Raw genomic sequence first — 57,671 nt, 5'->3', positions numbered from 1 at the left:
GTTAAGCAAACTCATATTAGTGGATGGAAACGTCCAGTGAAGAAAAAACAATAATTTTAAGAAAAGGGCGTATATTTCATTAGCGCCCTTTTCTTGTACGCTATTATTCTAAAAACAAAAAATATCCCCGCTTTCTACAATGGCTTGGGGAACAAACCAATCAGGTATAAGACATCCAAGTGCGAATAAACGCACAGTTTTAGGAATAACACAATGTGTGGAATAGTAGGTGCAGTTGCACAACGCGATATCGCTGAAATCTTAATTGAAGGCTTACGTCGTTTAGAATACCGCGGTTATGACTCTGCGGGTTTAGCGGTTGTGGATAATGACTGTAAAATGACACGTCTGCGTGAAGCTGGCAAAGTACAAATGCTGGCGGAAGAAGCAGAAAAAACACAAGTGATTGGTGGTACAGGTATTGCTCATACTCGTTGGGCAACACATGGTGAACCTTGTGAAGATAATGCACATCCTCATGTATCAGGTACGATTGCAGTTGTACATAATGGCATTATCGAAAACTACCAAGAACTGAAAGCAGAATTAATTAAAAAAGGGTATCAGTTTGCTTCTCAAACTGACACTGAAGTGATTGCTCACCTTGTTAACTGGGAACAGCGCCAAGGTGGTACATTACGTGAAGTTGTACAACGTGTTATTCCTCAATTACGTGGTGCTTACGGTACCGTTATTATGGATAGCCGTACACCTGAGTTATTAGTCGCTGCTCGCTCTGGTAGCCCGCTGGTGGTAGGTCTTGGCGTGGGTGAAAACTTCCTTGCTTCTGACCAGTTGGCTCTATTACCTGTTACCCGTCGCTTTATCTATCTTGAAGAAGGGGATATTGTCGAGGTCACTCGTCGTCATGTTCATATTTTTGATGTGAATGGCGAAGAAGTTGTTCGTGATACGATTGAATCAAATGTTCAATACGATGCGGGTGATAAAGGTGTTTACCGTCACTACATGCAAAAAGAGATCTATGAACAGCCTCTGGCGATTAAAAACACGCTTGAAGGTCGTTTAAAATCAGAAACGATTGATCTAAGTGAACTAGGATCTAAAGCTGAAGATATCTTATCTAAAGTTGAACATATTCAAATTGTAGCTTGTGGTACTTCTTATAACGCAGGTATGGTTTCACGTTATTGGTTTGAGTCTTTAGCAGGTATTCCTTGTGATGTCGAAATTGCATCAGAATATCGCTACCGTAAACCAGCAACTCGCCGTAACAGTTTGCTGATTACATTATCTCAATCAGGTGAAACAGCAGATACATTAGCTGCATTGCGGTTATCTAAAGAGTTAGGTTATTTATCTTCTTTAGCTATTTGTAACGTTGCAGGCTCTTCTTTGGTTCGTGAGTCTGAATTTGTTTTAATGACTAAAGCGGGTGCTGAAATTGGTGTTGCATCAACCAAAGCATTTACCACACAGTTAACCGTTCTATTAATGCTGGTGGCATATATGGGACGAATTAAAGGTGTCGCGACATTAGAGCAAGACGTTTCAACAGCATTACATGCATTACCAAGCCGTATTGAAAGCATGCTATCGAAAGATAAAGTGATTGAAGCGTTAGCTGAAGACTTCTCAGAAAAAAGCCATGCTTTATTCTTAGGTCGTGGCGACCAATACCCGATTGCGGTAGAAGGTGCATTAAAGCTAAAAGAGATCTCTTATATTCATGCTGAAGCTTATGCTGCTGGTGAATTAAAACATGGTCCATTAGCATTAATTGATGCGGATATGCCTGTTATCATCATTGCGCCAAACAATGAGTTATTAGAGAAATTAAAATCTAATATTGAAGAAGTACGTGCGCGTGGTGGCTTACTGTATGTATTTGCGGATCAAGATGCAGGCTTTGAAGAAAACGAAACGATGAAGTTAATTTCTTTACCTCATGTTGAAGAGCTTATCGCACCTATTTTCTATACTGTACCATTACAGTTGTTGTCTTATCATGTTGCCTTAATTAAAGGCACAGATGTAGACCAACCTCGTAACTTAGCAAAATCGGTTACAGTTGAATAAATAAAGTCAAAGTTAACTTTATTCTAAAAGAACCAGTCATGCTGTAAAAAGCAGGCTGGTTTTTTTCTGCCTAGAAAATAAAACTCTGCCCGCAAATCGATAACAGGCAGAGGAAAATAGCACAATAGGAGAGATATATTGCTATTAAAACAACACTACAGTAAGAACAAAACTAGTTGTAAGACTTAAACAGGGATTGGTTGCCTGATTTATCAAAGGCAATCACTTGGTAAGGCTCTTTGTAATCACCTGCATACATACCTAAACTTCCCGCTGGCATACCTGCAACGGCAATACCTGATTTAGATTTATCTACTAAGTCGATATTTTTTAAACTATCAACGGGGATATGTCCTACTAAATCTTTACCTTGGTAAGTCGCAAAGTGGCAACTTAATAAATTATTGGGTACACCGGCTTGTTGATATTTCTGCATTAACTCTGTCTCTGAAACAATATTCACTTTAACATTGAAGCCTGCTTCTTTTACGCCATCAGCCCATAACGTACAGCATCCACAACTGTCAGTTTTATAAACCTCAATAACATTATGATTAGATGCATAAGCCGTGCTTGTAAAAGCGGAGATTGCAATAATAGAAGGCAGTAATAATTTTTTCATTGTTTATTCCTTTCACTAAATTGATAGATGAAACAATAATCTTTCCCCCTACTGGAAGGTCAATTTAATTAAGGTATAGACGCGTAGAGTTTTGTAAAAAAATATTTATAGAAAACAAAGATATAAATAATACTTTGCTTATCCTTTTTTGATGTTTTTCGAGAATATGACTTGATATAAGAAGAAAAAAAGCCTGCATAGCAGGCTTAAAATGGAGAAAACAGGGTAAACGTAGAGTAGTTAGGATGTAAACGACCATGAGGGTATCTCATAAGTTAAATCACCTCTTGCGAAGAGTGTTTGTGCTTTAACTTGGAATAACTATAAACCTAAACTTAACTTGAGGTTAAAGCGAAGAAATTTGTATAAGGGATCCAATTTTATTGATGAAAATAAAATATATAGAATATAAAAATAAAAAAGCCAATATTTTCAATGTATTGGCTTTAAAATAAATAGGTGTATTTTTAATTTAAAAACAAATTATTTGATGGCGATTATTTGATAATAGTAATTTGTTTTACGTCGATCTCAGTGCTTGTCCATTCTTTATCAACTTTACCTTCAATTCTGACGGTATTATCTGGTGTAACTGTTTGTCCACGCCATCTTTTATTGTCGATATCTACATTGATACCGCCTGTGCTGTCTTCAAAAACGTACAGCTCATCACCAATTTTTTTGGTAATTTTACCCGTTAAAATAACCCAAGTGTCATCAGAAAGATCTTTTGCTTTTGCAACGGAGGTTTCGCTAATTGAAGGACCTTTAAATCCTCCTTGATCTGCACTTGATTGAATAGTGCCTTGAGGAGAAACAAAACCACCATTATGAGATGTTGTATTGGCTTGAGATGCAAAGGCCAACGTACTACCAATTAATAATACAAGAATTTTTTTCATATCAAGCTCGCTTTCTGTTTAAAATATAACTAAGTATAGTACTTATTTTATTTCAACTTCATGTATAAAACAGCATATAAAGGTAAATCTAGATATTAATACATCAAATGATTGATATTACTATTTTAAAACTAGAGTTATATTTTATAGTGTTGTTTTTTTCAATATAAGCATCTATCACTAAGTACTTCTTTTCTTTAAGTTAAATCTTCTGGTTATTTCCCCTTTGGATCAGTGTAGACCGTTATTCAAAAATATACCTTGTAGGATCATTGTTTTTAGATGTATTACCTCTTATCATCCAGCGCCTTCAAATTTTTTTTAATTTTCCCCTGTTATTTTTAGAGGTTTTAGGTTTTATGACTAACGAACGCATTGCCAATCCGGGTCCATTAGGTTTAATGGGTTTTGGTATGACAACGATTTTGTTGAACATACATAATGCCGGTTTTTTCCCAGTAGTCTCAGTTATTATGAGTATGGGAATTTTTTATGGTGGGATCGCACAAGTTATTGCTGGAATTTTTGAGTTCAAAAAAGGCAATACTTTTGGAGCCACTGCATTTACCTCTTACGGCTTCTTTTGGGTAACATTAGTAGGTATTTGGTTATTACCCGTGATGGGCTTAAGTGAACCCACAACACCTCTCTTTTTGGGTGTGTTTTTAGCGTTATGGGGAATTTTTACCTTTTTCATGTTTATTGGCACGTTAAAAGCCAATAGAGCACTCCAGTTTGTCTTTTTAAGTCTGACTATTTTATTTGCATTACTGGCAATAGGAAATATCACAGGTAATGCACTGATTTTAAAAATTGCAGGTTTTGAAGGTATTATTTGTGGTGCCAGTGCTTTTTATCTTGCAATGGCTGAAGTATTAAATGAGATGTATGGCAGAACAATACTGCCAATTGGTCACAAGTAACCGCTTTATACAGAAGTGGCTATTTAGCCACTTCTACTACTTGGCTTTTACGGCGTATTAGTTTTCTTGCACACCATGCGTAAAGCAACCCTGCAACGACACCTGAAATATGTGATTCTGTTGATACACCTAATTGTCCCGGAATTAAGCCATAGGCCATTGATCCATAATAGAATAGAACAAAGAGTGCAATTACAATATCGATAATTTTATGTCGAGTAAAAGCGTGAGCAATAAGTAAAGACCATAACCCAAAAATCCACCCACTTGCACCAACGTGAATAGCATTTCGTCCAAAAATCCAAACTAATAAACCACTTACGATAATAATAAATATACTGGATAGTACATATTCTCGTAGAGATTGTGTCATGGATAAAAAGCTAAGAATAAGAAGCGGGAGTAGATTACTAAATAGATGGGACCAAGATCCATGAATGAAAGGTGCGATAAAAATACCAATTAAACCTTCACCCGTTCTTGGAACAATACCCCATTGAAAAAGAGATATGGGTAATAGTGAGTTAATAAGTTGAAGTAAGACTAATATGATAGTTAACCCACCAAGAAAGGTGAGCCTTTTTTTAAACCAAACCTTATCCATAACGTAGCCTTAATAATGTAATGACGTTGATAAAACGCTATAAATAGAAGAGCCTCTAATAAAAAGAAGAAAGGCTCTTTTTTATTTATTAGTCTAATAAATTAAGGCAAGCAGCTCCGCGAGCGCCACCTGCATCACCATGACGAGCTTTTTCTATTGCTGGAATTTGAGCATTTCCATAGACACAGTGTGAGAGATATTCAGGTAATTGGTCATACAGTGCATTAAATTGCGATAATCCACCACCAATAACAATTAAATGTGGATCAAGTACAGTAAGAATATTACTTAGATAAATCGCTAACACTTTCATATAACGATCAACGTGCTCTTCTGTTTTCTTATCTCCAGCATAGTATTGCTCAACAATATCAACGGCTCTTCTGGGAGTATGATTGAATGCCTTATACATACGTTCAAAACCACGACCAGATAAATAAGTTTCAAAACACGCTTTTTTACCACAACCGCAGATGATTTTTGGCATTGTTTCGCCAATCACGTTATCTGCATCCACATTCAGATTCATATGACCGATTTCACCAGCAATCCCATTCTTGCCAGATAATACTTTGCCATCAATAACAAAACCGCCACCAACACCTGTACCTAAAATAAGTCCAAGTACAGAAGGATGATGACGAAATTCGGGATCCCATGCTTCCGATAAGGCAAAGCAGTTAGCATCATTTTCAACTTTAACCGGTCTATTGAGTATATGTGCAAGATCATGAACCATTGGCTTGTATTTAGCGGCTGGAACATTAGTGGTAAATACCGTTCCTTCTTTTGCATTCACAATACCAGGAACACCAACGCCTACTTTTCCTTTACACCCTAATTCAATGTCAGCTTCTAAGGTCAGTTCCTTAAAAACATTCAATAACGCCTGATAATCATTTTTAGGTGTAGGAACACGTTTTTGCCATACTTGAGTCAGATCTTTATCAAAAACGGCAAGCTCAATTTTTGTGCCGCCCATATCAAAACCATAATACATATCAGTCTCTTAATTATTCTGTAAATATTATTTATAGCAACGACAAGGGTGTCGTTACGTGGCCATTTCTATTTCAGTCAATACTTAAGTTATCTCTACTGCTTATATACACTAGGTTAAAGAAGAACAGTGATTGGTGACAGTTGAGTTTTCTTTATCTATTGATTACTACTTTCAATCAAAACACTACGTACTTTCATTAGAGCAAAGCCTAATAAATTTAATCCATTCCAAAGAAGAGGATTGTTAATCTCATTGTCTTGCTCACTTAAACCGACTCCCCATATTTTATCAACGGGGCTTGCCTCAACAAGCACACGATTGCCTGTTGAAATCAGAAATTTACCGAGTTCTTCATTTTGGGAAAACTTAGCGATATTGGCACGAATAACAATATCCATACGGTGTTGTTCCCAAATACCTTGGTCAAATCCTTTGACTTCTCTGCCTAATGCTTTTGCAGAGCCTGGGTTAGATGCAGTAATAATGCGCTTTCTGACTTCTATATCATTAAATAGCTTTGCTTTTTCAGCCATCATATAGTGCTCAGCGCTGGCATAACGCACATCATCTAATATAAAAGGTGCTGGATACCATTGGCTAAAACAACTTTTTGCGATGTCATTACCTTTACTTTTATGTCCCCAAAAGTAGATGTACTTTATTTTCTTTCCTGCACGAAATTCTTTTTTTAATTGTTCTAAATCCATCTTTTTTTCCGTTATGTTGAATACTCCTAATTCACTTAATAAAGATAGCATAGAAGTAAAGAAGGATAGAGAGCCTTTTTGCTATTCTGCTTATAGGTGAAGCGATTCCGCTATTTTCAAATTATTCTTATTAAATTAATCTTAATTAGATTTGTTTTTACTGAATGATAAAAAAATAGAGCTTAGATTACTAGGATTACTCTTAAAAAAATCGAACTAAAGAGTTTCTTTATTTATATAATCACACAAAAAGATAATCTTAAAACGATACTACTTACTTAGTATAAAGGTGTAGTTAATTAAGTATTTTTAATATAAAAAAGCACATTTATCGGTATTTATACTAATTGTTGGTATTTGTAACTAATAAAATAGATATTATGTAATTAATTTAATAACTTAGGTTAATTGAGATACTTGTTTTCATTGTTACACTTATTATTTGAACTAAATCACGCTTGTGTGTTTGTTAAGCTAAATTAACAATATCATTTTATAGATAAAATATTACTTAAGTTAATTATTCTGGAATACAGGTTATTCTTAGCGGTATTTACTATAAGTAAATAATAAAACTAATCATAGATTGATTATCTACTTTTGTCTTTTATTTTAATGTTTTTTTCTAAAACTTAACCAATACTGATGTGTTTTATTTTTTTATTAATAAAATAGAACGATCGTAATATGATAAAAAGCAATAAACACACTTTTTAGGTGTAAAAAAGGAACCTATTTTGATGATGATCAATATGAATAAATAATCCTTTCCATTTTTAGTTATTATTTTTTTAGTCTTTTTTGGAATAGAAAAAAGAGGGTTTATTAAAATTGATCTTGATGGGCTCTTTGCTTTTTAGAAGAAATAATATCAATAAATAATTATTTTAGAATTTTATATTTATAAAATTTATACGAATTGTTATTAATTAACTCTAGTTATTATCTGGTTTTTAAACCTGTTTTTTTAGGTAAAAAAGACGCTATTTTTGATAGTAATAATAAATATGGAATTAAGTAAAAGTACCCATTTTTATAAAGTGAAAATGAGTGGCGTTTTACTTTTTACACTTTTTTTGATGTTGTCTTTTTCATTAAAATAATTATACAATTTAATTTAAATAATCATTGCTCCTAATTGGATGATGTTTATTTGTAATTAAATAAATTAGTATTTATAAGATTATTTTACCCTACATAGTTGATGTTCATTAATTGATGATTTAATGAGAGTTTAAATATGAATTTATAGAGATATATTTTTAACTTATTGTGAAAATTATCTATAAGGTTCTCTCCTCCTTATTTTGGATGAGCATCAAATTATTGAACAAGGTTTAGAGTACTGTTATTAAAGGGGCCACACTATGTATGATGATATTAGTAACCTAAAAGATAAGTTTCAGGAAGATGCCTTTGCTTTTCAAGAGTTTTCTTCCTCTACAATACAAGATGTTGATAATAAAATAGAACCAGTAGTTATAAATAAAGAAGATAATAATAAAATTAGTAATTTAAGTAATAATACGTTTTCTGAAACTTCACTTATAGTGAAAAACGAACCAAAACAGCCTGTTACTTCATCGTCTATCCCTTCTTATCACCAGGATGCTTTAGTTGTTAAAGCAAAGAAAGACAATTTAATTAAGAGTAAGCAAAATTTGTTAGCAGATAATAAAATATTTGATAGCAAAGAAACTGATAGAGTTCATGCTCATGAAAATATATCACTAAAAGATATATTGTCATTTATTGCCTCTATCTAATCTGAATAAGCAAAACTCTTTGTGTAAATAAATAATATTGACTGGTGTCAATCTTTAGCCATTGTTATTTTATTTTTTAAGATAGGTTTATTTCTTTTCGATATTTATTAATGTCGATAGGGTGCCTTTGTCTTAAGAAAAGATCTATGGCGATGACAAAGGTATGGGTTTATGAATAAAATATTTAAAACATTAATTACGGCTTTTTTATTGATAACAATGTTTTCACTCATTGTTATGCCAATGAGCGCCGAACAACAATATATATTCGGTCTTATCAATATATTGCTGTTATTTGTTATCGGTTTTAAAAAATCAAAAAAACGATTATTAACAATGGTTTTTATTTCATTGTTGATGTCAACGCGTTATCTCTACTGGCGTGCAACAAATACCTTAAATTTTAATACAACTATCGAGGCTGTTTTAGGTAGTGGTTTATTTATGGCTGAAATTTATTCTTGGATAATATTAGTCCTAGGTTATTTCCAAACGTCATGGCCATTAAATAGAAAAATAGCACCTTTACCTAAAGATATTTCTCAATGGCCTACTGTTGATATTTATATTCCAACATATAACGAAAGCTTGGATGTTGTACGTGATACGGTCCTTGCTGCACAAGCTATCGATTATCCACAAGATAAAATGAAAGTTTATATATTGGATGATGGTAGTCGTGAAGAATTTAAACAATTCGCTGGTGATGTTGGTGTAACTTACATTGAACGTGAAGTTCATGATCACGCTAAAGCAGGTAACTTAAATCATGCGATGGGATTAACAGACGGTGAGCTAATCTGCGTTTTTGACTGTGACCATATTTCCACGCGTATTTTCTTGCAAGCAACAGTAGGAAGCTTCCTTGAAGATCCAAAATTAGCGTTGATCCAAACACCACACTATTTCTACTCGCCAGACCCATTTGAACGAAATTTAAGTGCGGCTAAAGATGCACCGCATGAAGGCGCACTTTTCTATGGCCCTGTTCAACGTGGTAATGATAACTGGAATGCGACATTCTTCTGTGGTTCATGTGCTGTTATGCGTCGTAGTGCTCTTGAAGAAATTGGTGGCATTGCTGTTGAAACGGTAACCGAAGATGCACACACTGCGCTTAAATTACAACGCTTAGGTTGGAACTCTGCATTTATTGATATCCCTTTAGCCGCAGGTCTTGCAACAGAACGTTTAGCATTACACGTTAACCAGCGTATTCGTTGGGCTAGAGGAATGACACAGATATTCCGTGTTGATAATCCAATGTTGGGGCGTGGTTTAACATTCCCTCAGCGTTTATGTTATCTCAATGCCATGCTCCACTTTCAGTACGGTTTGCCTCGTATCATCTTCTTGACTGCGCCGTTACTGTTTATGTTATTTAACCTTAATATTATCGCTTCATCCGCCAGCATGATATTTGCCTATGCATTACCACACTTAATCATGTCGGTTTATGTAAACTCGAAAAATATCGGTAAATACCGTTACTCTTTTTGGGGTGAAATTTATGAAACCGTCATGGCATTTAGTTTGGTACTCCCTACTTTACTGAGCTTAGTTTCACCAAAATTAGGTAAATTTAACGTAACAGATAAAGGTGACTTGCTTGATAAAAGCTATATGGATTACCTCACTGTACGTCCATTAATTATCACTGCACTTCTTCTTATCACTGGGATTTCATGGGTTGTTGTCCGTTACCTATTAAATGACTTCCAAGGTATTGACCCGCTGGTTATTGTTTTAAACCTTGCTTGGGCGACATACAGTTTATTTATCATTCTTGCCTCTATCGCAGTAGGTAAAGAGACGCGACAAATTCGTAAAAATACTCGAATCAATGCATCTTTACCGATTACGTTACATTTTGATGATGGCGCTGAATTAACAACTACCACAGAAGATATTTCAATGGGTGGCGTTCGCATTGCCGTGAATAAAATGTCTGAACTTCGCCAACGTAATGTCACTTCAATCACCCTGAATGTACAACGAGATGAAGTTACCGTTCCTGTTGATATGGTGAGTTTAGAAAGCAATCAACTACGTCTTGAATTCTTACCTATTGATTTAAATCTTCGCCGTAAATTGGTGCGCATTGTCTTTGGTCGTGCTGATGCATGGATCCATCAAGCAGATTATAAAGACAAGCCATTTAAAGAATTGGCCGGTATTACACGTTGTATTTTCGAACTGTTCTTTGGTCGTCGCCAAAAAGTGAAAGCGCCAGCAATAAGAACGAAAGCAAAAGCTTCACTCTCTGTGCAATCAATTAACGGGGATGACTAAGCATGAAAAAGAAACTGACATTAATGCTAAGCCTGACGGCAATAGCGATCGCAAGTATTAATCTTTCTCAAGCAGATACCGGAATGTTAGAGCTAGGAGGGGAGCTTTTACCTGATCCGACTGCTTATACACATTCTCCAGTGCAACAAAAGGCGAATAACCCGATCCAACTTGAAGATGGCGTATTGTCTGAAGCGCGTAATATTGAAGAGCAATTAACTTTGGCACAAATGGGAAGTCCATCGCCTATCGTGCTATCAGGAAGAAAATTACTTTCTGGTGTGACTTTTAATATGGCGAACGATTTATTTATTGATAACGCCACATTAACAATGAAAGTGAAAGCATCTCAAGGATTAATTCAATCTGATCAAACACTTCATTTAATGCTAAATGGTCAACCTATGGGATTTCTACCTTTAGAAGAAGGTGGGCAAGAGCATGAATATGTTTTAGAAATTCCTGAAATGATGTTGACGAATGTGAATAACCTCAGCTTTCGTTTAGCCAATCGTGATGCATTGGATGAAAGCCAATGTATTCCTCCACTGGCTGAAGGATTAAGTTTGGTTATTTCACCAGATTCATCATTAGATTATCGAGGTCGCTGGATTAATGGCGGGTATAGTCTGGAACGATTGCCCCTACCGTTCTTTGATCCTGACAGAATGACAGCGACCTCGTTACCTATCATATTGTCAGATAAACCTGACCATGCAGAGGTAACAACAGCAGCCATTGCTGCATCATGGTTTGGCAGTTTTAGCCATGATATTAAGCAAGTTGATTTACCGGTTTTAATGAATCAGTTACCTGAAAGTGATGGTATTTTAGTTGGTTATTCAGGGCAGACTATTGCGGGTATTACATTACCTTCAGGAAATAGTGGGCAATTAACCATTGTTGATAACCCAGTCGATCCTGTTTTCAAATTATTACTGATCAGCGGTGATAATGAGAAATCTCTTCGCCAAGCTGTATGGGCATTAAACAACGGTAAATTGCCACAAAACGATCACTTAGTGGTGCCTTCTCAAACGCTTGCAATGAGTGCGGATTACGATGCACCTCGTTGGTTAAATACCAATAAACCTGTTTCGTTAAGTCAAATTGCCAATGGTAGTGATGATTTCTCACGCCAAGGCATTAACCATGCACCAAATCAGTTTTCGTTTCGTGTCTCTCCCGATCTCTTTTGGTGGGATGGTGATGCACTGCCGTTAGATTTGAAATATGTTTTTCCTCATTCGGATAAACTAAATAGTCGTCGCTCTTCATTAATTGTCTCTTTGAATAACCAATTCTTAGGTGCATTGTATCCGGCGCGTTCAGAACCTTTAGGTATGTTAAGACAATGGCTGGGAATGGAGAGCGAACAGCAAAATAGCACGCTCTATTTAAATCCTCGTCAAATTTATAGTCAGAATCAATTACAGTTTTATTTTGATTTACGTGAGCCTGATGATTCACCGTGTATTTTAACGGATGGCAGTAGCTTAATTAGCCAAATTGATCCGCAATCAACACTGCAATTTAAAAATACTTGGCACTACTCAAGAATGCCGAACTTGGCTTATTTTTCAGGAGCGTCATTCCCATTTAGTCGCCGTGCGGATTTTTCACAAACCACACTGCTATTACCTGAAAATCCAACGATAGAAGAGCTTTATACCTTAGTGAACTTAATGGCGAGATCAGGTTATGCCACAGGTACACCAGTTTCTCATGCTTCGGTTTTCTTAGGTGCTAAAGAGCTCGAGAAAAATAACCTCTCTCAACACGATGTGCTAGCGATTGGCTCATTAAATAGTGAGGGATTTCTACCTGCTCGTTTTTCACAACAAACGTTCTCATTTTTAAATAAAAACGTCGAAATCAAACCACAATCATTGATTGACAAGGCAAAAGGTTGGATTGCTGGCGATTATTTATCTCAAAGTGGTGATGCTGCAAGTTACTTATCTTCACTGAAAGATTGGCGTGGCATGATGAGTTTTATCTCACCTTGGGCAAGCAACAGAGTTGTCGTATTGGTTACAGCTAAAGGTAATGATTCGATAAAAACCATTATCAATGACTTAAATTTAGCCCAAATAAATGCGGCTATTAAAGGCGACATCACTCTTATTAGTGGTAAAGACACCGTAAAAAGTTTCCATTTAGGTGAACACTTTTCGCAAGGTGACTTACCTTTCTTACAACAATTCCTTTGGTATAGCTCTAGACACGTATATTTGCTGGGTCTTTTAGCTGTTGGTTTTTGTGCGTTGACGGGCTTCGTGACTTATTACTGGTTACAACGTCGTTCAACTCGTCGTTTACATCAGATATCACAGCATCGTTCAGACAAATAAGGGGGGGGGGATATAAGATGAAAAATCACGCACTTAATATCATCGTTAAAGTCATCTATGCAGGTTGTATTCTAGGGGCATCAAGCCAAGTACAAGCAACCGCAGTTGAGGCAAATACAACAGCAACTGATCCAAATATTGTCAGTTCTCTTATTGAGCAAGCTAATTATTGGCACGGTAGAGCACACGATGAACGTGCAGTAGAAGCACTGCAAAAAGTACTGATTATGGAAAGCAATAATCAGGACGCGCTGTATTTAATGGCATTCTTTACTGCGCAACAAGGTAATGAAAAACAAGCAACATATTGGCGAGAAAAACTTGCGCAAGTTGCACCGCAAGATCCACGAATTGAAGGATTAAAAAATATCCGATCATCACAATTTAGTGAACAACAATTAGGATATGCCAGAGAGTTAGCGAAAAAAGGGCAACATGAAGAAGCAATAAAAGCGTATCAACGTTTATTTGTTAGTAGTGAGCCACCTGAAACACTAGCGTTAGAATATTATCAAACCATGGCGGGTGTACCCGCAATGTTGCCTCAAGCTATTACGGGGTTAAAGCAACGTGCTGCATTAATGCCTGATAATAAAGAAACGCAAAAAGCATTTGGATTAACGCTAACTTATAACGAAGAGACTCGCCGTGAAGGTATAACTATTTTAGGTAATATCTCGGGTGATGAATCAGCCAAAAAAGGTATGCGTCAAGCACTGTTATGGCTGAATGTTCGTCCTGATGATGAAGTGTTATATAAGACTTATTTGCAAGCAAACCCGAACGATAAAGCTGTTGCAGAGCATTTCCAAGGTGCTATTCAAGGTAATGCACGCCAAGCAGGTTATACCGCATTAAATAAAGGTAAATTGAAAGAAGCCGAAGGTTATTTCAAACAAGCTTTAGCGGCAGATAACAATGATGCGCAAGCCTTAGCGGGGTTAGGTTATATCGCATTACGCTCAGGTGATTTAACCACAGGTCAGCGTTTATTAAACCAAGCTGCACAATCAGGTGGAGAACAAGGCAGCAAATGGAAACAACAAGCGGAAGATGCGGGTTTTTATGCGCAATTACGCAGTGCACAACAACGCGCTAAACAAGGGAATATTCAACAAGCTCTCGATCAATTAGCCCCATTAGCGGGTGCTTCAGGTGAAAAAGGGTTGTCTGCCAACTTATTACAAGCTGACTTATTACGTAAGCAAGGTAATTTACCCGCGGCTCACCAATTGCTGTCAGGGCTTTATCAGCAAAATAGCCATAATGAGAAAGTGATTTCTGCTTATTACTATTTATTAGTTCAGGAAGGGCAGAATACAAAAGCAGAACAATTATTGGCTCAACAATCAGCCTCTTTGCGTCAAAAACTTACTGCAAATACAGATCCTTCTGAGAAATTACGCCGTGACGCGCAAAAAGCGTTAGAAAATGGTAATCGTGTTCAAGCAAGACAATTGCTTTTACAAGCGCAGCGTAAAAACCCGCAAAATAACTGGGTTTACCTCGATTTAGCGCGCTTAATGGCCGCTGATGGTGACAGTGCTGGCGCAAAAAATATTATCTCACAGCTACAAAACCGTAGAACAAGAGATTCTGATTATGTGGCATCGCTGTTTTATGTTGAGCAAAAAGAGTGGGATAAAGTTTTTAACTTACTAAGTAGCCATAATCAACAAACTGAAGCTGAAAAAGAGTTATTACAGCGTGCTCGTTTTCATCGCCAACTTGCGCAAGCTGACCATTATCGTCAGGCAGGAAACCTTGTTGCAATGCGTAATATTTTACGTCCATTAATTAATCAAGTGGCTGATTATCCAAATGATGTGGGTGAATTGGCTGAAAAATTAGTTAATAGTGGATTAAATGATGAAGCGTTGAAATTGGTTGAAAGTGATATTGCAAAAGGCACTAAAGGTTCAGTAGGTAACTACGCTGGTCATATCAACGTTCTCAATGAGTTAGGTCATTATACACAGGCATCTAGCTTGATTAATGATCCTGCTTTACAACAAGAAACACCGATTGTTGAGAAGAAACGTTTAGAAGTTGCCACTAAAGTTGCGCAAGCAGATAGCCTACGTGAAAAAGGCGAAATTAAAGCAGCTTACGACACGTTAGTGGTTGCTTTAAAAACATCACCGAATGATCCCGATTTATTAATGGCATTAAGTCGTGTTTATTTAGCGCAATCAATGCCTGAACAATCAAACAAAATTCTTTCTTATTTAGAAAAAGAGCAAGGAAAAGATAGCAAATTAATCCAAGCTCAAATCGAAGTGGCATTAGCACAAAAAGATGGAGGAAAAGCACAACAATTATTGCAGCAAATTCCTTCATCTTCACAACCCGCTTATTTATTACAAGCTGCGCAAATTGCGCAATTAAATGGTGAGAATCGCAAAGCATTAACGTTACTGCGTAGTGCGCAATGGCAAAACAGTGATAGCACATTAAAAACCTCTGCGGGTCAATTAAACGCATTAGGAGGAAGTGATAATCCTGTTATTGCGGGTTCTATCTATGAACGTAAAGAGATGGCATCGGTTCAACGTTCTATTCGTGAACTTGAAGAAAAAGTTTCACCTTGGGTACAAGGTGGTGTTTCTGTTCGTCATCGTAATGGTGATAAAGGGTTATCTAACATCACTGAAATTTCAGCGCCAATCAGTATTTCGAGTGTGCCTGGAGAAGAGTTTCGTTGGGAATTTAGTGTTAACCCTGTTTCGATGACAAGTGGTTCGGTTTCAGGCGAAAGAGCTAACCGCTTTGGTTCTGGTCAGCTTCAACATGCTGAACGCTTTGCTAAAAATAGCGATAACCATGATGAGAAAAACAAAATTAATGCCGATGAAGCCGGTAGTCAACGTGCTTCTGGTGTTGAATTAGGACTGCGTTTATCGGACAAGGATGTCAGTTTTGATGTGGGCTCAACACCATTAGGTAAAGATACGGCAACGGTTGTCGGTGGTATCACATATTCACCTCAAATTAGCCAAAATGGGCAATTAACACTGACAGCAGAGCGCAGAGCCATAAAAGATAGTCTACTTTCTTATATGGGGCGTACTGATCCAATGACAGGCGAAAGTTGGGGCCGTGTAACACGTAACGGCGCTAAAGTTCAATATGCTTGGGATGATGGAAAAATTGGGGCTTATGCTGGTGGTGGTTTCTATAACTACGAAGGTAAAAGTGTTGCGAGTAATGATGAAGTGAAAGCGTGGATTGGCTCTTATGCTAAGTTCTATAAAGATGATCAACAAGAAGTAAAAGCAGGTGTGCATGTTGATTATATGAACTTCAGAAATAACCAAAACTACTTCTCATTAGGACACGGTGGTTACTTTAGTCCACAAGATTATGTGTCTGTTTCATTACCTGTTGCTTATACCCGTCGTTTTGAAAAAGGTGAAGTCTCATTAAATGGTACTATAGGGATACAAAGTTACAAACAAAAAGGCAGTGATTATTTCCCAACGCATGGTTATATGCAAAATGCATTAAATAAACAGAATGCGAGCGATCCTCGTATTAAATCTCAGTACGAAGAACAAGACGAAACGAATATTACTTATAGATTAGGTTTAGACGCGAAATATTATTTAAACAAAGAAACCGAGTTAGGTGTTAGCTTATCGCATGATACATCGGGTGATTATGCTGAAGATAATATGTGGTTACACTTAAAATATACCCCAGACTTCCTGTCTAAATAATTAAGGAGACAAATAATGAATAAGCATGACAGTGATATCTTACAATTACCTTTTGAAAGTGGCTGGCAAGATCTAACTCAATTATTATTTTTTCAAATTTTAAATGACAATGATATTTCTACTGCTGGAAATAAATTAAGGAATATAGGTAAAGATATTGCCTTACGTTATCCTTTACCTGAAAGCGAAAATATTCAATTACTTGAATCACATATTAATCGCGTATTAACACTATTTAAATGGGGGTTTGTCACTATATCTCCTGCAATGAGCGAACTTTTACTGGTTCATTGTGCATGGCCTCATTTTACACAAAGTCAAGATGATGCTCAGTGGCGTGTTGCAAGTGCGGGTGTTTTAGAAGGGTTATATGAAGGTTGGTTAACGAATCAAGGTGGTAATGCCAAAATGCAAGTGCATCGCCAACCTACTGATGCAAAAGATGTCTTTATTTTCCGCTATGCGCATAACTCATCAGCCGAATAATAATATATATGCTTTATTGATGAGCATAGGAGGTCAAAAATGAATGAAATGATATTTAATGATGATAATTCTAAATGCTTATTAATAAAGCAATTTACTAATAATGTTTTCATGATGTTAGTAACAGATATTAATGGCATTATTATTTATGCAAATGAAAAATATTGTGAATTCAATAATGTTCACTTTGAAAATATAAAAGGTAAAAAATATAGCTTATTTAACTTAATTGACGAGAATCAAATCAATTGTTGTGTAAATGGTAATAATGATAATAAAGGAGTATATCGATTAGAAGCCAAAAGAAATAACGATACTCAACAAGATATATGGGAAGATATTAGTATTATTCCTGTGTTTGATGAAAGTAATTTAATTTCTCATTATGTATTTATTAGCTTGGATATTACTGATAAGGTAGAGCTAAGAAATGAATTATTTAATAAAAGCTATATTGATTCATTAACTGGAATATCTAATCGACTAAGTATTGTCGAAAAAATTGAAAATGAACGATTAAATGTTTTACAGCCTTCTTCATTTTGCCTTGGTATTATAGATTGCGATAAATTCAAATCTATTAATGATCAATTCGGGCATCATGCAGGCGATAAGGTATTGTGTGAAATATCTAAACGGTTGTCACAATTAGAAAATAATGAAGTCTATTGTGGGCGACTTGGTGGCGACGAGTTTGCTGTGCTTTTCCCTAAAGGATTACGTTCTTGTTCTGTGATTTTGCTAGAAATAATAGAATCACTTTGGAAATCAATGGAAAAGCCCATCAATATTAATTCGGATTTTATGTTAACTCCTTCAATTAGTTTAGGTATTGCTGAATATCCTAAAGATGGAAAAACATTATCTGAATTATTAAAATCTGCAGATGAAACACTTTATTCTATAAAAGAAATGGGTGGTAATAAATATGGGTTTTATTCCGGATTTTAAATAAAAGGTTTTAAATAGAAAGTTTTTTTTAGTAAAGATATATTAAAAATAACGTTATCTCTTTTTAACGAAGAGGGGGGTAACTGTTTTTTAAATATATCTAGCATTCCTGATGAAATATAAGAGTAAATTTAAAATAATACTAAATATTAGTTTTAGATAAATATCTATTAGAGGATTTTATTATGATGAAAGCGGTTATCCCTGTTGCTGGATTAGGTACTCGTATGTTACCTGCAACGAAATCAATTCCTAAAGAAATGCTGCCTATTGTTGATCGCCCTTTAATTCAATATATTGTTGAAGAGTGTGCTCAGGCAGGTGTTGAGGAAATTATTTTAGTTACTCACTCTTCTAAAAATTCAATTGCAGATCACTTTGATACCAGTTTTGAATTAGAAAATATGCTGGAACAGCGTATTAAAAATAAATTATTAGAAGAAGTGCGTTCAATTTGTCCTAACAATGTCAAGATTGTCCAAATTCGCCAAGGCCATGCTTTAGGTTTAGGTCATGCAATTTGTTGTGCACGCCCAGTTATTGGCAATAATCCATTTATTGTTTTACTGCCTGATGTTTTATTAAATTCACATTATTGTGATCCTCAACATGATAATTTATCAGCAATGATAAAACGTTTTGAAAAAACAGAACGTAGCCAAATTATGGTTGAACCTGTGCCAATGAGCCAAGTGCAACAATATGGTGTTGTAGATTGTGAAGGTGTTTTCTGCCCTCAAGGTAATTGGGCGCCTATTCGTCGTATTGTGGAAAAACCAAATCCTGAAGATGCACCTTCTAACCTTTCTGTTGTTGGACGTTATGTTTTCTCTGAAGCTATCTGGGAATTATTAGATGGTCTACCTGCAGGTGTTGGTGGTGAAATTCAATTAACAGATGCGATTGATTTATTATTGAAAAAAGAAGTCGCTGAAGCATATACCTTAGTGGGTAAATCACATGACTGTGGTAATAAGCTAGGATATATGAAAGCTTTTGTTGAATATGGCCTCCATAATTCTGTGTTAAAAGAAGAATTTTCTTCTTGGATGCGGGACTTTTGTGAAAAAACATTGTTACCCAGAACAGAAGTCATAGAAGAAGATGAAGTAAGTGAAGCACAAAAGATAGTTGCTATCTTTTGAGTTTATATTGAAATAATGTGCAATATGCCGACCGAGATAAGATGGCGGTCGGCAATAGCAGGAGAGAAAGGCAATGTCTTTTTGGCACTTATCTCGTTGTCATTATCTATTTTCTACCTTTTTTTTAGGTTTGTTGCTTATGGTTTCTCCCTCAATACAGGCAGCAGATACTCAAGTAGGATGGCAACAGTTTAAAGAGCGCTATATTCAGGATGATGGGCGAGTTATAGACAGCGCTAACAAAAATATTTCACACTCTGAAGGTCAAGGCTATGGCATGTTAATGGCTGTGATGAGTGATGATCATGAAACATTTAATAAGTTATGGCACTGGACAGCTGCTTCTCTTTATCGTGGCGATTTAGGCTTATTTAAATGGCGTTATGAACCCGAAAATAGTGAACATACTCCTGATCCTAATAATGCAACAGATGGTGATATCTTAATTGCGTGGGCATTATTAAAAGCTGGTGAGAAATGGAATGATGAAAGTTATCTTTCAGCTTCTGATTCTATTCAACACGCTATTTTGGAACATACTTTAGTTAAGACAAAAAATTATACTGTACTTTTACCCGGTATTAATGGCTTCAAAACGCCAGAAGAAATTATTATTAACCCATCCTATTTTATTTTCCCTGCATGGAAAGATTTTTACCGCACGAGCAAAGATGTTCGTTGGAAAGAGTTAATTAATGATAGCCAGTCTTTACTTAGAAATATGCGGTTTGGTGAATATCAATTACCAACAGATTGGGTAAGTTTGTTTCCAGATGGAAAGATAGAGCCTAGTGAAAAATGGCCTGCACGATTTAGCTTTGATGCAATACGTATTCCGCTTTATTTGGCTTGGGCACACGATGAATTAGCGTTACAACCTTTTGTGCAGTATTGGCTGCAATTTGATCGTTATAAGACGCCTGCTTGGGTAAGTATTGATGCTCAAGAGCGCGCTGAATATAACCTTACTCCTGGTATGATGGCAGTGAGAGATTTAACAATGAAAACACCTATTGAAGATGTCGATTTAAGTAAAGATACAGATTATTACTCTTCGGCTTTACACTTATTAGCGGCATTTGCTCAGAATGGGCAATAAGTATATTTAGTTAATTTGAATGATAGATAGCTTAAATTCCTTTTAATACAGAGAGGCATTAAGTTATCTATTTTTTATATCGATAGTGCTAAAAAAATAAATTTCTAAATTATTTATACTTATTCGACTTTAATAAGTTAATTGTAATTCGCTATCTCTATTTGTTTATAACGTTATGTTATTTAAATAATAAATAAACTTTAATCTATGATCTAAGAATAATTTATTTAATGATATTTATGCTAAAGTTATCCCAATAACTTGATAATGTTATTAATATAATTTTTCATCAACAATAGAGGTGGATAAATGAAAGTTTCAGCACGCAATCAGTTAGTCGGTAAAGTTGTTGATATTATTGATGGTGCCGTCAATAGTGAAGTGATTTTATCTTTAGCACACGGTGAGAAACTGGCTACAATCATCACCAAAGAAAGTTGTGAAAGCTTAAATATTAAAAAAGATGGCGAAGCTATTGCGATTATTAAAGCGCCGTGGGTTGTATTAGCACTGCCTGATTGCGGTTTAAATTTCTCTGCACGTAACCAATTTGCAGGAAAAGTGACTCAAATCGTACAGGGTGCGGTGAACTCAACTGTTCATTTAGAAACGGCGAAAGGTTTAGAACTGACTGCGGTTATCACCAATGAAAGCTTACAAGAGATGAAATTGGCAAAAGGCAGTGATGTTTTAGCGTTAGTGAAAGCATCCAGTGTGATTGTAGCAACACGCAAATAATCGAGACGCTATTCTCTTAAAATATAAAAAGAGGCTAAATATTTAGCCTCTTTCTTTTTGATATTACTTATCTTTTTAGATTTATAATCCCGATCACCTTTTATGCAAGGTTACTAAAATTATTTATCAGTATCACCAGCGACTTTTAGTTTGTCGTAGATATAATTTTTATAACTGTTAACTAATTTCTCGTCTTCACAGTCATTTAATTTGCCTTCACATAAATGGCGCATTTGAATGTTTGCTTTGTAGAAAGGAGATAATGGCAAACGAGCACGCTCTAAGATCATGCCACCTAAGAAGCTAATATCAGTTAACTCACCCGTTGTTATTGGCGCACCTTGCGATAGATTATCTCTTAAGGTGAACTGAGTAATATACGCAGGGTTATTAAAAGGTGATTGATAATTTTTTAGCTCAATATTGGGTTGGTGATCACCAAAATAGAGGAACATCGTCGGTTTTTCTCTTTGTGTAACAAAATTAGAGAAATCTTTAATTGCTGGATCACTGGTGATGATCTTTTCCATATAGTGGCTAAATTTACCCGGTGCATTACTGCTTTCTGTATGACCTGTAATTTGGTACATATCTCTGTGTGATTCATCATAAGGACCATGTTCATACATGGTTAATGAGAATATAAACAGTGGCTTGTCAGTACGTTTTTTCAATACCTCTTCAACGTAACCTAGCATATCTACCGTCGATATTTTCCAGAGATTTTCTTCTAATATTCCAGGGTAGCCAAGCTCTTGAGGTTGAATGATTTCATCAATTCCCATTTTTTCATAAGCGTAACCTGCATGGTAAGCACTACGATTAAACGGAGTGAGTAAAACCGTGTAATAACCTTCTGCTTTGAGTTGGCGGAATAAACTCTCATTAAGATTATCGACAACAAAATAGAATACAGAGTTTTTACGCGCACCAAAGTCATCCGTATTTAACCCTGTTAATACTGAAAATTCAGAAAGCCAAGTACCACCACCAAAGGTTTGTACACGTAAAGGGCTTTGTGCACTGACATTTTCATCTTTTTGAAACATAAATAAATCAGGCAGTGCAACATCTTTATCAAATTGATAAATATGAGGATTAACCGTCGACTCTTGTAATAAAACGACAATATCAGGTTTTATGTCAGTTTGCGTTTCTGGCAATAAGGTTTTATTCGCTTGTTCAAGGAAATAATCTGCATTTTCCTTGAAATAAGGAGGGTGATAAGCCGTTTGGTAACCAGACATGATTAAATTAGTGACAGTACCTCGTCCTCCTGGAAGTGTGCCTTCCCATTCAGCTTGCCATTTTTCTACGGTGAAATGGATAGTAGTAAACCCAATAACCATTAAGAGTAAGCTACTTATACGCAAGACTGGGCGTGATTTTTTGGAAAAATGCCACGCAATAGACATATTGATAATCAGCCATATTAGCATTGCAACCAATGCAACGCCGGCTTCCCAATAATGGCCTAATGTCCCTAAATTAGAGCTATCAAAAGCCAAATCAAAATCAGAGAACATTAATGTTTCTTTGTAATAATGAACTTTGAGTTGATTAATAAACTTAGTTATCAGGAAAAGTGTGCCGGTGGTAATAACCGAAAATAAGACACGAGCTGATAAAAGAAAACAAAGAGAAAAAAGAATAAAATAAGCACCTACGGAAAGAAGTGCAGTATAAACAAACGTTGCTTTCTCAAAAACAATAAAGAGTGAGGCAATAAGAATAAGTGCAAGATAAGCACATCCTAATATTTTTTTCATATCTCTTCCGAGTATAGCGATAAATAATCAAGGGGATATTTTACAAATATTGTAGGCGATAACCTTAAATAGGCTAAATAATTTTACTTAGCCTAAGTTAACATTTGGATTTAGAATAATCCTTTGTCTCGTAAAATATGAAGATCTTTTTTGCGGCGAGTAAATCCAGTGCGGTCAAAATACTCTAAGATTTGTACTGCTAATTTACGCCCAACAGATAACTCATCACGGAAGTCCGCGGCGGTGACACTGCCATTACTTTCATTATATTTCACAATGATAGAGGCAAATTTTTCTATTGATTGGTGTGTATAGTAGCGGTCAGCAATAATTGGAATAATTAAACCTAATTGTGCTGCTTTACGTAATAATGAGCGGATCACTTTCTCATCACTTTTCATTTCATTTGCTAGATCACGTACCCACCAAGGTTCAGATTGCTCAAAATAGACTTTAGCATTTTGCCATAGTGCATCTTGTTCTGGAGAAAAAGCAAGACCATGAGTTGGAAGATGAAGCCAACCTCGACTTTGGCTAATAGCACCTTCTTTACGTAACTGATCAATTAAGTAATAGACCAATTCATCATGGTAAGTAGGTAGTGCCATCCGTTTTAAACGAGAACGACCCACACCCATTTGATCATTATGTTGTTGATGATATTCCTCAAGTGTATCGAGTAATTTCTGTTTTGCGTTATCAGCATTCTCTTTGGAAAGAATAACGCCAGCAACGCTCACTAGGTCAAAGGTTTCTAATAACTGAGTCAGCGCACTTTCAGTTAATTGTTGAGCCCAAGAAAACTGACTTAGAGAGAGTTCACCTTTTGGTAAACATAACGCTAAATTGGCACTGACGCTGTCTGCATTATCAAGTTGGTGTAACCAAGTTAGGAATTCAGCTTGTCGTTTGCCTCTACGTGGCGAGTGTAAAGATAAGACTTTCGCTGCGGCTAAGGTGCGTTGAGCACTGATATCACGCAAGATAAGTCTGTCGTTATCCACCAGCCAAAGGGGTTCATCTAGAATAAGCTCCGCTAACTGTGGTGTTTCATTAGCATCATTTAAAAGAGCAACACGACCCGTAATATGACGTGTACCGTGGTGAATATGTACAGGCTGCCAATGCTTTAAAGGTTCATCCGCAATTAAACTGACTAATATTTTATAAGATTGATAATTAGGCGCTTGAGAAAGCAACCAGTCACCACGAGAGACGTTTTCTTTACTGACATCACCTGTGATGTTTATTGCAATACGATGACCTGCACCCGCACGTTCTACGGGCTGATTTTGTGCATGTAAGGCTCTTATTCTTACTGGTTTATCTGCACCCGTTAGCCAAAAGGTATCGCCAACAGAAATTTGTCCCGCAAGCGCAGTTCCTGTGACAACTAATCCCGCGCCTTTAATGCTAAACACACGGTCTATTGCTAAACGAAAACGCTTATGCCATTGAGGGTGTTGTTGTTCTTGCTGATGCAGATCAACAAGATAGTGGCGAAGCTCTGAAATTCCCTCCCCTGATGGGGCTGAGGTGGTAAAAATTTGAGGATCGTACCAACCTAAATTAGCTAACATCTCGGTTGTTTGTGAGCGAACTTCTTCTATTCGTTCTGGGGTAACACGATCTGCTTTGGTGAGAATAACGGTAACTTGAGGACAGCCAGCAAGACGTAAAATAGAAATATGTTCGATGGTTTGTGCCATAACGCCATCGTCACAAGCCACAATTAATAGCGCATGAGAGATCCCTCCAACGCCAGCAAGCATATTTGAAAGGAATTTCTCATGACCGGGAACATCCACAAAACCAATTGAAGTTCCATCGTCTTGACGCCAATAGGCATAACCTAAATCAATGGTCATGCCTCGTTTTTTCTCTTCAGGTAAATGGGTAGTATCTACCCCAGTAATTGCCTGTATAAGTGTGGTTTTTCCGTGGTCTACGTGACCTGCCGTCGCAAAAATCATAGTTAAAGTGCCTGTATTAATGCATTTTCATCCTCAAGACAGCGCAGATCAAGCCACAGGCGACCATCAGTAATTCGACCAATAATCGGTTTTTCTAAATTGCGCCAATGCGCGGCTAACGCATCTAACTGGCTACCTTTTCCATTTTTGGCTTCAAAGGTAAGTGCTGCACTCGGTAAGCTTTCAATAGGTAACGAACCACTGCCTATTTGAGAAGCACATGAGGATATCGTGATATGGTAATTATCCCCATAATATGCCTGAAAATGAGGCAATAACCGTTGCGCCATGTCATTAATTTCTGTTTGTGTCCGAGTTAACAAACGTAATGTTGGAATTTCAACAGCCATTTTTTCAGGTTGCTGATAAAGGCGTAATGTGGCGCCTAAAGCAGCTAATGTCATTTTATCAACGCGTAATGCACGCTTTAAAGGATGGCGTTGAATAGCCTCAATCCATACTTTTTTACCTAAGATTATCCCCGCTTGTGGGCCACCTAATAATTTATCACCCGAGAAGGTAACAAGGTCGATACCTTGTTGTAGATAATCTTGAGGCATTGGCTCTGAAGGTAAGCCTAATGCGGCTAAATTAGTCATTGAGCCACTGCCTAAATCGATAGCAGTCGGTAAGTTCATTTCTTTACCAAGTGCGGCAAGTTCATCGCCATGCACTTCGGCGGTAAAGCCTTGAATACAATAGTTGCTAGTATGAACTTTCATTAGCAAACCAGTATTCTCATTAATGGCGTTACGATAATCTTTAAGGTGAGTACGGTTTGTTGTTCCCACTTCTTTGAGTGTACAGCCTGCTTGTGTCATCACATCAGGGATACGAAAAGCACCGCCAATCTCAACTAATTCACCACGAGAAACAACAACCTCTTTATTGGGTGCAACAGTTGCGAGCATCAGTAAAACGGCAGCAGCGTTGTTATTAACGATACAGGCATCTTCTGCCCCCGTTAACTCACATAACAAATCAGCGATAGCACGATCACGGTGTCCTCTTGATGCGCCATCAAGAGAATACTCTAAGGTTGCTGGTGAGCGCATAACTTGGCTAACTGCTTCAATGGCGGATTCTGCCATTAATGCACGCCCTAGATTAGTGTGTAAAACGGTACCTGTTAAATTGAAAACAGGTTTAATCGAGGATTTTCGTTGTAATGTAATGCGATTTTTTAATTCATCCACCCAATGGTTATGCCATTGTGGTAACTCATTTTCTTGACGAATAATGATACGCGCTTCTTTTTGTAACTTTCGTAAATGCTCTGCAATAAATGTCTGACCATAAGAAGCCACTAGGGCTTGAATGTCGGCTTGGTGCAGTAACTTATCAATAGACGGTAGTTGGCTGTAAAGTGAGCGCATATCATTTGTCATGCTAATACCTAATTATTATTCATTTGGGAACAGGAATGGATTAATGCTACTACGAGCAAAGCCTTCTTCTTCCATTTTTGCATCAAGAACAATAGACGCTAAATCGTCAGCGATAGCATCCACATTGGCATCTTTTTCTTGATATAAAATTTTCAGATAGCTTCCACAATCACCACAGCTTTCTGCTTTTACAGGCGCATTTTCGCTGTCTAAAGACCAGTAATTTAATTTACCTGTTAATTCGCAGTTGGTGCATTTAATGCGTACAACATGCCACTGCGTTTCACATAAATTACAGTGTAAATAGCGTAAACCTTGTGTTGTGCCGATTTGTACCATGCTTGCCACAGGCATACTGTTACAAACTGGGCAGAATTGACGATTTTCACCGTATTCTGTTTTAGCCTTACCGGGAATATTCGCCGCTAATTGAGCCCAGTAAAGAGACAAGGCCGCCCAAATAAAGACAGACTTATCTGCTGAGACTTTTGAATATTCATCATTGAGTAACGCAGTTGCCATTTCTTCTAATTCAGTTTCAGAAGCTTTAGAGAGATTTTCTAAAGTGATAGTAGCACTTTCAGGCACAACTGGACGTAATTCAGCAATAATCGAGGCTAATAAAGCATGCCAATGTTTACTGCGTTTGAATGTTTTTCTATCTAAAGGCGCTACACCGACTTGCTGTGTAAGGAGTGGGGCAAGATCGACGACTAATGGATTGTCATGAAGTGCTTTTTCTTGAGCCTTGACAATTTCTGCCGCAAATTCAAGGTAATCTGCGAAAGGATTATCTTTTGCTAGTGTTTGAAAACGTTCAGCACGACGTTGATAAAGGTTTTTCAGATTAGGGAATAATACGGGTGGAATAAAACTAATTCCTTTTTCTGATTGCTCTTTACCTAATTGCTCTTTAGGAACGATGCGAATACTCATAACGTTCTATCTTCCTATTATCATAAATTTTATAGTGAATACCCACAGGGTTTGGCTTCAGAATAAATCAAATGCAAACACGAAGCCATGACAGTGGGTAATAATAGCGTGATTTTATTGTTTTTTACGTCTTAAAAACGGGCGTAAATTGAATAAAAAACGGAGGCTAACAAGCCTCCGTTTGTTCAGAAATACACTTTAGGGCATTATTTCTGTGACTGCTTTTCGGCTTCTTTTTTCTCTTCTTCGAGAATTTCACGATACCAACGAGGGTGATGCTTTTTAGCCCAACCACGAGTTACCCAGCCTTCAATCATGCTACGAATTGAACCTTTCACCCAGAACGCCGCATAAGCATGAACAAATACGGTGATTATCAGTAAGATTGCTGATAATGAGTGAACTAATAAGGCGATTCGAATCACTGGGATCGAGAAATATTCTGCGAAATAAGGGCGCCAAATGATAATGCCACTGACAGTCAGTAAGATAAGGCTGATACTTAACATCCAGTAAATACCTTTCTGACCAAGGTTGTAGTGACCAATATCGCCAGCTTCTTCATTTTGCAGTACTTTATGAATATTTTTAGCCCAGACTAAGTCATCTTTATCAATAAAGTTATACTTCAAGTATCTGAAGAACATAAAGAGAAAGAGAATGGCCATTGCACTACCCACAAATGGGTGTAACAGACGCGACAGTTCTGGTGTACCTAAAATATTCATGAACCAGTTCAGAGATGGGAAGAAGAAACCCAATCCGCTGATTGCTGTGAACAGAAAGACAATCACAACGACCCAGTGGTTTATACGCTCTGATGCGGTATGGCGAAGAATTTTATCACCTTTCTTCTTCATCATTTCTGCTCCTCCTTATTCACAGAGGTCTGTGTTTTAGAAGATGCTTCCATCTCTTTGAGCGCTTCTTCTTCATCTTCTTCAGTTGTGCGGTTTGGACCGACACCTAAATAATGGAAAATAGCACCCGCGAAGGTTGCGGCAAAACCAACAGCGGCTAATGGTTTCCAGATACCTTTCCAGAATTTAACGGTTGAGCTAATTTCTGGGTTTTCTGGTAAACCATGATACAGATTTGGTTTGTCAGCATGATGGAGAACATACATGACGTGCGTACCACCCACGCCTTGTGGATCGTAAAGACCCGCGTTGTCGTAACCACGAGTTTGCAGTTCTGCAACTCGCTCACCTGCAAGATTGATCATGGCTTCTTTCGAACCAAAATGAATCGCGCCTGTTGGGCAAGTTTTTACACATGCAGGCTCTTGACCGACTTCTACACGGTCAACACATAACGTACATTTGTAAGCACGGTTATCTTCTTCATTAATGCGAGGCACATTGAAAGGACAACCAGCGATACAATAACCACAACCAATGCAGTGTTCTGATTGGAAATCAACAATACCATTAGCGTATTGAATGATAGCACCTTCTGCTGGGCATGCTTTTAAACAGCCCGGATCAGCACAGTGCATACAACCGTCTTTACGAATCAACCATTCCAGTTTGCCGTTCTCTTCAACTTCAGAGAAGCGCATCACTGTCCATGATTTCGCCGTTAGGTCAGTTGGGTTATCGTAAACACCAACGTTAGTGCCAATTTTATCGCGAATATCGTTCCATTCAGAACAAGCAACCTGACAGGCTTTACAGCCAATACAGGTTGTTACGTCGATAAGTTTTGCCACTTCTTCCTTGTAATCCCGCACCTGTGGCGCGGGAGTAAGGGAATTGGTGGCAGAGCGACGAATAATGTCTTGGGATTGCAGTGACATAATTTATCTCCTTACACCTTTTCCACATTAACAAGGAACGCTTTAAACTCAGGCGTTTGTGTATTCGCATCACCCACGAATGGCGTTAACGTATTCGCAATAAAGCCTTTCACTGCAACACCTTCAAAGCCCCAGTGAATAGGAATACCAATGGTATCCACTTTGCGCCCATCAACATCAAGGGTTCTAATACGTTTAGTGACTACCGCTTTCGCTTTGATATAACCACGTTTTGAGCTGACTTTAACGGTATCGCCTTGAACAATGCCTTTTTCTGCGGCTAAACGCTCACCAATTTCAATAAATTGTTGTGGCTGAATAATCGCATTTAAGCGCGCGTGCTTAGTCCAGAAGTGGAAATGCTCGGTCAGACGATAAGTTGTACCGACATATGGGAAATCTTCTGCTTTACCCATATCTTCCCAGTCATCTTTAAAGATACGCGCAGCTGGGTTTGAAACCACATTCGGGTGCAGTGGGTTAGTACCCAATGGTGTTTCAATTGGCTCATAGTGTTCAGGGAATGGACCTTCTGCCATCTTATCGATAGCAAACAGACGTCCCATACCTTCCGGCTGCATAATAAATGGCCCTACATCAGAACCCGGTGCAGCGTTGCTATAGTCAGGTACATCAATACCTGTCCATTTGCTGCCATCCCATTCGATTAATTTACGTTTAGGATCCCAAGGTTGACCTTGTGGGTCTGCCGATGCGCGGTTATAAATAATGCGACGGTTAAGAGGCCATGCCCATGCCCAACCTAATGTGTTACCTAACCCTGATGGATCTGAGTTATCACGGTTAGCCATTTGGTTACCTTTCTCTGTCCAGCTACCTGCGAAGATCCAACAGCCACTTGCTGTTGTACCATCATCACGTAACTGAGCAAACGAGCTAAGCAGTTGACCTTTTTTCAGAATGATATTGCCATCAGCGTCTTTTAAATCGACTAATGCTCTACCATTACTTTCTTGTGCAACTTCTGCGGATGTTGGATTATCAGGATCAAAGTAATCCCAAGTCATATTCAACACCTGTTCTGGCATCGCACCGCCTTCCTCTTTATAGAGTTGGCGTAAACGATGGAAAATACCAGATAAAATCTCAGCATCAGGGATAGCAACACCTGGTGCATCACCGCCTTTCCAGTGCCACTGTAACCAGCGACCAGAGTTAACGATAGAACCGTCTTCTTCTGCGAAACAGGTTGTTGGTAGACGGAAGACTTCGGTCTGAATATCTTCTGTTTTAACGTCGTTCTCTTCACCGTGATTCTGCCAAAAACACGCTGTTTCAGTGTTTAGCGGATCCATAGTGATAAGGAATTTCAGTTTTGATAATGAACGAATAACTTTGTTCTTATTCGGGAATGAGGCAACAGGGTTAAAGCCTTGGCAGATATAGCCATTAACTTCACCTTTATCCATCATCTCGAAATATTGCAGAACATCGTAAGGTTTATCCCACTTAGGTAATAGTGAGAAGCCCCAATCATTATCACGTTGAGCATTATCGCCATAGAATGTCTTCATCATGCTGACGAAGAATTTAGGATAATTGCCCCAGTAGTTAACTTGTCCCGGTACTGTCGCTTTTGGCGTATTTGCAGCTAAGTAGGTTTCTAATGAAGTCTGCTTTTCAGAAGGCAGCGTCATATAGCCTGGTAAGCTTTGAGATAATAGGCCGAGGTCAGTTAAGCCTTGAATATTGGAGTGACCACGTAGTGCGTTAACACCGCCACCAGCCATACCCATATTACCTAACAGTAATTGGATCATTGCCATGGTACGAATGTTTTGAGCACCAACGGTATGTTGAGTCCAGCCTAATGCATACAGGAAAGATGCTGTTTTATCTTTCGCTGCTGTTTCAGCAATATATTCACAGACTTTTAAGAAATCATCTTTTGGTGTACCACAAATCTGAGTAACTACATCAGGCGTGTAGCGGCTAACGTGTTGTTTTAACAGATTCCAGACACAACGAGGATGTTGTAATGTGGTGTCGCGTTTTGCGAAACCATTTTCATCCATCTCGTAGTTCCAAGTGGTTTTGTCGTATTTACGTTTTTCAGCGTCATAGCCACTGAATAGACCATCGTCAAAATGATAGTCTTCACGGACAATCAAGCTGGCGTTGGTATAGGCCTCAACGTATTCTTTTTGATATTTCTTATTTTCGAGCAGATATAAGATAACGCCCGATAAGAACGTAATATCAGTACCAGAACGAATAGGCGTATAGAAATCCGCAACAGCCGCAGTACGGGTGAAGCGAGGATCAATAACAATTAGCTTGGCGTTATTATGGATTTTAGCTTCCATCGCCCAGCGGAATCCCACAGGGTGTGCTTCTGCCGCATTACCGCCCATAACGACGATAAGGTTGGCATTTTTCATATCAACCCAGTGGTTGGTCATCGCACCGCGACCAAATGTTGGAGCAAGACTTGCTACCGTTGGTCCGTGTCAGACACGCGCTTGGTTATCGACAGCCAGCATCCCAAGAGCTCTTGAGAATTTCTGAGTTAAAAACCCAGTTTCATTGCTTGCTGCAGAGGCGCAAAGCATACCCGTTGTTAACCAACGGTTGACTTCAACACCTTCTTTATTGAATTTCTGGAAGTTGGCATCGCGGTCTTTTTTGATTAAGCGCGCAATACGATCAAACGTTTCTTCCCATGAGAGTTTTACCCATTTATCCGAGCCGGGTGCACGGTATTCAGGGTGTTTTAAACGACCTTCACTGTGGATGAAATCCACAAGACCAGCACCTTTAGGGCATAATGCACCGCGGTTTACTGGATGGTCTGAGTCACCTTCAATATGGAATATTGTTTCTTTTGCGTTTTTCGCGCCATCGCCCAGACTATACATTAATAGTCCACAACCGACAGAACAGTACGTACAGGTATTGCGGGTTTCGCGGGCTCTCAGTAATTTATACTGACGTGAGCCTGCTAGCGCAACTGCTGGTGCAAAACCGAGCGCCGCCGCTGTAGTACCTGCCATACCGCCAGCACAGATCTTAAAGAACTGTCTTCTGCTGACCTGCATGGGGTCTCTCCTCATCATACATTGCTTTTACTGACTCTGATTTTCTTCACGAAAATGGAGCTGATTGTTTTTTTATTCCTATTATCCTTAATAGGATCAGGTTCATTGCCTGATAGGTAGTGTAAAATCGTTTTACCCGTATTGTTATTATGTATTAATAAATTTAGGAATTCATCTTATGGATGAAACAAAATCGACAAAATTGTTAACTAAACGTGTAATCATTGGCGTAGATCAAACAATTGTGCAACACAAAGGATCGCTTAGCATACAAGAAGACGATTATATTGCACTCGAAGTTCCTGTTGCATTAGTGTACAACGGAATCTCTCACGTTGTTATGATGGCAAGCCCTAAAAATTTAGAGTTGTTCGCTGTCGGATTTTCTTTATCCGAGGGCATTATAGAGTCTTCTAATGAAATTCGCAGTATTGAAATTGTGGAAAGTTGTAACGGAGGCATTGAAGTTCAAGTTGAATTATCAAGCCGACGCTTTATGGGATTAAAAGAGCGGCGCCGCAATATGACAGGACGTACTGGCTGTGGTATTTGTGGAACTGAACAGCTAGAAGAGATTTTCCGACCTATCGCACCGTTACCTTTTACACAAACGTTCTCACTTTCAAATCTTGATAAAGCCTTAGAGCAGATGACAACCGTTCAAGAAATCGGTGAGCTAACGGGTTGTACACATGCTGCTGTTTGGTTGTCGCCAGAAGGTGAAATGCAAGGAGGATGTGAAGATGTCGGGCGTCATGTCGCACTTGATAAGCTTTTAGGTATGAAAGCACAAGAAAAGTGGCATGAAGGCGCGGTATTGGTCTCAAGCCGAGCAAGCTATGAAATGGTACAAAAAGCGGCTATGTGTGGTGCAGAAATTTTATTTGCTGTTTCTGCTGCGACCTCTTTGGCGGTTGACGTTGCTAATAAATATAATGTTACGCTGGTGGGGTTTTGCCGTCGCGGAAGAGCTACGGTCTTTACTCATCCACAACGACTGACTGACTAAATAAAATGAAAAATTTAAAAACAGGTGTAATCTTTTTATGTAACGATTGGCACCTGTTTAATTTTTCTTTTTTATGGCCACAATGCCCCTAACTTGTAATCCCACTCTTTAGGTTTGATGGGGATACGTCCTGCATTTGGGGTAAAGGTCATTTCACTAAAGATAAGCCTATTCTCAGACATTAAAAAATCAACTCGACAATAATTAAAGTCATTTGCCATTTTAGCGGCTAATTGCAACATATTTTTAAATTGAATTGGTTTTTCAACAAGTTCTGGTGTGTTGGGATCTTCTAATGTGATGGGTTGTAACTGCCAATTTGTATCATATACATTTATATACTCATTCCCTTTGGTATCAGAAAGATCAATTTCAGCATAATGAGGCTGACCATTAAAACAGTGAAGACGACAAGTCGTTGGTATCATTGGATTTTGTGTGTCAAATAAATCAATATATTCTTCACAGATGATTTGAGCTTTGATATTTTTATAATGCCATTCACGCGTGACGGGATAGAGATTACGTTTTAAATGAAATTGAAGCTTTTTCTTTGCTTTTTCAAAATCAAACGTTGCTTTATCAAGGCAGATAATTGTACTACCACTATCATGATTACATTTGAGTACAAAACGTGAAGGAAGTTGAGTGATATCGATTTCATCAGGATGAGAATAGGTGTTAATGATAGGAACCAGATAGTGTGGGCCAATCTTTTCTATTACATAATCTCTGACTTTGATTTTATCTGCTAAGCGCGTATAAATTGGGTTTCTATCGAATAACATACGTGCATTGATTTTTTCATTAAGTGACGTTGGTTTTTTAAAGTTTGGTTGATAGCCTAAGTTACGAATAAACTTATTCTTTAAATACACTCGATCAGGTAATGCGATAGTTCGAAACTGTTTGAAGTAGTATTCTATGATTTTCATAAGCTAATGATTATTTTAAATAGATAAGTGAAATAAAAACTAATTTTTCTGTGAGTTAAACTTCTATCTAAAGAAATAATTAAATTAAATAGAAATTAAGAGAATAATGTCAGTTATTGATATGCTGATATTTTTTATTTATATAAAATTAGAAAGTATTAACGTGGGTTAATATTCAAAATACTTATTTTAATAAAAGGAAAAATGACGACATTAAGAGAGAGTTAATAAAAAGGAATATTGATTAAGAATATATTAATTTGATGACCATTTAGTTATATGAATTGGTTTATCCCAATTATTAAAGCGTAATCCTTTGCCGGTTCTATTTCCGTGAGCATCTAATATCTCATAGTACTCTTCAACGATTTGGCTACGACCACGTTGCCATTCATTGGTTGTTGCAAAAGGATCAATTAAATAGATATCACCGACAACAGTATATAACTCACCTAAATAGCGAACTTTTTTTGTACTACTATTTGAATAGTGAGAAAACATAATTTGGTAGGTTTTATAGTGTTCAGGCTGACCATAAGGGCCATATTTCATTGCAATATAACGGATACCTTGAGGATCAGAATGGCTTGCACCACCTGGAACAGGCATATCTGGCGTGATATTAAAAAGAGTATATCGAGAGGTTGCGGTCGGTTGTCTTAATGCTTGTCGATAACTTTGCGTATCAAGCCTAGAAGATCCCCATGTTCTATCCACCAGTCCATCTCCTGAATAACAAGAGAACGATAATCCTAATAATGAAAGAATTATAAATAGGGACTTAGCAGACATAAATACTCCTTGATTGCCATTATGATGCCAAAAAATAAGGTATTTGTTCCGTGAAACAGAGATGTATAACCCTGTTATTTCTAGCTGTTATCTTATTTCATTCCAAAAGGTGATCAAAAGTAAAGAATAAGTGCTTATCAATGCATTTTTTGGTTATTAATTTTATTTATTTATTTTATGTTAGAATAATAATAAAGGAAAATAATGTAGGATTAATGATTAATCATGGATACACGTTTATTGAACGCATTTGTTGTTTTAGCGGAAACAGAACATTTTGGTGAAGCCTCATTAAAGCTTTGTATTAGCCAGCCGGCACTCACTAAACAAATAAAAACGCTGGAATCTCAATTAGGTATCACTCTTTTTCAACGTGGACGTCATGGTGCAAAATTAACGCCTGAAGGTCAGTATTTACTGAATCAATCTCAATCAGTTTTGAGAGAAGCTCGAGTTCTAGAAAAACAGGCTCGTCAATTAAGTGAACCCCAAAAAGCAGAACTTTATGCAGGATTGAGTTTATCCTCATTAAATTTTATTACACCAGTATTGGCAAAATTTAATCACGCTCACCCTGATATTACCGTCCATATTGATGATATGCCTTCTAACAAAATGGAAGATAAGTTGCTTTTAGGTGAGCTTGATCTTGCATTTTCACGCTTACCCGTTACAGCGCCATTAAAAGGTATTTCATTAGTACAAGAGCGATTGATGTTAGCAATCCCCACGCAAACTATTCGGGTGTTAGAGGTTGATGATGATCCATTACACTACTTTAATACGCTTGGGCTTATTCAGTTGGTGCCTGAAAAAGGAAAAAAACTACATCAACAAATCGATGATTTTTTGCAGCATCATCAAATCAAACCCCGTGTATTACAGCAATCGCAAGATATTCAAACGCAGTTAGCGTTAGTTGCTGCTGGATTAGGAATGGCATTGGTGCCTAAAAATGCAGAACTTATTTGTGACAAGCAAAAAGTCACTTTATTGCCGCTATCGGGTTTGTATACACAATGGAAAATAGGTGTTATTTGGAATAATAATATTCAGAATAAAGATCGTGATATTTTTATAAAAATAATTTCTGAGGAAATAAATAAAATATAATGAATAAAAAAAGGTTTTAATTTTAATTATGATTATATTTTCAATATATAACTTATAATAAAGCTAAGATACCTAATAAATATTAATTAGTTTTAAAAGAAATAAAGATAAATAATTGCGAGTTTGTTCACAAAAATAAACATGGAATATTTGTTGTTTTTTTATGTGTTTAAATAAAAAATTAAGTTAAATCATTTAATTAATTTAATTCTCCTCATATAAGTAGGGTTAATTAAAATCTTTTTAATTAAAATGTGTTATTTACAATAAAAGCGATTTATTTAATATTACCTACGCCAGAAACAGTAAGCTTTATATTCGAAAGTGAAGCTGTAAAGATAAAATATGAATATCTCTGTAAGTGGCTACTTGTTATTTATAATAAGTAGCCACACCCTCAAACAAATAATATGGAAATTATTATGAAAAAACGTAATGAATTAGTATGCGCATTATTTATATTAATGGGCACTCATGCTGTACAAGCAGAAATCCATTCTAATCAAAGCGGGCCTTTAACGACGATGGAAGTGGGGGCAAGTGATCCTATCCAACGTGGTGATCATCAAATGCCTGGTGGTGCACCAGGTGTTGGTATTAGTACCGTCGGAGGTGGAAAAAAAATTGGTTTTGCTTCGCTAACATCGCCAAGAATGAGTGGTGGAGCGGATACTCATGGTGTTTATACTATTCAACCTAATGCTAATTCTCCCTCAAGTCACAGTAATATGGGTGTTTTTCATTTTGCTAAAATCACGGATGCTAATGTCTATTTTGGTGACTGGGCAAAAACAACATCAGCAACGGATGCGACACATCAAACCTATTATGTCGGTAAAGATGTGACAACCACATTACCGACAGATAGTGCGACTTATACGGTAACTGGTATGAGTCAATACACTGGTAGTAACCTACTTTCAGGTACGTTTGATGTTGATTTTTCACAAAAGAAAATCGAAGGTTCATTAGCGAATAGCCAACGCACAGTTGAGTTAGAAGGTGGAAATCTTTATACCGCAAATAACCAAGTAACGTTTTCTGCAGATGCGAAAGAAGGCACAACATCAGGGGTTGTTGAAGGTGCTTTCTTTGGTGAAAGCGCAGAAGTGTTAGCGGGTATTGTGGTGTTTAGTTCGGATCACACAAAAGATATCGGTTTTGGTGGTACGAAAAATAGCAGTGAAAGTGAAGAAACAACAGCAAGCACGGATGCTTCTTAATTTTTTCAAAAATAATATTATAAATTTGTTTGGTAATACAATCGGTTAATTCTTTTAAAAGTGGTATTAGTGGTCATTAAGCTAAATGTTAGCAACAGATAATCTGGTATAGGGTTATCTGTTTTTTTTTATCAAAAATAAACCAATCTTAAGGGATAGGTCGGTTTTTTATTATAAGGATATACCATGAATTATTATCGACTTTTAATAAGACGGTTATTGGCTTTACTACTCATTTTATTATCATTGAATAGTATGGCGATAGAAAATAATGATAAATTATTGCGTGAGCAATTTTATAAAAGAAGTGTCGCGGAAATTGGTCAGCAACTTTATCACTATTTGCAACAACAGCAGTGGCAGAAAGCAGAAAAATTACTGCTTTATTATCAACAGCTGCCTCAATATGAAGTCTTACTTGTCAATTATGCAAAGGCGTTACTGGCACAAAACAGAGGCGATTTTTTAAATGCTGAATTTTATTATCAGCAGCAACTTAAACAAAAAGCCGATTTTATCCCAGCTCAAACAGGGCTAATTCAGCTTTATTTTCATTTGCGAGAATATAAAAAAGCACAAGTACAACTTAATCAACTGAGCAATGTGGTTGATTTATCTAAAGATATTATCCACTCTATTGAGTTTTATAGGGTTAAGTTAGCCTCTTATTTTCAAGGCCAACGTTTCTATCAACTTAGCTTCTTTTATGATGATAATATTAACCATGCTCCTGATTTACCTGAGCAAATCATCTCGCATTCCACTCAAAGAAAAATAACACTAAGAGGTGCTAAACCCATTGCATCAACAGGCCTTACTCATTATTTTTCTTTTTATCAGCCTTTTATCATTTATTCTTACCATACTTTTTCTTCTTATAATTATGTACGATATATAGATTATCACTCCCACCGTAGCGCTAATTTTTTTGCATTATATACACAATTGGGTTATCGCTATCAAAAGCCTCAATATCAATGGTTAATAACACCTTATTACGAAATAAAAAAATCACAAACTCAATATGAATATCAAGCATGGGGAAGTGAAACACAATTTTTTTATTTTTTTAATAAAAAGCAAACTATTAATTTAAGTGTAGATTATAAAATAAAGAAATATCAAGAAGCGTTAAATAATTTAAATAGTCAGCGACTTAGTTATAGTGCTAATCATAACTATTATTTAAATAATAGAGTTCATTTAGTTAATCAATTAAATTATCAATTAGGTCGTAAAAAAAACACTTTATTAAATTATCAGCTGTATGGTATAAAAATAGGTGTTTATTATCCATTGTTAGAAGATTGGCATATATCTCTTTTTTTACAGTATCAATTTAAACACTTTAATAACTATAACCCTTTATTAAAAAAGAGAAGAAAAGATAATAGCTTTGTTTTTACAACCAATATTAAAAATAAATCACCCTTTATTTTAGGGTTTTATCCCGCAATAGAATTACGTTATACCCGAAGATTAAGCAATGTGGATTGGTTATATCAGTATCAGCAACATGAAGTGTTATTTAAATTAGAAAAACAATTTTAATTAAATAAGTTACTTCCTTTATCAATTGAATAGGTAAAACAATGCATATAATGCTTTTTAGAAAGCGGAAAATTGTTTCAATCTTCGTTTCTCTCTCGCTATTTTCCCCGTGTTTTTATCTGCAAGCCAAAGAAGATAAAACCGATCTTGGTCATATTCAGATTTCAGATAATAAAGAAAAAGATAAACAAGGGTATGCTCAAGTTTATGAAAAAGATGTCTCTAATGTTTATTTAGGCAAAGAACTATTAGAGCGTTATCAAGGGGTATCGCCAGCGGACTTACTAAAAAGCGCAATTGGAGTTTATAGTGGTGAAGCGCGTAATGGTGGGGCGCTTGATCCAAATATTCGCGGTATTCAAGGGCAAGGGCGAATTCCTGTTACTGTTGATGGGACAGAGCAAGCGATTACCGTTTATCGTGGTTATAGTGGTGCCTCTAATCGTAACTATATTGATTCTAATTTGATTAGTAGTATCTATATTGAAAAAGGCCCTTCATTAACCCCAGATATGAAAACAGGGATTGGTGGCGGTATAGCCATAAAAACCTTAGATATTCGTGATATTGTGCCTATCGGTGACTCTTTTGGTATTAATTTTAAAGGAGATATTAGTAATAACGCTACACGGTATAAAGAAGTTTATACAAATATGATTGAAGATTATCGCTATTATCCGAAATTCTATCAGCAAAATGCTTACATTATTGATCCTGCCTTAGAAATCACCCCTCAAAAAAGTAAAATACAAAACTTTCAAGATTATTCATTTCGTCTTGGGGTAGGTTTTGAAAAAGAAAAATTTAATTTATTATTTGCTTATGCATTACGAGAAAAAGGAAATTACTTTGCAGGAAAGAGAAATGCTAGAAATTATAGTGAAACAGATAAGGATTTACTTGAATCAGTTCATGTAAAAGATGGGGGAAGAAACTTTGAGCCTTATTTGCCTTTTATTGCTCATATTTATCGCCCAAATAATGAAGTACCGAACACTTCCAATCGCAGTCGCTCTATTTTAGTTAAGGGAACATTATTTCCTGAATCAATGCACCGTTTTTCCATTAATTACCGATACACAGATTTACTGTTTGGCGATATTATGCCATCACGTTTAAGTTGGGTTCGCTATGATAAAAATTTGGTAAATCAATGGCCGTTAGGAAATATTACACAACAAGCAGGAGTATTAACTTATCAATATAAACCAGAAGATAAACAAGCAGATTTATTATTAAGATTGTGGGGAAATTTAACCACAGGACATACCAATACTCGTGGTGGTAAGCCAAGAGAGCCAAAAAAAGTTGATTCGTTTGCTAATAGAAATACCGAATGGGAACTCAGTTATGATACTGGATTTATTGATACTTCTTCTCTGTATCAAGAAAATAACCGTTACGGTATTGATTTATCTTCGATATTTAAATTATCACCCCAATTTTCCATTTCATTCTCCAGTCATTATCAATTTGAAAAATTAGATAGTGATGAATTAGACTTACCTGCAGGTTTTGATTTTGTTACCTCAGGGCGTGGCGGGCAACGTCATGAAATTAATTTAGCCCTTTCCACAGATTGGAAACCGCTTTCTTGGTTAGCCATTACTGCTGGCGGCAAATATCACTATTATCACTTAACAGATACTTTTTTAAATAATAAGCGGAAAAATAAAGTAAAGGGTTATGAGAGAACGCCTTCTGTTAGAGGATATATCGTAAGATATAACAGAACATTGACACAGGAAGAGTGTTATTTAATTGGTGCTCTATGTGGAATTACGGAAAAACAATTACCAGAAAAATATAAAAGAATAATGGGAAATTCTGAACTTAGAGAAAAAAGAAGGGGAGTACAAGAATATAAATTAACTCATCCAGACTATGAAGAATTACCTGATAATATAAAAAAAGAAATTAATCGTATAATAAAAACTTCAAAACAAGTACATTTTGAAAATAAAGAATATCTCCGAGATGAAAATGAAAATATTGTGGTTAACTCTACTACAATGATCCCAATGAAAACAGAGTTATTATATTGGGGGTTTGATGAAAATGGAGAGTTATTAAAAAGTAATAATATTTTGTTAAACGGTTATCTTAATATGGATGAAAAAGTAGTTCACCCAATTACAGGTAAATGGGTTAATAAATATGAAATGGGTGTGACAAAGCCAATCCCTATTTATCTTGATGATGATAAAGATAATTTTGCACCGGAGCCTAGCTATCAGCATGGGGCATTTTCACCTCTAGTTTCTGCGACGGTGTATGCCAACGAGATATTACGTTTTTATGGGCGTTATACTGAGCAACTGCGATTACCTAATTTATTTGAAGACACCAGTGGTTTTTCAGGGTCAAAAGCCCGTTATTACGGCTTTAAATTAAAACCAGAACGAGCCAAAAGTACAGAGTTTGGTGTTGTGTTTGATTTGACCGATTGGCTTAATATAGAGCGCCATGCTGATATTAAAATAAATTATTTTTATACCAATATTGAAAATGTGTTTGATAGAGATGCTAATTGGCAAATTAGGCAATTTGAAAAGCAAAAATTAGAAGGGTTGGAAGTTCAAGCACGTTTTGATAACGGTTTTATTTTTATGAATACTGCTCTTGTGTACAGTCATAAAAATAAGGTGTGCGATAAAAATGCCTTTAGTAACTATGATCCTTCTGGGTTATTAGGGATTAAAGAGTGTATGACGGGTGGTTATCCTGGAGGTTTTTTACGTACTTCTATTCAACCTAAATATTCAGTTAATTTACATTTAGGGACTCGTTGGCTAGATAATAAATTAGAAGTTGGAAGCCGTTGGCTCTATTCATCAGAAGTAGAAAATAAAGATGAAAAATGGCTAAAAGAAAAGTTACCAAGAGACATGTACGGTCAAAATAATAACCCGATGCGTTGGGCAAAAGTTTTTACCGTTGATGCCTATATTAACTATCAATATAGTCCTAATTTATCTTTTGAAATAACGGGCAGTAATTTATTAAACGAATATTACATTGATCCATTAACGCGATCAGGTATGCCTGCACCAGGAAGAACGTTCCGATTAGGTGTGACTGCACAATTTTAATTAAAAGAGAGTAAGGAGCTTTTATTTATGTTGGCACTTTCTGTCAGGCATCCGTTTAATATTTATTATTGGCTAATAGGGATATCGTTAGTTTATATCGCCATATTAAGTTGGGTGTTACGTTCACTTTCTATGACAGAAAGTGCGCACCATATTCATCAGCAACAAGAAAATACATTATCTGTCTATCAAGTGGTATTTTCACCACCTCAACAATCGACAGTCGTGCCGGAGCCTTTAGTGGAAACGGAACCTCAAGAAACGCCCATTGTTTTACCCAGTGCAGAAAAAGGAGAGTTTGTTGAAGCACCAAAGAAAATACCTGAAAAACCCAAAGAAAAACCTATACCCATAAAACCAATCACACCAGTGAAAAAGCCTGTGGTACAAAAAAAAGTAGAGCCAATAAAACAGCGTGATTTAGAAAACCAAATAGCACAAACGACATCTGAATCATCGGCAGAAAGCTTAACGCAACATACTGCAAGCTCGTTAGCAGGAAGAAGTCACGCATTAAGCGAGAAAGGGATAGGGCAAGGTGAATCTGACAATCACTATATTAGTTCACTGCGTCGAGAAATAGAGCGCCATAAACGTTATCCCTCACAAGCGCGTCGCATGCAACATGAAGGTCAGGTAGTGGTGAGTTTTTCACTAACATCAGAAGGTGCGGTTTCAAGGGTTGAGATAGAAAGTACTTCAGGTATTTCTTCTCTTGATAATGCGGCCATTGCGGCGGTTAAACGCGTAAAACCCATTGGCCCTAAACCCGAAGGCCTATTGAACCCTTTAATTGTTGCATTAGATTTTCAATTAAATTAATGAGCTAACGAAAACACCTAAGCGTGATTTTGACTTAGGTGTTTTTATTAGAATTGATGGCTAAAACAGCACAGTAATATCCGCTAATACCGTATCAGGTTTAGAAAAGTGTAAATAAAAATAAAGATTGGATTCGTTTTCACGTATGAATAAATAGTCTAATTCAAGCTGATAAGTACGAAAATAGGCTTTGTTATTTGTTACTGGATGATTAAGTAGAGGCGTTATTTTATAAACGACATTGTCCTGATTTAGGCCAAGTGAAAATGTATTTGAAGCAATTAAGGTACCGTTAATGGCATTACCTGTTCTCACTGAAACTGAAAGTGACTGTTCACTTTCAGCTGCGCACTGTAATAACACCTTCATTTTTTGTGAATTATCTGTTTTTCCAATAGTTTCTTCTGAAGGCAAGCAAAAATAGGCTTCTTGATTTAACAAAATACAATTTTTACCTACCAGCATATCACTATACCCATACTGAGCTTTACTTAGTTGCGTATCAAACCCATGATTTAAATCCAGTTCGTAACTTTTTTGTGGTATTGGTAAGTGGTTTTTAGTTTCTAGCGTAAGAGATGCATAACCGTCATAAAAACGGAATATAGGTGCCGATTCTGTTAGCCAAGCACCAGAATCATCATGGCATTGTTTGCCATTATGTCGGCTTAAATAAAGGTTTACGCCATTAAAACAGTAACCAGGAATATTGAGATAAGACTTGTTCTCGCGACCGCCTTGACCAATGGTAAAACTATTATTGTTTACGTCATCAAGTACCATATAGTGTAATGCGCCCCAAGGGGTGTCAGAAATATAACGTACAGAAGGTAAAATTTGATTGGGTGATAAATATGACTTACTGCTATCTGGCGTAAAAAAGGTTTCTGTTTTTAATACATCACGGCTATCACCGGTTACACCATAACAGCCTTCATATTGAGAACTATCTGCTATTTTTTCAATACTTAAGTAGTTGTGTTTAATACGAATAACGGCATCAATATGAGAATAGGTTTCGATACTCTGTAACATTGATGTTCGGTGTAATATATCTTTGCCTATATCAAAATAAGCTTTGTAATAGCTGATTTTAGGATCATGGCTATAATCGTTTCCATATAGCTCTAAGCTATTCCAACGAGAAAAAGGAGTGTTAAATTCGATTTCAAAACTCTTTTTTATCCAAGTCTGATAAAAAGATAATCCTGATATATAAATACCAGATAAAAAGGTATTACTTTTATTGTAATCATCTTTAAATACACCAGAGGTTTGCTGATAAATTGTAGTGTGAATAGCACTATTAAATTTATCTATACTTTCTCTTAATGTTTTTAGATTGCTTTTAAAGTAATTATCACTTAACTCGAGTTTATCTTTATTGGTGAGAATATCGTAGTGTGCCGCAACAAAAAGGGCGCAACAGTGACAATAAAAAGGTAAGCCTGCTGATTGCGCTAAATTTAATACTAAGGGTTGTTGAGAAACAATAGTAGTAATGACATCATCAAAACGGTTGAGTACTTGTTCCCGTAAATCTTGTTTTTGTTGAGCCGAATAACGCATTGTGGGATCAAGATAACGAGCAAGTGAATCAGAAAATAACTGATAAACGTCAGATATTCCCTCTGTGGTAAGTTTGATTATCTTAACGTTATTATCAGCGATTTTAGCGTCAATAATACGAGAGACATGTTCGATAATTTGATTAGCTAACGAACTATCTTTCATATTTTTATTCATCAAACCAAAGAGCGCAGAGGTGATTTTTGATAATGCACCACCGACAACAGGGATTAAGCCAATAATATGCCCGATGACGGTTTGCCCTACAATCATGGGGGCATTTAAAGGATCTTGCTCATTGAATTTATCTACAATGGTGGGTAAGACATTACTGTTGCGGTTAATCATATCCAACATACCTTCTTGGAGTTCTTGGTAGTCGATACAGATTAATGGCTGTGTTGCGGGTAGTGATGAAGGACTAATGGCGACTTTTAATGGGTTTAAATACATAACAAACGCTCCTTGTTTAAAATTAGTTCCATTGTTCGATTAATTGAGGTTGTCCTGATAGTCCGTTATAAACAGCAATAGAGAGTTGTGAGCCATTAACTCCAACAGATAAGTAATCCCCTTTAAATAAAGCGCCACTGTTATAAACGGGAACATCACCAAATATTTCACTACCACCATAACGGTTATCTTGCCCAACATAATGCGTATGGCCGACGAACACCGCTTTCACGCCATAATGCTCAAGCATATATTTAAAGAATGAGAGTTCTTCTTGTGAGGAGTTTTCAGGAAAATGTTGGTGACCATCATGAAAGTTTAAAATAATAGTTTTATTGCGATTCCGTGCTTGGATTAAATCTTTTTCTAACCAATCAATAGAGTCTGTCACATTAATGGTCGATGCTGCCCAGTGGTCGAGTACGACATGATAAGTGGGATAATTTTGTAATTGGACAAAATGAATATCACCATATTCCCACGAATACGCTTTACTGCCTGAATATTCGCTACTGTCATATCTAAAATTACCTGAAGTCGAATAACCACGGTATTCTTCAATACGATAATGCATATCAAATACCATGCCTCGCGCACAAGCATTCATACTTAAATCAGAATTACTGGGTTCAGAGCAATCACCCACGTTATTTTGATAATCGTGATTACCAAGACCAACATAAGTAATAAACCCTAAGGGGGAAGGGGCAAAAAAAGAGCGAAAACTTTCACGTTGATAACGGCGACCAAACTCTGTCAAATCACCATTAATAATGCCAAAAACAAAAGATTTTTCATGGTGTAATAATTGAATACTATCCCTTACTTTTTTTATCGTTGATTCCCAACGAGATTGATCATCATTAGGATCATTATTATCTAAGTCTAGCCTCCAAGGCTGAGGATCTGACATCACGATAATATTGTAGTTTGTTGATTGTGTTGCACTCATAATTAATTTCCTTTTAAATGTGTTTTTCTCCCTTTATTTTTTGACGGAAATTTAAAATAAGCACAATATTAAATATTGTTAGTTAATTATAATTTTAATAACAAATGTCTTTATTTTTATCATTTTAAATGGCCAATATATGATTTTTTAAATATAAATTATCTTCTAATTAAATTAATTTAAAATATCAATATTAGCGCTTATGGATATACCTTAGATTGATTTTAGATAATGTCTTTTGAGGAGATAAAAAAGCGGCTTTAGCATGACTAAACACCGCTTTTAGATTTGCGTTAGCATAAATAAATTACGCTGTTTTCGGCCATTTATTGGCAACCCAAAGCCCACTCATTTTCATCGAATAACCAAATAAAACACCAACGATTAATGAAGGGATAGTTTGAGCTAAATCCCCTTGTGCTGCAAATATTGTACATGCCCCAATAAATGTACCGGGGATATAAGCAAGTAATGCACTTTTAGCTTGAATACACATCACAAAGGCAATAACACCTGTTACTGCATACCCAAAAATAGATATATCACTAAAGACTTGGCTACCATAAATAATCGCCAATGCCCAAATTACGCCACTCATAATGGTTGCCATAGTAACGGCTAATCCTTTAATACCCTCTTTAGGATAAGCAAAATAGGCGGTACAACCTAAAAAGCCAGCCCAGCTTAATAAGTCAAATTGATTAGCAACAAATGCCCAAATGGCAGAAAGAATGCCTGTTGTCAGTGCAGTAAAGTAAAGCGTTCTCACGATAGACTCTTAAATAAAAGGGGGATATTTACCCAGTTAACTAAAAACGAAGTTTAGCATTATCATTAGTTGATTTACTATATTTAGATCATTAAAAAGCATAATTAAGATGCGTATTTATGCGATATTTAAAATCTATTTTTATTAGAAAAAATAAAGAAGATAAAGTAAACGTTTGCGTTGTTGATACACTAAAAAAAGTGTGAGAATAAATATTTTTTAGTTAGCTTAATAGTATTTATTAATATTCAAGTAACTATTATTTTTCAATAATATGAATATACAGTGTTCGAAGAGTGGAGGGTGAGTTGTTTTCTATTTCGATTAAGGTGAAACCATGATATTTATAAAGTTGAAGTAGCCTTTCATTATTTTCACATTCTAATATGATAATTCTACCACCAATAAGTTTTTGAGCTTCTGATAATACAGCATAAATTTCTTGTAAGATAAGTGCTAACGAAATAGGGTTATCAACTATTAATGTATTTTTTCCTATCTGCCCAATAAGAAAAGCTTTAACTTTTTCTGCAGTTCTAGAAATACCATCAAGTTGCTGTCTCTTTGTTTTACTTATTTTAACGTTATCAAGTATAAGCTCTTTAAAGGATAGAGAAAAATAAGCAAGAATTTCACCACTATCATTTAAAATCAAATAAGTTCTCGCATTATTGGTTTTCTCAAATCTAATTGCTTTAGTTGGAGAGATTAAAAACTTTTCAACATCGCTATTTAATTTATTAGAAAAACTGCGTAAAAGCTTAATTGTTGCTTCTTCACCAAACTCTTTTAGCAGTTCTCTAAGTTGGACAATCGTTGTTTTAATAGCGCAATCCCTTGTTTATTTTCTGCTTTGTAATTCCGTTTAACTATTTTTACATGGCGTGGGTAGCTTAAATCATGTTGGATAAAATCAATAGATTGCTTATCTTTAACAATAAAGCTTTTACTAAAAGAAGTAGTAGCCATAGGTATCTCCTATCGGTTTTCCTGTTTGAAAATATAGCAATATAGAGGGGTAGAAACAACTATTTTTGTTTAAAAAACGAACTACGAAAATAAATAAGAATATCACTTAGTTGTTTTTAAAGAGCCTATAGCGTGTGGTTAATTTTCTATTTACACGCCATAGGTAGTGGAAATGAGGCTTTACTTCCCAATACAGAAACTAGAGAAAATACGGCCTAATAAGTCATCAGAGGTAAATTCACCGGTGATTTCACTTAACGCTTGTTGAGCTAGTCTTAACTCTTCTGCCAATAATTCACCTGATTTTGCATAAACCAATTGTTCATGACCTTGCTGTAAGTGCTCTGCTGCGGTATTTAAGGCTTGTAAGTGGCGACGACGCGCTAAGAAACCACCTTCAGTATTACTATTAAAACCCATAGCTTCTTTTAGGTGATCGCGCAGCAATTCAATACCCATTCCATCGCGTGCGGATAAGCGGATCATCGGGTAATTACCTTGAGCCGTGATCTCAACATTCTCACCCGTTAAGTCTGATTTATTACGAATAACAGTAACAGGCAAGGTATTTGGTAAACGAGCCATAAATTCAGGCCAGATATCTTCAGGGGTTGTTGCATCAGTTGTGGTGCTATCAACCATAAATAACACTCTGTCTGCTTGCTCAATCTCTTTCCAAGCACGCTCAATACCAATACGTTCAACTTCATCACTGGCTTCACGTAAACCCGCTGTATCGATAATATGCAAAGGCATACCATCGATATGAATATGTTCACGCAATACATCACGCGTTGTACCAGCAATATCCGTAACAATCGCCGCGTCTCTGCCTGCTAATGCATTCAATAAGCTTGATTTACCCGCATTAGGGCGACCCGCGATAACTACTTTCATCCCTTCACGCAGTAAGCTACCTTGGCGTGCTTGAGCCCGAACATCATCTAATTCTGCAATAACAGCGTTAAGTTTTCCTTCAATGATACCGTCAGAAAGAAAATCAATTTCTTCATCAGGGAAATCAATGGCCGCTTCAACATAGATGCGTAAGTGAGTTAATGACTCTACCATCTCGTTAATATGAGAGGAGAATGCACCTTGTAATGAATTAATCGCTGAACGTGCCGCTTGTTCTGAGCTGGCATCTATTAAGTCAGCAATGGCTTCGGCTTGTGCTAAGTCGAGTTTGTCGTTTAAGAATGCGCGTTCAGAAAATTCACCAGGATTGGCAATCCGCACACCAGGAATTTGTAAGATACGTTTTAGTAATAAATCCAGAATAACGGGGCCGCCATGACCTTGTAGTTCTAGAACATCTTCGCCTGTAAATGAGTGCGGATTTGGGAAGAAAAGAGCGATACCCTGATCAAGCACGGAGTTATCATCATTGCGAAATGGCAGATAATCGGCATAACGAGGTTTAGGTAATTTACCTAAGACAGTTTGTGCCACAAGTGCTGCTTTAGGGCCAGAAACGCGTAGGATACCAACACCGCCTCTTCCCGGAGGTGTGGCCTGAGCGACGATAGTATCAGTGCTATGCATGGTGTACTCGCTTAATCAGAATAATCATATCAATATAAAAAACAGAAGGCGGTCATTGTAGACCGCCTTCGCTATTTTATGTCACTTTCCTTTGAATGTAACCAAGGAAGAGGTTTTTCCTCATGTGACCTTATTTTTTGTCTCTGCTGTGTAAGCCACGTTTTTCCAGACCGCGGTAAATTAACTGCTGCTGGATAATGGTCACTAAGTTACTGACGATATAGTACAGAACCAGACCTGATGGGAACCACAGGAAGAATACAGTAAACACAACCGGCATAAAGGTCATGATTTTTTGTTGCATCGGATCAGTCACTGCTGTAGGAGACAGTTTCTGAATGATGAACATTGTCACACCCATTAATAATGGCAGGATGTAGTACGGATCTTGCGCAGATAAGTCTTGGATCCATAACATAAATGGCGCATGACGTAATTCAACAGAACCCATCAGCATGTAATACAACGCAAGGAAGATTGGCATCTGGATAATTAGTGGTAAACAACCACCCAGAGGATTCACTTTCTCTTGTTTGTATAACGCCATCATTTCTTGGCTCATACGTTGTTTGTCATCACCAATACGTTCACGCAGTGCAGCCAGTTTTGGTTGCAGTAAACGCATTTTCGCCATGGAGGTGTACTGCGCTTTAGTCAGCGGGTACATGATACCACGAACGATAAAGGTGATCATGATGATGGAGAAGCCCCAGTTACCGATAAAGCTGTGAAGGAATTTCAGCAGTTTAAACAGTGGCTGAGAGATAAACCATAACCAACCGTAGTCTACAGATAGGTCTAAATGTGGCGCAATGGCTGACATTTCTGATTGAATTTCAGGACCGACCCATAATGTTGAGCTGATATCAGCACTGCTATTTGGTGCAATTGTCACTGGTGCTGATTTATAACCAATCAGAGCAATAGATTTGTTTTCTAAAGTGATTGAGTAGAAGCTATTGTTCTGACTCTCTTTAGAAGGAACCCATGCTGTTGCAAAGTATTGTTGTAACATTGCAACCCAACCATTGTTGGTGGTTATAGATAAGTTTTTATCTTCGATATCACCAAAGCTGTATTTTTTATAGTTGGTTTCATCTGATGAGTATGCCGCACCACGATAAGTGTGTAGCGCAAAGTTGCTGCTACCTGTATCACGGCTTTCTGGCAATTTAACAGATTGTTTTAACTGACCGTAAAAGTTCATGGTCAATGTTTTATCTGTTGTATTCTCAATTTTGTAATCAATACCGATATCGTACTGACCTTTCTTCAGAATGAAGGTTTTGACGAATTTTACGCCTTCTTCATTTACGAAAGTCATAGGTACGCGTAATTCATCTTGATTTTCACCAAGTACGAATTCGTTTTTATCAGCACTATAAACTGGGCGAGATTTCTGATCTGGACCATCTGGGCCGATTAAGCCACTTTGAGCCTGATACAGGAATTGTGGTGTAGTTTCCAGTAAACGGAAAGGTGTTGTCGAATTAAGCTCGGCGGGATAGGCTAACAAATCAGCCTCATCGATAGTGCCGCCCTGAGTATTGATGCGAAGATCAAGTACGTCAGTTTTTACGGTAATCAATTTTGCCTGCTCATTGCTGTTACCAGTTACAGCAAGACTATCACTGCTTGGCACGTCCGCTTGTTGCGAGACCTGTGCGGTAGTGGTGGTGTTTTGTGAAACTTTATCACCCTCCCACTGCTGCCAGATCAGGAAAGAAACGAACAGCAAAGCGATGAATAGAAGATTGCGTTGCGAATCCATCGTTAATTTTCTCTGTTATCGTCGTTTTTTCTAGGTGGGACAGGATCATCACCACCTTCGTGTAAAGGGTGGCATTTTAATATGCGTTTCACTGTTAACCAACTACCTTTTATCATTCCAAACCTGCGCAATGCCTCAATTCCGTAATGAGAGCACGTAGGATTAAAACGACAACGAGGCCCCAACAGAGGACTAATCCCCAGTTGATAGCCCCTAATCAGCAAGATCAGGACTTTTGAGCCAAGCGACAATGACGACGCCATAATTTACCCAACACTTCCGTCAATTGATGGTTATCAAGTTCAGCAACCCCTTTTCTTACTAATAGCACAAAATCCATCGGCGGTAATTCATGCTGATGTAAACGAAAGTATTCACGGGCTAATCGTTTAATACGATTGCGCTCATGAGCACGTTTAACGTTTTTCTTTGCGATTGTTAGACCGATGCGGGGATGCCCCAGCTCATTCTGGCGACCCAAAATAGTAACTTCTGGAGAACTCGCACGTTGTGGCTGCTGGAAAACAAAATTGAAATGCTTGGGAGTTAACAAACGTAACTCCCTTGGAAAAGCGAGCTTAACCACGGAATGGTTAGCTTTTATTATTTCGAAGAAACGGTCAGACGAGCGCGGCCTTTCGCACGACGGCGAGCCAGAACCTGACGACCATTTTTAGTGGCCATACGAGCGCGGAAGCCGTGGTTACGGTTGCGCTTCAGTACAGACGGTTGAAAAGTGCGTTTCATGGCGATTTCTACCTACTTAATATAATTACTGATTCAGCAAATGCGTTGACAGACAGGCGTGCAATAAATAAACAAACCAGTACTTCAATCGCAGCATCAATGATGGAAAGATGCGGGATTGTAATAAAATCACTCAAATGCGTCAATGAAGATGACGCTTTAAGTACCGATTTTTGTCGTCTTTTTTAGCAAACCCGATAATCAATCCTGACTTATGCGCAACGAGTACGCTTATTAGCGACCTAAAAAAGTCTTAATAAGTGACTTTGTTGGTACAAGCACGCAGGGTGCAAGATTATACGGACTCACGGTGAAAGCGCAAGGATCTTTAGCGGATCAAATGAGAGATATTTGATCACTTACTATAAGAAAGAGATATTTATGCAAAGAGAAAGTTATCCCCAATTGCTATTTGTAGGACGACTCAAGTACACTAGAACGCCTTTGCATATTTCATTTGGTGAATTATCACAAATCGGCAAGCCTGTGGATAAAAACCATAAAAACTGTGCAAAAGAAAGAGGATCTTCGTTTCATTTTGCGATATGATCCCCCGTCACGATCAGAATAGCCAGTCTGCGATCGTGAGTCACGATGTAAAAAAATCGTTGTCACCAAGAGTTGTTCCTTATTAAGAATTGAAGAGGAACGGTGTTGTGCACTTTGTATTTAGGCGCACAGTGTTTAACTGCATTTTTCCTGTTTATTTTTTAGTCTTGTTTTTTTAGGGGAGTTCGCCGTGTCACTTTCGCTTTGGCAGCATTGTCTTGCCCGATTGCAGGATGAGTTACCTGCCACTGAATTTAGTATGTGGATACGTCCCTTGCAGGCAGAACTAAGCGATAATACGCTGGCGCTGTATGCACCTAATCGTTTTGTCTTAGATTGGGTGAGAGAAAAATACATTAATAATATCAACGCATTATTAGTGGATTTTTGTGGCTCTGAAGTCCCTTCTTTACGTTTTGAAGTGGGTAATAAACCCGCATCTGCACGTACTACAGAAAGTATTCCTAAAGCTGTTGTACATCCGACAGTGAATACCGCTCCAACACATAGTCAGCCTGTTCGTCCTAGTTGGGATAATCAACCGGCATCTCAGCTGCCTGAACTCAATTATCGTTCTAACGTTAACCCTAAACATAAGTTTGATAACTTCGTTGAAGGTAAGTCAAACCAGTTAGCAAGAGCAGCGGCAAGACAAGTTGCTGATAACCCAGGTGGAGCTTATAACCCACTCTTTTTATATGGTGGAACAGGGCTTGGTAAAACGCACTTGTTACACGCCGTGGGTAACAGCATTATGGAACGCAAAGCGAATGCAAAAGTCGTGTATATGCATTCTGAACGATTCGTACAAGATATGGTAAAAGCATTACAAAATAATGCGATAGAAGACTTTAAACGCTATTACCGTTCTGTGGATGCACTATTAATTGATGACATTCAATTTTTCGCCAATAAAGAGCGTTCACAAGAAGAATTTTTTCATACCTTTAACGCATTGTTAGAGGGAAATCAGCAAATTATTTTAACGTCAGACCGTTATCCTAAAGAGATAAATGGTGTTGAAGACAGATTAAAATCGCGCTTTGGTTGGGGATTAACGGTTGCTATTGAGCCACCTGAACTTGAAACCCGAGTGGCGATTTTGATGAAAAAAGCGGATGAAAACCAAATTCAGTTACCTGACGAAGTGGCCTTTTTTATTGCTAAAAGACTTCGTTCTAACGTCCGTGAGCTTGAAGGTGCATTAAACCGAGTAATTGCTAACGCAAACTTTACAGGTCGTGCGATTACTATCGACTTTGTACGTGAAGCATTACGTGATCTGCTCGCTTTGCAGGAAAAATTAGTCACTATCGATAATATTCAAAAAACGGTTGCTGAATATTATAAAATTAAAGTCGCTGATTTACTGTCAAAGCGGAGATCCCGATCGGTTGCCCGTCCGAGGCAAATGGCAATGGCGCTGGCGAAGGAATTAACAAACCACAGCTTGCCTGAAATCGGGGATGCCTTTGGTGGTCGTGATCATACAACAGTCCTTCATGCATGCCGAAAAATAGAGCAATTGCGTGAAGAAAGTCATGACATCAAAGAAGATTTTTCTAACTTAATCAGAACATTATCATCCTAGCGCTATGAAATTTATCATTGAACGTGAACAGCTTCTTAAGCCGCTACAACAAGTAAGTGGCCCTTTAGGTGGTCGTCCAACATTACCTATTTTAGGTAACCTATTGCTTAAGGTCACTGAAAATACCTTATCGCTAACGGGGACTGACCTTGAAATGGAGATGGTGGCAAGAGTTAATCTTAGCCAATCTCATGAAATTGGCGCCACAACTGTTCCTGCGCGTAAGTTTTTTGATATTTGGCGTGGGCTACCAGAAGGTGCTGAAATTAGTGTTGAGCTCGATGGTGATCGCCTATTAGTGCGTTCAGGTCGTAGTCGTTTCTCCTTATCAACATTACCTGCATCTGATTTTCCTAATTTAGATGATTGGCAAAGTGAGGTTGAATTTACTTTGCCTCAAGCAACATTAAAACGTCTGATTGAGGCCACTCAATTTTCAATGGCGCATCAAGATGTGCGTTATTACCTCAACGGCATGTTGTTTGAAACTGAAAATACAGAGTTACGCACAGTTGCAACAGATGGACACCGTTTAGCGGTATGTTCAATGGATATTGGGCAATCTTTACCAGGACATTCTGTTATTGTTCCTCGTAAAGGTGTTATTGAATTGATGCGTTTACTTGATGGTGGTGGTGAAAGCTCACTGCAATTGCAAATCGGTAGTAATAATATACGTGCTCATGTGGGGGATTTTATTTTCACCTCGAAGTTGGTTGATGGTCGTTTCCCTGACTATCGTCGTGTATTACCGAAAAATCCAACGAAAACAGTGACTGCGGGTTGTGATATTCTTAAACAGGCATTTTCTCGTGCTGCAATTTTATCCAATGAGAAATTCCGTGGTGTGCGTATAAACCTCACCAACGGTCAATTGAAAATTACAGCTAATAACCCTGAGCAAGAAGAAGCAGAAGAGATTGTTGATGTTCAATATCAAGGTGAAGAAATGGAAATTGGCTTTAATGTCAGTTATCTCCTTGATGTACTTAATACATTGAAATGTGAAGAAGTTAAACTTCTACTAACAGATGCTGTTTCAAGTGTTCAAGTAGAGAATGTGGCAAGTTCTGCGGCTGCTTATGTTGTTATGCCAATGCGTTTATAATAGTCACTAACATGATTTTATCCCGTTTATTGATCCGTCATTTTAGAAATATTGAACAGGCGGATCTGCCATTAGCGGATGGCTTTAATTTCCTTGTTGGACCTAACGGGAGTGGTAAAACAAGTATACTTGAAGCGATTTACACGTTAGGCCACGGACGCGCATTTCGTAGTTCTCAAGCTAATCGCGTGATCCAGCATGATGAAAATGAATTTATTCTTCATGGGCGCTTAAGTGGTCTAAATGAAGAGAGCCGTGGCTATGCGATTGGATTAAGTAAAGATCGCGAAGGCAATAGTACAGTGCGTATTGATGGCAGCGATGGTCATAAAATTGCAGAATTAGCAAAATTGTTACCTATGCAATTAATAACACCTGAAGGCTTTACACTTCTGAATGGTGGGCCTAAATATCGTCGCGCTTTTATTGATTGGGGTTGTTTCCATAATGAACCTCGATTTTTTGCTGCATGGTCAGATTTAAAACGTGTATTAAAACAACGTAATGCAGCACTGAGGCAAGCAACGTCTTATCGACAACTGATGCCTTGGGATAAAGAGCTTATCTTATTAACAGAACAGATAAGTGAATGGCGAGCTCAATATACCGAAGATATCGCTAAAGATATTGAAGAAACGTGCCGTCTGTTTTTACCTGAATTTTCGTTGAAAGTGAGCTTTCAACGGGGATGGGATAAAGAAACTGATTATGGTGAGTTGCTAGCACGTCAATTTGAACGTGATAAAATGTTAGCGTATACCTCACTTGGTGCTCATAAGGCGGATTTACGTATTAGAGCAAACGGCACGCCAGTAGAAGATATGTTGTCACGAGGCCAGCTCAAGTTGTTGATGTGTGCTTTGAGGCTGGCACAAGGTGAATATTTCACTCGTAAGAATGGGCAAAGATGCCTGTATCTGCTCGATGATTTTGCTTCCGAATTAGATGCGAGTCGGCGTCAGTTATTAGCCGAGCGTCTAAAGTCTACGCAAGCTCAAGTGTTTGTCAGTGCGATAACACAAGGGCAAGTGAAAGATATGCTAGATGTAAATAGCAGGCTATTTAGCGTAGAACGTGGCAAAATAGAGGTTAAACCATAGGAATAAAGCGAGAAACGTTGATGTCGAATACATATGACTCCTCAAGTATCAAAGTATTAAAAGGGCTGGATGCGGTGCGTAAGCGCCCGGGGATGTATATCGGGGATACAGATGATGGAACCGGTCTGCATCACATGGTCTTCGAGGTGGTCGACAACGCAATCGACGAAGCCCTCGCGGGTTTCTGTGATGAGATAATTGTCACTATCCATTCAGATAACTCCGTCTCTGTTCGAGATGATGGTCGTGGAATTCCAACCGGCATTCACCCAGAAGAGGGTGTATCAGCAGCAGAGGTTATTATGACCGTTCTGCATGCGGGAGGTAAATTCGATGATAACTCCTATAAAGTCTCTGGTGGACTTCATGGTGTAGGGGTTTCTGTTGTTAATGCGTTGTCTGAAAAACTTGAACTGACAATCCATCGTGATGGAAATATCCATCAACAAATTTATCGTCATGGTGTGCCTGATGATTGCTTAAAAGTGATTGGCGATACTGAAAAATCAGGGACATTTGTACGCTTCTGGCCAAGTCTTGAAACCTTTAAAGGTGAGACTGAATTCCAGTATGAGATCCTAGCAAAACGTCTTCGTGAGTTGTCATTCTTAAACTCAGGCGTTTCTATCCGTTTAATTGATAAACGTGATAACCGAGAAGATCATTTCCACTATGAAGGCGGTATTAAAGCATTCGTTGAATACTTAAGCCGTAACAAAACGCCTATTCATCAAAACGTATTCTATTTCTCAACAGAAAAAGACAATATTGGTGTTGAAGTGGCAATGTTGTGGAATGACGGTTTCCAAGAGAACGTTTATTGCTTTACCAACAATATCCCACAACGTGATGGTGGTACTCACTTAGTTGGTTTCCGTACTGCAATGACACGTACGTTAAACAACTATATGGATAAAGAAGGTTTTAATAAGAAATCGAAAATCAGTGCAACGGGTGATGACGCTCGTGAAGGCTTGATTGCGGTTATCTCTGTTAAAGTCCCAGATCCTAAATTCTCATCACAAACAAAAGATAAACTGGTTTCTTCAGAAGTGAAAACAGCGGTAGAAACGCTGATGAATGAGAAGCTGGTGGAATATCTGTTAGAAAATCCAAATGACGCGAAAATCGTTGTTGGTAAAATCATTGATGCTGCTCGTGCGCGTGAAGCTGCACGTAAAGCGCGTGAAATGACACGTCGTAAAGGCGCATTAGATTTAGGTGGCTTACCAGGTAAATTAGCGGACTGTTCTGAACGTGATCCTGCTTTCTCTGAACTGTATTTAGTGGAAGGGGACTCTGCGGGTGGCTCTGCAAAACAAGGGCGTAACCGTAAAACACAGGCTATTCTTCCGTTAAAAGGTAAAATCCTAAACGTTGAGAAAGCGCGCTTTGATAAAATGTTGGCTTCTCAAGAAGTTGCAACGTTAATCACTGCATTAGGTTGTGGTATCGGTCGTGATGAATATAACCCAGATAAACTGCGTTATCACAGCATTATCATCATGACGGATGCGGACGTCGATGGTTCTCACATTCGTACTCTGTTACTGACCTTCTTCTATCGTCAAATGCCAGAAATTATCGAACGTGGTCATATCTTTATTGCTCAGCCGCCTCTTTACAAAGTGAAGAAAGGTAAACAAGAGCAATACATCAAAGATGATGACGCAATGGACGAGTATCTGATGTCGATCGCTCTTGATGGCGCAGCACTTTATGTGAGTGAACACGCAC

At 37.4% G+C, this 57,671-nt stretch carries 46 protein-coding genes (2 of these 46 running past the window's edge); 22 read left to right on the top strand and 24 right to left on the bottom strand.

Annotation, left to right across the window (positions count from 1 at the left end; all coding sequences use genetic code 11):
- Positions 1-54, top strand: partial view of a bifunctional UDP-N-acetylglucosamine diphosphorylase/glucosamine-1-phosphate N-acetyltransferase GlmU gene (gene glmU, locus ACNART_RS15075; protein WP_198620268.1) — the end only. The gene continues 1,320 nt to the left of window position 1, outside the view; 54 of the gene's 1,374 nt are visible here — the last part of the coding sequence; its start codon lies beyond the left edge, outside the window; it ends in the stop codon at positions 52-54.
- Positions 55-213: 159 nt separating this feature from the next.
- Positions 214-2,040 (top strand): glutamine--fructose-6-phosphate transaminase (isomerizing), encoded by a 1,827-nt coding sequence (gene glmS, locus ACNART_RS15070; RefSeq protein ID WP_198620269.1) that lies wholly within the window; start codon positions 214-216, stop codon positions 2,038-2,040.
- Positions 2,041-2,212: 172 nt separating this feature from the next.
- Here glmS and ACNART_RS15065 read toward each other — a convergent pair whose 3' ends face one another.
- Positions 2,213-2,662 (bottom strand): DUF411 domain-containing protein, encoded by a 450-nt coding sequence (locus tag ACNART_RS15065; protein WP_198626385.1) that lies wholly within the window; start codon positions 2,660-2,662, stop codon positions 2,213-2,215.
- Positions 2,663-3,159: 497 nt separating this feature from the next.
- On the bottom strand, positions 3,160-3,564 hold the full coding sequence (locus ACNART_RS15060; RefSeq protein WP_109373328.1) for a YgiW/YdeI family stress tolerance OB fold protein: 405 nt from the start codon (positions 3,562-3,564) through the stop codon (positions 3,160-3,162).
- A gap of 359 nt (positions 3,565-3,923) precedes the next feature.
- On the opposite strand from ACNART_RS15060, the gene satP reads away from it, so the two are divergent.
- Positions 3,924-4,487, top strand: a complete 564-nt coding sequence (satP, locus tag ACNART_RS15055) for an acetate uptake transporter (protein WP_072065220.1) — start codon at positions 3,924-3,926, stop codon at positions 4,485-4,487.
- Positions 4,488-4,506: 19 nt separating this feature from the next.
- Here satP and ACNART_RS15050 read toward each other — a convergent pair whose 3' ends face one another.
- The 3 genes from ACNART_RS15050 to ACNART_RS15040 form a co-directional block, all read right to left on the bottom strand.
- The gene (locus ACNART_RS15050; RefSeq protein ID WP_196533611.1) at positions 4,507-5,091 is read right to left on the bottom strand and encodes a rhomboid family intramembrane serine protease; all 585 of its coding nucleotides are present in this window, start codon (positions 5,089-5,091) and stop codon (positions 4,507-4,509) included.
- Positions 5,092-5,179: 88 nt separating this feature from the next.
- Positions 5,180-6,091, bottom strand: coding sequence for an N-acetylglucosamine kinase (gene nagK / locus ACNART_RS15045; RefSeq protein WP_198620272.1), 912 nt, complete (start codon positions 6,089-6,091; stop codon positions 5,180-5,182).
- A gap of 158 nt (positions 6,092-6,249) precedes the next feature.
- The gene (locus ACNART_RS15040) at positions 6,250-6,801 is read right to left on the bottom strand and encodes an NADAR family protein (RefSeq protein WP_100157808.1); all 552 of its coding nucleotides are present in this window, start codon (positions 6,799-6,801) and stop codon (positions 6,250-6,252) included.
- A 1,367-nt stretch (positions 6,802-8,168) separates the two neighbouring features.
- Between ACNART_RS15040 and ACNART_RS15035 the strand changes: the two genes are divergently transcribed.
- The 9 genes from ACNART_RS15035 (at position 8,169) to ACNART_RS14995 (ending at position 21,351) form a co-directional block, all read left to right on the top strand.
- Complete coding sequence (locus ACNART_RS15035; RefSeq protein WP_196533614.1) at positions 8,169-8,567, top strand: hypothetical protein; 399 nt, start codon at positions 8,169-8,171, stop codon at positions 8,565-8,567.
- A 171-nt stretch (positions 8,568-8,738) separates the two neighbouring features.
- Positions 8,739-10,859, top strand: coding sequence for a UDP-forming cellulose synthase catalytic subunit (gene bcsA, locus ACNART_RS15030; RefSeq protein WP_196533616.1), 2,121 nt, complete (start codon positions 8,739-8,741; stop codon positions 10,857-10,859).
- Positions 10,860-10,861: 2 nt separating this feature from the next.
- Positions 10,862-13,213 carry a cellulose biosynthesis cyclic di-GMP-binding regulatory protein BcsB gene (bcsB, locus tag ACNART_RS15025; protein WP_368927774.1) on the top strand — a complete coding sequence of 784 codons (2,352 nt, stop codon included), beginning with the start codon at positions 10,862-10,864 and terminating at the stop codon, positions 13,211-13,213.
- A 17-nt stretch (positions 13,214-13,230) separates the two neighbouring features.
- Entirely contained in the window at positions 13,231-16,932 is a 3,702-nt protein-coding gene (locus tag ACNART_RS15020) for a cellulose synthase subunit BcsC-related outer membrane protein (protein WP_368927773.1), read from the top strand.
- A gap of 15 nt (positions 16,933-16,947) precedes the next feature.
- Positions 16,948-17,418: a cellulose biosynthesis protein BcsD gene (bcsD, locus tag ACNART_RS15015; protein ID WP_109373335.1), complete on the top strand. Its 471-nt coding sequence runs from the start codon at positions 16,948-16,950 to the stop codon at positions 17,416-17,418.
- Between the two features lie 39 nt (positions 17,419-17,457).
- A complete protein-coding gene (locus ACNART_RS15010) occupies positions 17,458-18,369 on the top strand; it encodes a sensor domain-containing diguanylate cyclase (RefSeq protein WP_196533622.1) in 912 nt (303 codons plus the stop codon).
- Positions 18,370-18,554: 185 nt separating this feature from the next.
- Positions 18,555-19,514: a UTP--glucose-1-phosphate uridylyltransferase GalU gene (galU, locus tag ACNART_RS15005; RefSeq protein ID WP_232797629.1), complete on the top strand. Its 960-nt coding sequence runs from the start codon at positions 18,555-18,557 to the stop codon at positions 19,512-19,514.
- Between the two features lie 73 nt (positions 19,515-19,587).
- Positions 19,588-20,613, top strand: coding sequence for a glycosyl hydrolase family 8 (locus ACNART_RS15000; protein ID WP_368927772.1), 1,026 nt, complete (start codon positions 19,588-19,590; stop codon positions 20,611-20,613).
- 309 nt (positions 20,614-20,922) lie between these two features.
- On the top strand, positions 20,923-21,351 hold the full coding sequence (locus ACNART_RS14995) for a TOBE domain-containing protein (RefSeq protein ID WP_196533626.1): 429 nt from the start codon (positions 20,923-20,925) through the stop codon (positions 21,349-21,351).
- Positions 21,352-21,470: 119 nt separating this feature from the next.
- Here ACNART_RS14995 and ACNART_RS14990 read toward each other — a convergent pair whose 3' ends face one another.
- From ACNART_RS14990 to fdnG, 7 genes are all read right to left on the bottom strand, one after another.
- Entirely contained in the window at positions 21,471-23,120 is a 1,650-nt protein-coding gene (locus ACNART_RS14990; protein WP_368927771.1) for an LTA synthase family protein, read from the bottom strand.
- Between the two features lie 110 nt (positions 23,121-23,230).
- A complete protein-coding gene (selB, locus tag ACNART_RS14985; protein WP_198630094.1) occupies positions 23,231-25,093 on the bottom strand; it encodes a selenocysteine-specific translation elongation factor in 1,863 nt (620 codons plus the stop codon).
- Positions 25,094-25,095: 2 nt separating this feature from the next.
- On the bottom strand, positions 25,096-26,481 hold the full coding sequence (gene selA, locus ACNART_RS14980; RefSeq protein ID WP_368927770.1) for an L-seryl-tRNA(Sec) selenium transferase: 1,386 nt from the start codon (positions 26,479-26,481) through the stop codon (positions 25,096-25,098).
- A gap of 15 nt (positions 26,482-26,496) precedes the next feature.
- Entirely contained in the window at positions 26,497-27,417 is a 921-nt protein-coding gene (fdhE, locus tag ACNART_RS14975) for a formate dehydrogenase accessory protein FdhE (RefSeq protein WP_109373342.1), read from the bottom strand.
- 206 nt (positions 27,418-27,623) lie between these two features.
- Positions 27,624-28,280, bottom strand: a complete 657-nt coding sequence (gene fdoI / locus ACNART_RS14970; protein ID WP_109373343.1) for a formate dehydrogenase cytochrome b556 subunit — start codon at positions 28,278-28,280, stop codon at positions 27,624-27,626.
- Positions 28,277-29,215 (bottom strand): formate dehydrogenase subunit beta, encoded by a 939-nt coding sequence (gene fdxH, locus ACNART_RS14965; RefSeq protein ID WP_023583348.1) that lies wholly within the window; start codon positions 29,213-29,215, stop codon positions 28,277-28,279. Before fdxH ends, fdoI begins: the two co-directional genes overlap by 4 nt.
- Before the next feature lie 11 nt (positions 29,216-29,226).
- On the bottom strand, positions 29,227-32,274 hold the full coding sequence (gene fdnG / locus ACNART_RS14960; protein ID WP_198620283.1) for a formate dehydrogenase-N subunit alpha: 3,048 nt from the start codon (positions 32,272-32,274) through the stop codon (positions 29,227-29,229).
- Positions 32,275-32,452: 178 nt separating this feature from the next.
- Here fdnG and fdhD point away from each other — a divergent pair, with 178 nt between their 5' ends.
- The gene (gene fdhD, locus ACNART_RS14955; RefSeq protein WP_198620284.1) at positions 32,453-33,283 is read left to right on the top strand and encodes a formate dehydrogenase accessory sulfurtransferase FdhD; all 831 of its coding nucleotides are present in this window, start codon (positions 32,453-32,455) and stop codon (positions 33,281-33,283) included.
- 71 nt (positions 33,284-33,354) lie between these two features.
- Here fdhD and ACNART_RS14950 read toward each other — a convergent pair whose 3' ends face one another.
- Positions 33,355-34,218, bottom strand: a complete 864-nt coding sequence (locus ACNART_RS14950) for an ATP-grasp fold amidoligase family protein (RefSeq protein WP_198620285.1) — start codon at positions 34,216-34,218, stop codon at positions 33,355-33,357.
- Between the two features lie 255 nt (positions 34,219-34,473).
- The gene (gene umoA / locus ACNART_RS14945; protein WP_109373348.1) at positions 34,474-35,010 is read right to left on the bottom strand and encodes a UmoA family flagellar biogenesis regulator; all 537 of its coding nucleotides are present in this window, start codon (positions 35,008-35,010) and stop codon (positions 34,474-34,476) included.
- 225 nt (positions 35,011-35,235) lie between these two features.
- Here umoA and ACNART_RS14940 point away from each other — a divergent pair, with 225 nt between their 5' ends.
- The 5 genes from ACNART_RS14940 to ACNART_RS14920 all read left to right on the top strand — a co-directional run bounded on the left by ACNART_RS14940 (position 35,236) and on the right by ACNART_RS14920 (position 42,811).
- Positions 35,236-36,123: a LysR family transcriptional regulator gene (locus ACNART_RS14940; protein WP_198630096.1), complete on the top strand. Its 888-nt coding sequence runs from the start codon at positions 35,236-35,238 to the stop codon at positions 36,121-36,123.
- 422 nt (positions 36,124-36,545) lie between these two features.
- Entirely contained in the window at positions 36,546-37,346 is an 801-nt protein-coding gene (locus ACNART_RS14935) for a Slam-dependent surface lipoprotein (protein ID WP_198626393.1), read from the top strand.
- A gap of 186 nt (positions 37,347-37,532) precedes the next feature.
- Positions 37,533-38,897: a surface lipoprotein assembly modifier gene (locus ACNART_RS14930; protein ID WP_368927769.1), complete on the top strand. Its 1,365-nt coding sequence runs from the start codon at positions 37,533-37,535 to the stop codon at positions 38,895-38,897.
- A gap of 41 nt (positions 38,898-38,938) precedes the next feature.
- A complete protein-coding gene (locus ACNART_RS14925) occupies positions 38,939-41,989 on the top strand; it encodes a TonB-dependent receptor domain-containing protein (protein WP_368927768.1) in 3,051 nt (1,016 codons plus the stop codon).
- Between the two features lie 27 nt (positions 41,990-42,016).
- Positions 42,017-42,811 (top strand): energy transducer TonB, encoded by a 795-nt coding sequence (locus tag ACNART_RS14920; RefSeq protein WP_198620289.1) that lies wholly within the window; start codon positions 42,017-42,019, stop codon positions 42,809-42,811.
- A 60-nt stretch (positions 42,812-42,871) separates the two neighbouring features.
- Here the strand turns inward: ACNART_RS14920 and ACNART_RS14915 are convergent, their stop codons facing one another.
- The 10 genes from ACNART_RS14915 to rpmH form a co-directional block, all read right to left on the bottom strand.
- Entirely contained in the window at positions 42,872-44,833 is a 1,962-nt protein-coding gene (locus tag ACNART_RS14915) for a hypothetical protein (RefSeq protein ID WP_198620290.1), read from the bottom strand.
- Positions 44,834-44,855: 22 nt separating this feature from the next.
- Complete coding sequence (locus ACNART_RS14910) at positions 44,856-45,785, bottom strand: metallophosphoesterase (protein ID WP_109373354.1); 930 nt, start codon at positions 45,783-45,785, stop codon at positions 44,856-44,858.
- Positions 45,786-46,092: 307 nt separating this feature from the next.
- Complete coding sequence (locus ACNART_RS14905) at positions 46,093-46,554, bottom strand: DUF1097 domain-containing protein (RefSeq protein ID WP_109373355.1); 462 nt, start codon at positions 46,552-46,554, stop codon at positions 46,093-46,095.
- Positions 46,555-46,813: 259 nt separating this feature from the next.
- The gene (locus tag ACNART_RS14900) at positions 46,814-47,209 is read right to left on the bottom strand and encodes an acetyltransferase (protein ID WP_198626396.1); all 396 of its coding nucleotides are present in this window, start codon (positions 47,207-47,209) and stop codon (positions 46,814-46,816) included.
- A 134-nt stretch (positions 47,210-47,343) separates the two neighbouring features.
- The gene (locus ACNART_RS14895; protein WP_198626397.1) at positions 47,344-47,523 is read right to left on the bottom strand and encodes a hypothetical protein; all 180 of its coding nucleotides are present in this window, start codon (positions 47,521-47,523) and stop codon (positions 47,344-47,346) included.
- Positions 47,524-47,703: 180 nt separating this feature from the next.
- Entirely contained in the window at positions 47,704-49,068 is a 1,365-nt protein-coding gene (mnmE, locus tag ACNART_RS14890) for a tRNA uridine-5-carboxymethylaminomethyl(34) synthesis GTPase MnmE (protein ID WP_196533655.1), read from the bottom strand.
- 130 nt (positions 49,069-49,198) lie between these two features.
- Positions 49,199-50,839, bottom strand: a complete 1,641-nt coding sequence (yidC, locus tag ACNART_RS14885) for a membrane protein insertase YidC (RefSeq protein ID WP_023583364.1) — start codon at positions 50,837-50,839, stop codon at positions 49,199-49,201.
- 2 nt (positions 50,840-50,841) lie between these two features.
- Positions 50,842-51,102 (bottom strand): membrane protein insertion efficiency factor YidD, encoded by a 261-nt coding sequence (yidD, locus tag ACNART_RS14880; protein ID WP_072070482.1) that lies wholly within the window; start codon positions 51,100-51,102, stop codon positions 50,842-50,844.
- Positions 51,066-51,425, bottom strand: coding sequence for a ribonuclease P protein component (rnpA, locus tag ACNART_RS14875; protein WP_071788569.1), 360 nt, complete (start codon positions 51,423-51,425; stop codon positions 51,066-51,068). Before rnpA ends, yidD begins: the two co-directional genes overlap by 37 nt.
- Positions 51,426-51,442: 17 nt before the next feature.
- On the bottom strand, positions 51,443-51,586 hold the full coding sequence (gene rpmH, locus ACNART_RS14870; RefSeq protein ID WP_004246509.1) for a 50S ribosomal protein L34: 144 nt from the start codon (positions 51,584-51,586) through the stop codon (positions 51,443-51,445).
- A 739-nt stretch (positions 51,587-52,325) separates the two neighbouring features.
- Between rpmH and dnaA the strand changes: the two genes are divergently transcribed.
- The 4 genes in view from dnaA to gyrB are tightly spaced (at most 20 nt apart) and all read left to right on the top strand, a layout consistent with a single transcriptional unit that may run on beyond the window.
- Positions 52,326-53,726, top strand: coding sequence for a chromosomal replication initiator protein DnaA (gene dnaA, locus ACNART_RS14865; protein ID WP_100157783.1), 1,401 nt, complete (start codon positions 52,326-52,328; stop codon positions 53,724-53,726).
- Between the two features lie 4 nt (positions 53,727-53,730).
- On the top strand, positions 53,731-54,834 hold the full coding sequence (gene dnaN / locus ACNART_RS14860; RefSeq protein WP_198620294.1) for a DNA polymerase III subunit beta: 1,104 nt from the start codon (positions 53,731-53,733) through the stop codon (positions 54,832-54,834).
- Between the two features lie 11 nt (positions 54,835-54,845).
- Entirely contained in the window at positions 54,846-55,934 is a 1,089-nt protein-coding gene (gene recF, locus ACNART_RS14855; RefSeq protein ID WP_109373358.1) for a DNA replication/repair protein RecF, read from the top strand.
- 20 nt (positions 55,935-55,954) lie between these two features.
- Positions 55,955-57,671 carry the 5' portion of a DNA topoisomerase (ATP-hydrolyzing) subunit B gene (gene gyrB, locus ACNART_RS14850; protein ID WP_416303625.1) on the top strand. 698 nt of this gene lie beyond the right edge of the window, so 1,717 of the gene's 2,415 nt are visible here — the first part of the coding sequence; it begins with the start codon at positions 55,955-55,957; its stop codon lies beyond the right edge, outside the window.

Source organism: Proteus sp. LHD240705 (assembly GCF_047921555.1).
Lineage (GTDB): Bacteria > Pseudomonadota > Gammaproteobacteria > Enterobacterales > Enterobacteriaceae > Proteus.
Note: the sequence above shows the minus strand (reverse complement) of the source record. Positions and strands in the feature narration are given on the sequence as shown.

Bases quoted from the DNA above. Each gene is read 5' to 3' on its own strand.
- glmS (WP_198620269.1), top strand. From the start codon at position 214: ATGTGTGGAATAGTAGGTGCAGTTGCACAACGCGATATCGCTGAAATC.
- ACNART_RS15065 (WP_198626385.1), bottom strand. From the start codon at position 2,662: ATGAAAAAATTATTACTGCCTTCTATTATTGCAATCTCCGCTTTTACA.
- ACNART_RS15060 (WP_109373328.1), bottom strand. From the start codon at position 3,564: ATGAAAAAAATTCTTGTATTATTAATTGGTAGTACGTTGGCCTTTGCA.
- satP (WP_072065220.1), top strand. From the start codon at position 3,924: ATGACTAACGAACGCATTGCCAATCCGGGTCCATTAGGTTTAATGGGT.
- ACNART_RS15050 (WP_196533611.1), bottom strand. From the start codon at position 5,091: ATGGATAAGGTTTGGTTTAAAAAAAGGCTCACCTTTCTTGGTGGGTTA.
- nagK (WP_198620272.1), bottom strand. From the start codon at position 6,091: ATGTATTATGGTTTTGATATGGGCGGCACAAAAATTGAGCTTGCCGTT.
- ACNART_RS15040 (WP_100157808.1), bottom strand. From the start codon at position 6,801: ATGGATTTAGAACAATTAAAAAAAGAATTTCGTGCAGGAAAGAAAATA.
- ACNART_RS15035 (WP_196533614.1), top strand. From the start codon at position 8,169: ATGTATGATGATATTAGTAACCTAAAAGATAAGTTTCAGGAAGATGCC.
- bcsA (WP_196533616.1), top strand. From the start codon at position 8,739: ATGAATAAAATATTTAAAACATTAATTACGGCTTTTTTATTGATAACA.
- bcsB (WP_368927774.1), top strand. From the start codon at position 10,862: ATGAAAAAGAAACTGACATTAATGCTAAGCCTGACGGCAATAGCGATC.
- ACNART_RS15020 (WP_368927773.1), top strand. From the start codon at position 13,231: ATGAAAAATCACGCACTTAATATCATCGTTAAAGTCATCTATGCAGGT.
- bcsD (WP_109373335.1), top strand. From the start codon at position 16,948: ATGAATAAGCATGACAGTGATATCTTACAATTACCTTTTGAAAGTGGC.
- ACNART_RS15010 (WP_196533622.1), top strand. From the start codon at position 17,458: ATGAATGAAATGATATTTAATGATGATAATTCTAAATGCTTATTAATA.
- galU (WP_232797629.1), top strand. From the start codon at position 18,555: ATGATGAAAGCGGTTATCCCTGTTGCTGGATTAGGTACTCGTATGTTA.
- ACNART_RS15000 (WP_368927772.1), top strand. From the start codon at position 19,588: ATGTCTTTTTGGCACTTATCTCGTTGTCATTATCTATTTTCTACCTTT.
- ACNART_RS14995 (WP_196533626.1), top strand. From the start codon at position 20,923: ATGAAAGTTTCAGCACGCAATCAGTTAGTCGGTAAAGTTGTTGATATT.
- ACNART_RS14990 (WP_368927771.1), bottom strand. From the start codon at position 23,120: ATGAAAAAAATATTAGGATGTGCTTATCTTGCACTTATTCTTATTGCC.
- selB (WP_198630094.1), bottom strand. From the start codon at position 25,093: ATGATTTTTGCGACGGCAGGTCACGTAGACCACGGAAAAACCACACTT.
- selA (WP_368927770.1), bottom strand. From the start codon at position 26,481: ATGACAAATGATATGCGCTCACTTTACAGCCAACTACCGTCTATTGAT.
- fdhE (WP_109373342.1), bottom strand. From the start codon at position 27,417: ATGAGTATTCGCATCGTTCCTAAAGAGCAATTAGGTAAAGAGCAATCA.
- fdoI (WP_109373343.1), bottom strand. From the start codon at position 28,280: ATGATGAAGAAGAAAGGTGATAAAATTCTTCGCCATACCGCATCAGAG.
- fdxH (WP_023583348.1), bottom strand. From the start codon at position 29,215: ATGTCACTGCAATCCCAAGACATTATTCGTCGCTCTGCCACCAATTCC.
- fdhD (WP_198620284.1), top strand. From the start codon at position 32,453: ATGGATGAAACAAAATCGACAAAATTGTTAACTAAACGTGTAATCATT.
- ACNART_RS14950 (WP_198620285.1), bottom strand. From the start codon at position 34,218: ATGAAAATCATAGAATACTACTTCAAACAGTTTCGAACTATCGCATTA.
- umoA (WP_109373348.1), bottom strand. From the start codon at position 35,010: ATGTCTGCTAAGTCCCTATTTATAATTCTTTCATTATTAGGATTATCG.
- ACNART_RS14940 (WP_198630096.1), top strand. From the start codon at position 35,236: ATGGATACACGTTTATTGAACGCATTTGTTGTTTTAGCGGAAACAGAA.
- ACNART_RS14935 (WP_198626393.1), top strand. From the start codon at position 36,546: ATGAAAAAACGTAATGAATTAGTATGCGCATTATTTATATTAATGGGC.
- ACNART_RS14930 (WP_368927769.1), top strand. From the start codon at position 37,533: ATGAATTATTATCGACTTTTAATAAGACGGTTATTGGCTTTACTACTC.
- ACNART_RS14925 (WP_368927768.1), top strand. From the start codon at position 38,939: ATGCATATAATGCTTTTTAGAAAGCGGAAAATTGTTTCAATCTTCGTT.
- ACNART_RS14920 (WP_198620289.1), top strand. From the start codon at position 42,017: ATGTTGGCACTTTCTGTCAGGCATCCGTTTAATATTTATTATTGGCTA.
- ACNART_RS14915 (WP_198620290.1), bottom strand. From the start codon at position 44,833: ATGTATTTAAACCCATTAAAAGTCGCCATTAGTCCTTCATCACTACCC.
- ACNART_RS14910 (WP_109373354.1), bottom strand. From the start codon at position 45,785: ATGAGTGCAACACAATCAACAAACTACAATATTATCGTGATGTCAGAT.
- ACNART_RS14895 (WP_198626397.1), bottom strand. From the start codon at position 47,523: ATGGCTACTACTTCTTTTAGTAAAAGCTTTATTGTTAAAGATAAGCAA.
- mnmE (WP_196533655.1), bottom strand. From the start codon at position 49,068: ATGCATAGCACTGATACTATCGTCGCTCAGGCCACACCTCCGGGAAGA.
- yidC (WP_023583364.1), bottom strand. From the start codon at position 50,839: ATGGATTCGCAACGCAATCTTCTATTCATCGCTTTGCTGTTCGTTTCT.
- yidD (WP_072070482.1), bottom strand. From the start codon at position 51,102: ATGGCGTCGTCATTGTCGCTTGGCTCAAAAGTCCTGATCTTGCTGATT.
- rpmH (WP_004246509.1), bottom strand. From the start codon at position 51,586: ATGAAACGCACTTTTCAACCGTCTGTACTGAAGCGCAACCGTAACCAC.
- dnaN (WP_198620294.1), top strand. From the start codon at position 53,731: ATGAAATTTATCATTGAACGTGAACAGCTTCTTAAGCCGCTACAACAA.
- recF (WP_109373358.1), top strand. From the start codon at position 54,846: ATGATTTTATCCCGTTTATTGATCCGTCATTTTAGAAATATTGAACAG.